Origin of the sequence: Streptomyces novaecaesareae (genome assembly GCF_000716875.1) — a bacterium.
Taxonomy (GTDB): domain Bacteria; phylum Actinomycetota; class Actinomycetes; order Streptomycetales; family Streptomycetaceae; genus Kitasatospora; species Kitasatospora novaecaesareae.
In genome coordinates this window covers 1-44,015 of sequence record NZ_JNWQ01000075.1, presented here as the reverse complement: position 1 = coordinate 44,015, position 44,015 = coordinate 1, and the positions used below count along the sequence as shown (strand labels likewise).

Annotated in this window: 42 protein-coding genes, 1 tRNA gene and 2 pseudogenes; 26 read left to right on the top strand and 19 right to left on the bottom strand. The window is 73.8% G+C overall.

Going from position 1 to position 44,015, the window contains the following annotated elements; genetic code table 11:
• Positions 1-187 (top strand): helix-turn-helix domain-containing protein (locus OP86_RS25060; RefSeq protein WP_033333277.1); only part of this gene is annotated, 187 nt, incomplete at its 5' end.
• 413 nt (positions 188-600) lie between these two features.
• On the opposite strand, the gene OP86_RS25055 is transcribed toward OP86_RS25060, so the two are convergent.
• From OP86_RS25055 to OP86_RS39260, 4 genes are all read right to left on the bottom strand, one after another.
• Positions 601-674: transfer RNA gene (locus OP86_RS25055), tRNA-Pro, on the bottom strand.
• Between the two features lie 100 nt (positions 675-774).
• Positions 775-1,719: a metallophosphoesterase gene (locus OP86_RS25050; RefSeq protein ID WP_030060020.1), complete on the bottom strand. Its 945-nt coding sequence runs from the start codon at positions 1,717-1,719 to the stop codon at positions 775-777.
• Complete coding sequence (locus tag OP86_RS25045) at positions 1,719-2,462, bottom strand: CGNR zinc finger domain-containing protein (RefSeq protein ID WP_063832455.1); 744 nt, start codon at positions 2,460-2,462, stop codon at positions 1,719-1,721. Before OP86_RS25045 ends, OP86_RS25050 begins: the two co-directional genes overlap by 1 nt.
• Before the next feature lie 33 nt (positions 2,463-2,495).
• Positions 2,496-2,657 carry a beta-ketoacyl synthase N-terminal-like domain-containing protein gene (locus OP86_RS39260; protein ID WP_199815217.1) on the bottom strand — a complete coding sequence of 54 codons (162 nt, stop codon included), beginning with the start codon at positions 2,655-2,657 and terminating at the stop codon, positions 2,496-2,498.
• Positions 2,658-2,889: 232 nt separating this feature from the next.
• On the opposite strand from OP86_RS39260, the gene OP86_RS25040 reads away from it, so the two are divergent.
• Positions 2,890-3,342 carry a GatB/YqeY domain-containing protein gene (locus tag OP86_RS25040; RefSeq protein WP_030060017.1) on the top strand — a complete coding sequence of 151 codons (453 nt, stop codon included), beginning with the start codon at positions 2,890-2,892 and terminating at the stop codon, positions 3,340-3,342.
• Positions 3,343-3,585: 243 nt separating this feature from the next.
• Here OP86_RS25040 and OP86_RS25035 read toward each other — a convergent pair whose 3' ends face one another.
• Positions 3,586-5,817 (bottom strand): transglycosylase domain-containing protein, encoded by a 2,232-nt coding sequence (locus OP86_RS25035; RefSeq protein ID WP_030259223.1) that lies wholly within the window; start codon positions 5,815-5,817, stop codon positions 3,586-3,588.
• A 501-nt stretch (positions 5,818-6,318) separates the two neighbouring features.
• On the opposite strand from OP86_RS25035, the gene OP86_RS25030 reads away from it, so the two are divergent.
• Entirely contained in the window at positions 6,319-6,642 is a 324-nt protein-coding gene (locus tag OP86_RS25030) for a WhiB family transcriptional regulator (RefSeq protein WP_033333275.1), read from the top strand.
• A 96-nt stretch (positions 6,643-6,738) separates the two neighbouring features.
• On the opposite strand, the gene bagB is transcribed toward OP86_RS25030, so the two are convergent.
• Positions 6,739-7,971, bottom strand: a complete 1,233-nt coding sequence (gene bagB, locus OP86_RS25025) for an ATPase BagB (RefSeq protein ID WP_030060014.1) — start codon at positions 7,969-7,971, stop codon at positions 6,739-6,741.
• Complete coding sequence (gene bagA / locus OP86_RS25020) at positions 7,968-9,041, bottom strand: ATPase BagA (protein WP_051830563.1); 1,074 nt, start codon at positions 9,039-9,041, stop codon at positions 7,968-7,970. The genes bagB and bagA overlap by 4 nt, the downstream gene beginning before the upstream one ends.
• Before the next feature lie 213 nt (positions 9,042-9,254).
• Here bagA and sp36 point away from each other — a divergent pair, with 213 nt between their 5' ends.
• From sp36 to OP86_RS25000, 5 genes are all read left to right on the top strand, one after another.
• On the top strand, positions 9,255-9,413 hold the full coding sequence (gene sp36, locus OP86_RS36090; RefSeq protein ID WP_094743074.1) for a Sp36 family protein: 159 nt from the start codon (positions 9,255-9,257) through the stop codon (positions 9,411-9,413).
• On the top strand, positions 9,410-9,877 hold the full coding sequence (locus tag OP86_RS25015) for a RidA family protein (RefSeq protein ID WP_030060012.1): 468 nt from the start codon (positions 9,410-9,412) through the stop codon (positions 9,875-9,877). Before sp36 ends, OP86_RS25015 begins: the two co-directional genes overlap by 4 nt.
• 63 nt (positions 9,878-9,940) lie before the next feature.
• The gene (locus OP86_RS25010; RefSeq protein ID WP_030060011.1) at positions 9,941-10,807 is read left to right on the top strand and encodes an NUDIX hydrolase; all 867 of its coding nucleotides are present in this window, start codon (positions 9,941-9,943) and stop codon (positions 10,805-10,807) included.
• 75 nt (positions 10,808-10,882) lie between these two features.
• Positions 10,883-11,098: a hypothetical protein gene (locus OP86_RS25005; RefSeq protein ID WP_033333272.1), complete on the top strand. Its 216-nt coding sequence runs from the start codon at positions 10,883-10,885 to the stop codon at positions 11,096-11,098.
• 73 nt (positions 11,099-11,171) lie between these two features.
• Positions 11,172-12,005, top strand: coding sequence for an MBL fold metallo-hydrolase (locus tag OP86_RS25000; protein ID WP_030060010.1), 834 nt, complete (start codon positions 11,172-11,174; stop codon positions 12,003-12,005).
• A 129-nt stretch (positions 12,006-12,134) separates the two neighbouring features.
• Here OP86_RS25000 and OP86_RS24995 read toward each other — a convergent pair whose 3' ends face one another.
• Both OP86_RS24995 and OP86_RS24990 read right to left on the bottom strand, forming a co-directional pair.
• Positions 12,135-12,809 (bottom strand): Crp/Fnr family transcriptional regulator, encoded by a 675-nt coding sequence (locus OP86_RS24995; protein ID WP_030060009.1) that lies wholly within the window; start codon positions 12,807-12,809, stop codon positions 12,135-12,137.
• A 192-nt stretch (positions 12,810-13,001) separates the two neighbouring features.
• Entirely contained in the window at positions 13,002-14,009 is a 1,008-nt protein-coding gene (locus OP86_RS24990) for an ArsR/SmtB family transcription factor (RefSeq protein ID WP_030259236.1), read from the bottom strand.
• A gap of 111 nt (positions 14,010-14,120) precedes the next feature.
• Here OP86_RS24990 and OP86_RS24985 point away from each other — a divergent pair, with 111 nt between their 5' ends.
• Complete coding sequence (locus tag OP86_RS24985; RefSeq protein WP_030060008.1) at positions 14,121-14,945, top strand: isocitrate lyase/PEP mutase family protein; 825 nt, start codon at positions 14,121-14,123, stop codon at positions 14,943-14,945.
• Between the two features lie 28 nt (positions 14,946-14,973).
• On the opposite strand, the pseudogene OP86_RS33060 reads toward OP86_RS24985, so the two are convergent.
• Positions 14,974-15,590: pseudogene (locus OP86_RS33060) on the bottom strand (RraA family protein).
• Positions 15,591-15,820: 230 nt separating this feature from the next.
• On the opposite strand from OP86_RS33060, the gene nth reads away from it, so the two are divergent.
• The 4 genes and pseudogenes from nth (at position 15,821) to OP86_RS24960 (ending at position 19,564) form a co-directional block, all read left to right on the top strand.
• Positions 15,821-16,717: an endonuclease III gene (nth, locus tag OP86_RS24975; protein ID WP_078589131.1), complete on the top strand. Its 897-nt coding sequence runs from the start codon at positions 15,821-15,823 to the stop codon at positions 16,715-16,717.
• Positions 16,648-17,448: pseudogene (locus OP86_RS24970) on the top strand (NUDIX hydrolase); the annotation flags it as partial. The gene nth and the pseudogene OP86_RS24970, both read left to right, overlap by 70 nt.
• A 46-nt stretch (positions 17,449-17,494) precedes the next feature.
• Positions 17,495-18,679, top strand: a complete 1,185-nt coding sequence (locus OP86_RS24965; RefSeq protein WP_030259246.1) for a MarP family serine protease — start codon at positions 17,495-17,497, stop codon at positions 18,677-18,679.
• A gap of 186 nt (positions 18,680-18,865) precedes the next feature.
• Positions 18,866-19,564 carry a metal-dependent hydrolase gene (locus OP86_RS24960; protein WP_030060004.1) on the top strand — a complete coding sequence of 233 codons (699 nt, stop codon included), beginning with the start codon at positions 18,866-18,868 and terminating at the stop codon, positions 19,562-19,564.
• A 98-nt stretch (positions 19,565-19,662) separates the two neighbouring features.
• Here the strand turns inward: OP86_RS24960 and OP86_RS24955 are convergent, their stop codons facing one another.
• The 7 genes from OP86_RS24955 to OP86_RS24925 all read right to left on the bottom strand — a co-directional run bounded on the left by OP86_RS24955 (position 19,663) and on the right by OP86_RS24925 (position 29,852).
• Positions 19,663-19,872: a hypothetical protein gene (locus tag OP86_RS24955; RefSeq protein WP_157849829.1), complete on the bottom strand. Its 210-nt coding sequence runs from the start codon at positions 19,870-19,872 to the stop codon at positions 19,663-19,665.
• A 142-nt stretch (positions 19,873-20,014) separates the two neighbouring features.
• A complete protein-coding gene (locus OP86_RS24950) occupies positions 20,015-21,067 on the bottom strand; it encodes an alpha/beta fold hydrolase (protein WP_078589133.1) in 1,053 nt (350 codons plus the stop codon).
• 181 nt (positions 21,068-21,248) lie between these two features.
• Positions 21,249-21,725 carry a phage holin family protein gene (locus OP86_RS24945; protein WP_030060002.1) on the bottom strand — a complete coding sequence of 159 codons (477 nt, stop codon included), beginning with the start codon at positions 21,723-21,725 and terminating at the stop codon, positions 21,249-21,251.
• Positions 21,726-21,924: 199 nt separating this feature from the next.
• A complete protein-coding gene (gene nhaA / locus OP86_RS24940; protein WP_199815218.1) occupies positions 21,925-23,337 on the bottom strand; it encodes a Na+/H+ antiporter NhaA in 1,413 nt (470 codons plus the stop codon).
• A 465-nt stretch (positions 23,338-23,802) separates the two neighbouring features.
• A complete protein-coding gene (gene acs / locus OP86_RS24935; RefSeq protein WP_030259252.1) occupies positions 23,803-25,761 on the bottom strand; it encodes an acetate--CoA ligase in 1,959 nt (652 codons plus the stop codon).
• Between the two features lie 242 nt (positions 25,762-26,003).
• Positions 26,004-28,367 carry a SulP family inorganic anion transporter gene (locus tag OP86_RS33055; RefSeq protein ID WP_078589137.1) on the bottom strand — a complete coding sequence of 788 codons (2,364 nt, stop codon included), beginning with the start codon at positions 28,365-28,367 and terminating at the stop codon, positions 26,004-26,006.
• A gap of 477 nt (positions 28,368-28,844) precedes the next feature.
• Positions 28,845-29,852 carry an ATP-binding protein gene (locus tag OP86_RS24925; protein WP_030259259.1) on the bottom strand — a complete coding sequence of 336 codons (1,008 nt, stop codon included), beginning with the start codon at positions 29,850-29,852 and terminating at the stop codon, positions 28,845-28,847.
• A gap of 219 nt (positions 29,853-30,071) precedes the next feature.
• Here OP86_RS24925 and OP86_RS24920 point away from each other — a divergent pair, with 219 nt between their 5' ends.
• On the top strand, positions 30,072-30,962 hold the full coding sequence (locus tag OP86_RS24920; RefSeq protein ID WP_030059997.1) for a Fic family protein: 891 nt from the start codon (positions 30,072-30,074) through the stop codon (positions 30,960-30,962).
• A gap of 390 nt (positions 30,963-31,352) precedes the next feature.
• Here the strand turns inward: OP86_RS24920 and OP86_RS24915 are convergent, their stop codons facing one another.
• On the bottom strand, positions 31,353-32,150 hold the full coding sequence (locus tag OP86_RS24915; protein WP_030259263.1) for an HAD family hydrolase: 798 nt from the start codon (positions 32,148-32,150) through the stop codon (positions 31,353-31,355).
• An 838-nt stretch (positions 32,151-32,988) separates the two neighbouring features.
• Between OP86_RS24915 and ssd the strand changes: the two genes are divergently transcribed.
• The 8 genes from ssd (at position 32,989) to OP86_RS33920 (ending at position 38,788) form a co-directional block, all read left to right on the top strand.
• Positions 32,989-34,113 (top strand): septum site-determining protein Ssd, encoded by a 1,125-nt coding sequence (gene ssd / locus OP86_RS24910; RefSeq protein WP_030259266.1) that lies wholly within the window; start codon positions 32,989-32,991, stop codon positions 34,111-34,113.
• Positions 34,113-35,450, top strand: a complete 1,338-nt coding sequence (locus tag OP86_RS24905) for a TadA family conjugal transfer-associated ATPase (RefSeq protein ID WP_078589139.1) — start codon at positions 34,113-34,115, stop codon at positions 35,448-35,450. Before ssd ends, OP86_RS24905 begins: the two co-directional genes overlap by 1 nt.
• Complete coding sequence (locus OP86_RS24900) at positions 35,447-35,635, top strand: hypothetical protein (RefSeq protein WP_030059992.1); 189 nt, start codon at positions 35,447-35,449, stop codon at positions 35,633-35,635. Before OP86_RS24905 ends, OP86_RS24900 begins: the two co-directional genes overlap by 4 nt.
• Before the next feature lie 24 nt (positions 35,636-35,659).
• Complete coding sequence (locus tag OP86_RS24895; RefSeq protein ID WP_234435032.1) at positions 35,660-36,697, top strand: type II secretion system F family protein; 1,038 nt, start codon at positions 35,660-35,662, stop codon at positions 36,695-36,697.
• Positions 36,697-37,476: a type II secretion system F family protein gene (locus tag OP86_RS24890; RefSeq protein WP_030259273.1), complete on the top strand. Its 780-nt coding sequence runs from the start codon at positions 36,697-36,699 to the stop codon at positions 37,474-37,476. The genes OP86_RS24895 and OP86_RS24890 overlap by 1 nt, the downstream gene beginning before the upstream one ends.
• A 121-nt stretch (positions 37,477-37,597) precedes the next feature.
• Positions 37,598-37,870: a DUF4244 domain-containing protein gene (locus OP86_RS24885; RefSeq protein ID WP_051830552.1), complete on the top strand. Its 273-nt coding sequence runs from the start codon at positions 37,598-37,600 to the stop codon at positions 37,868-37,870.
• Positions 37,860-38,300: a TadE family type IV pilus minor pilin gene (locus OP86_RS24880; protein ID WP_051830550.1), complete on the top strand. Its 441-nt coding sequence runs from the start codon at positions 37,860-37,862 to the stop codon at positions 38,298-38,300. The genes OP86_RS24885 and OP86_RS24880 overlap by 11 nt, the downstream gene beginning before the upstream one ends.
• Positions 38,288-38,788: an Rv3654c family TadE-like protein gene (locus tag OP86_RS33920; RefSeq protein ID WP_051830548.1), complete on the top strand. Its 501-nt coding sequence runs from the start codon at positions 38,288-38,290 to the stop codon at positions 38,786-38,788. The genes OP86_RS24880 and OP86_RS33920 overlap by 13 nt, the downstream gene beginning before the upstream one ends.
• Here OP86_RS33920 and OP86_RS24870 read toward each other — a convergent pair.
• A complete protein-coding gene (locus tag OP86_RS24870) occupies positions 38,783-41,242 on the bottom strand; it encodes a DEAD/DEAH box helicase (RefSeq protein ID WP_078589141.1) in 2,460 nt (819 codons plus the stop codon). The two genes, OP86_RS33920 and OP86_RS24870, sit on opposite strands and share 6 nt — an antisense overlap.
• Before the next feature lie 222 nt (positions 41,243-41,464).
• Between OP86_RS24870 and bldG the strand changes: the two genes are divergently transcribed.
• The 4 genes from bldG (at position 41,465) to OP86_RS24850 (ending at position 43,833) form a co-directional block, all read left to right on the top strand.
• On the top strand, positions 41,465-41,806 hold the full coding sequence (gene bldG, locus OP86_RS24865; protein ID WP_030062213.1) for an anti-sigma factor antagonist BldG: 342 nt from the start codon (positions 41,465-41,467) through the stop codon (positions 41,804-41,806).
• A gap of 160 nt (positions 41,807-41,966) precedes the next feature.
• Positions 41,967-42,386: an ATP-binding protein gene (locus OP86_RS24860; protein WP_030062212.1), complete on the top strand. Its 420-nt coding sequence runs from the start codon at positions 41,967-41,969 to the stop codon at positions 42,384-42,386.
• A gap of 185 nt (positions 42,387-42,571) precedes the next feature.
• Positions 42,572-42,940, top strand: a complete 369-nt coding sequence (locus tag OP86_RS24855) for a cyclophilin-like fold protein (protein ID WP_030062211.1) — start codon at positions 42,572-42,574, stop codon at positions 42,938-42,940.
• A 119-nt stretch (positions 42,941-43,059) separates the two neighbouring features.
• Complete coding sequence (locus OP86_RS24850; protein ID WP_051830546.1) at positions 43,060-43,833, top strand: hypothetical protein; 774 nt, start codon at positions 43,060-43,062, stop codon at positions 43,831-43,833.
• The last annotated feature ends 182 nt before the right edge of the window (positions 43,834-44,015 follow it).

The window sequence follows — 44,015 nt, the reverse complement described above, 5'->3', positions numbered from 1 at the left end:
CACCGCCCCGCAGTCCCCCCTCACCCCCCAGGAACTCCAGATCGCCCGCCTCGCCGCCCAGGGCCTCACCAACCGCGACATCGCCGCCCAGCTCTTCCTCAGCCCCCGAACCGTCGCCCACCACCTCTACAAGGCCTACCCGAAGCTCGACATCACCTCCCGCACCGAACTCGCCACCGCCCTCTGACCCCCCGCACCAGAGGGCGGAGGCCGGTGTTTCCTTTCTGACGTTGTCGCAGTTGGTGGCGGGTTCGACGCTGAAGCGTGGCCGGTTGCTTCCGGGGTCGTAGCCCGGAGGCTGGAGGACCACCCGATGAAGAAGGCCCCGACTCGATCGAGTCGGGGCCTTTTCCGTTGCCGGGATCGCCGCGGCGGTGAGGGCCGGCGCTCGGCGGGCCTTCGGTGGTTGGGAAGTGGTTCCGTAGCGCCCGGGGTGCCGCCGGGCCCTCCGAGGCGGCCTCGGGTGTTGGTCCGGTCGGTGGAGGGACGGGCGGGCGGTCCAGGCAGCGGTGCCGGATGGGCTGAGGCTCGGTCACTCAGTTGGTCGCGCACGACGACAGAGGCCCTGCCGGATTTCTCCGGCAGGGCCTCTGCACTGGGTCGGGGTGGCGGGATTTGAACCCACGGCCTCTTCGTCCCGAACGAAGCGCGCTACCAAGCTGCGCCACACCCCGGTCTTGCGTTTTGTTGCTCTGTCTCCGTCGCAACGAGTAGAACTCTACCGGACGCTCGCCGAGACACGAAATCCGGTTTCGGGCGGGCGTCCGGTGGGGGTCAGCGGGGGGCCGGGGTGAGGGTGAGGAGGGTGGCTTCGGGGGGGCAGGCGAAGCGGACGGGGGTGTAGCGGTTGGTGCCGCAGCCGGCGGAGACGTGGAGGTGGGAACGGTGGCCGCCGGCGATGTGGGTGGAGAGGCCCTTGACCCGGCGGGTGTCGATGTCGCAGTTGGTGACCAGGGCGCCGTAGAAGGGGACGCAGAGCTGGCCGCCGTGGGTGTGGCCGGCGAGGATCAGGGGGTAGCGGTCGGCGGTGAAGGCGTCGAGGACGCGCAGGTAGGGCGCGTGGACGACGGCGAGGGAGAGGTCGGCGTCCGGGGAGGGGCCGCCGGCGACGTCGCTGTAGCGGTCGCGGCGGATGTGCGGGTCGTCGAGGCCGGTGAACTCGAGGTCGAGGCCGTTGAGGGTGAGGCGGCCGCGGGTGTTGGTGAGGTCGAGCCAGCCGGCCGCGTCGAAGCCGTCGCGGAGCTTCTCCCAGGGGTTGTGGACGGCGCCGGTGATGCCGCGGCGGGCGGTGCCGTCGGGGTTGTTCATGCCGTGGGCGCCGCTGCGCATGGCCTGGAGGTAGCGGGCCGGGTTCTTGCGGGCCGGGCCGTAGTAGTCGTTGGAGCCGAAGACGTAGACGCCCGGGAACTCCATGAGCGGCCCGAGCGCGTCGAGGGTGGCCGGGACGCCGAGCGGGTCGGAGAGGTTGTCGCCGGTGTTGACCACGAGGTCGGGGCGCAGGCCGGCGAGGCTCTTCAGCCAGCGCTGCTTCTTGCCCTGCCCGCTCACCATGTGGATGTCGGACACCTGCAGGATCCGGAGGGGCCGGGCGCCGCGGGGGAGGACGGGGACCTCGACCCGGCGGAGGCGGAAGGCCCGGACCTCGTACCCGGCGGAGTAGGCGAGGCAGGCGGCGCCGGCGGCGGCGATGCCGAGGGGAACGGAGTACAGCGGTCGCATCAGCCCATGCTCTCAGACGGTGGATCAGCCGGTGAACGCCCGGCGGACGGGATGGCGGACGGGATGGCGGACGGGATGGCGGAGGGGATGGAGGACGGTAGGGGCGAGGGCGGGGGCGAAGGCGATTCCTCGGTTTCGCGGCGGGCGCGCAGGGCGCGGACCTTGTGGCGGTTGCCGCAGCGTTCCATCGAGCACCAGCGCCGACGGCCGGGCCGTGAGGTGTCGACGAAGATCAGTTGGCAGTTGTGCGCGCCGCACTCGCGGATCCGGTCCGCGTACGGGCCGGTGAGCAGCGCGATGGCGTCCCGGGCGAGGGTGGAGACCAGCTGGGAGCCGTCGGCGGGCAGCGGGGCGGCGGCCGTGCCGTCCGGGGCGATCCGGGGGACCAGCGGTGGGCGCTCCGCGGCCCGGTTGAGAGTGGCGTAGTCCTCGGCGGCGCCGGTGTTGCCATGGGCGCGGGCGGCGGTGAGGCGCCAGAGCGCGTCGCGCAGGGTGCGGGCGGCGGTCAGCTCGTCGGCGGTGACCCGGACGGTGTCGGCGGGCAGCCGCAGCCGGGACAGCGGGAGCCAGGCCGTGAGGTCAGCGGGCCGGTGCAGGGCCTCGTAGCGGGTGTACGGGCCGGGGCCGCCGGTGGTGAGCAGTTCGAGGCAGAGGGCGCCGGGGTCGAAGTGGAAGCGGGTGCCCGCGGGGGTGGTGAGGACCAGCCCGGGCGGGGTGGTGTTCCGGTCGTCTCCGTCGGTCATGGGGGCCAGGATAGGTGTAACCGGGTAAACGGGTTACGGCGCTGTCCGCTGTCCGCCGGCGCGCATGGCGGCGAAGGCGGCGGCGCCCAGCGGGTGGACGCCCGCGTCCGCGCCGCCCGCCACCACGACGTCGGCGCGGCCGAGCCGGATCAGGTCCAGCGAATTCCGGCTGTTCTGCCGGGAGTGTGCTGGCATTGTCGGCCGTGCCGGCCGGATCCCACCGGCCCCTCCCGACCCCTCCCGACCCCCACCGGCCCCTCCCGACCCCCACCGGCCCCTCCCGGCCGTGACCGGCCATCGGCGGACGCGTCGTCACTCGTCGGCGGGCCGTCCCTGACGGGGCATACTCGTTCACCTGTGCAAACCGCAGTGGATGCCCGGTGGAAACCTGGTTGAGACTCCTACAGCCGAAGGATAAGAAGAGGAAATGACAACGCTCAAGGAGCAGCTGCAGGAAGACCTCACGGCTGCCATCAGGGACCGGGACGAGCTGCGCGCGTCCACCGTCCGGCTCACGCTGTCCGCCGTCACCAGCGAGGAGGTGGCGGGCAAGCAGAAGCGCGAGCTGTCCGACGCCGAGGTGCTGAAGGTGATCGGCCGCGAGGCGAAGAAGCGCCGGGAGGCCGCCGAGGCCTTCGACGGCGCCGGCCGTACCGACCAGGCGGCCCGGGAGCGGGCGGAGGGCGAGCTGCTCGCGACCTACCTGCCCAAGCAGCTCTCCGACGAGGAGCTGGCCGGGATCGTCGCGGCCGCCGTGGCGGAGACCGGGGCGACCGGTCCGCAGGCGATGGGCGCCGTGATGAAGCTGGTGAAGCCCCAGGTGGAAGGCCTGGCCGAGGGCGGCCGGGTCGCCGCCGCCGTGAAGGCCGCGCTGTCCTGACCCCGGGAGCCTGGGCGGCCCGGGCCTCCCAGGCAGCCCCGGTCGAGCCGACTCCGGCCGGAGCCGAGCGCCCCGCAAGGGCCGGCAAGGGGCCCCCAGGCCCTGACGGACCGTCACCCGGCAACACGCCGAAGGGGCGCCCTCCGAACCGGAGGACGCCCCTTCAGTCTGCTCCACGGGCCCTACGGGCTCCACGGGCCCTACCGGCGCTGCCTTCCGCGCCCCCTGCCCGGACGGGCTCGGTCAGCCGTTCCCGCCGCCGTGCTTGCCGCCGCCGATCATGCCCGGCGGGAAGGTGAACCCGCCGCCGATCATCCCGCCGGCGTTGTTGCCACCGCCGGGGTTGCCAGCCGGCGGCGGCGGGTTGCCGGCCGGCGGCTGGGGCTGGGCGTTCGGGTCGGCCGGCGGGGTGGCCGGGTCCGGCTTGGGCATGTCCGGGATGGCCGCCGTGGGCAGCTGCTGTACCGGGGAGCCCTTCAGGGCCTGGTTCATCGCCATGCGCCAGATCGGGCCGGGGCCGGTGGCGCCGAACACCTCGGGGAAGGTGGTGGGGCCGATCTTGATGTTCTTCATCGGCACACCGCCGGCCGGGCCTCCGAGCCAGACCGAGGTGGCCAGCTGCGGGGTGTAGCCGCTGAACCAGGCGGCGCGCTTCTCGTCCGAGGTACCGGTCTTGCCGGCGATCGGGCGGCCGTCCTCCAGGCCGAGGTCCTTACCGGTGCCCTTCTCGGTCACACCGCTCAGCACGGTGTTGAGGGAGTCAGCGGTCTGCTCGGAGAAGGCCTGGCTGCACGCCGACTGCGGGACGGGCACGTCCTTGCCGTCCACCGTGCTGATCTTGTTGATGGCGATCGGGGTGCAGTACTTGCCGCGCGCGGCGAAGGTCGCGTAGACGTTCGCCATGGTCAGCGGGGACATCTCCTGCACGCCGAGGCCCATGGAGGGGACCTCTTCGATGGGCTTGCCGCTCGCCTTGGCGGTGATGCCGAGCTTGTTGGCCATCTGCTTCACCGGGCAGAGGCCCATGTCGGCCTCCATCTCGACGAAGTAGGTGTTGACCGACATGGCCATCGCCGTCTTGAGGTCGTAGGGGCCCTTCTCGTTCTCGGACTCGTTGGGCACGGTCCGGGCCTTGCCCTTCTCCATGTTCTTCCAGGTGCCCTCGCAGGTCTTCACCGTCGGCCACTCGATGCGGTTCTCCGACTTGTACTGCTGGGTCGCCGGGATCCCGGACTCCAGTGCGGCGGCGGCCACGATCGGCTTGAAGGTCGATCCGGGCTGGAAGCCGTTGCCGCCGCCCATCGCCGCGTCGACGTTGAGGTTGACGACGGTCTGGTTCTTGTTGGTGTCCAGGCCGTACGGGCGGGTCTGGGCCATCGCGAGGATCTTGCCGCTGCCCGGCTCCATCATGGTCGCGGCGGCCGACACCGGGTCGGTGACGTACACCAGCTTGGTCACCGCGTTCTGCGCCGCGGCCTGCTTGTCCGGGTCCAGGGTGGTGTAGATGTTCAGACCGCCGGTGTCCCAGAGCTTCTTGCGCTCGTCGGCGCTCTTGCCGAAGGCCGGGTCCTGCTTGACCACGTGGCGGACGTAGTCGCAGAAGAAGCCCATGCCGGCCTGGGCGGTGATGCAGCCGTTCTGCGGGTCCTTGTACTTCAGGCCCAGCGGGGCGGCCTTGGCCTCCTTGGCCTGGTCGGCGGTGATGTGCTTGTTCTCGACCATCTTGTCGATCACGACGTTGCGGCGCTTGACCGTGTTGTCGGGGTAGCGCACCGGGTCGTACTGCGACGGGTTCTGGACCAGGCCTGCCAGGGTGGCGGACTCGGCGATGGTCAGGTCCTTGTTGCTCTTGCTGAAGTAGCGCTGGGAGGCGGCCTCGACCCCGTAGGCCTGGTGGCCGTAGAAGGTGATGTTGAGGTAGTTGGTGAGGATCTGATCCTTGCTCAGGTCCTCCTCCAGCTTGATCGCGACCTTGAGCTCCTGGATCTTGCGGCCCAGGGTCTTGCGCTGGGCCTCCAGGACGGCCGCCTGGTCGTCGCCGGCCTTCTCCACGTTGACGTTCTTCACGTACTGCTGGGTCAGCGTCGAGGCACCCTGGGAGGTGGTGCCGCTCTCGGCGTTCTTGCTGACCGCGCGGAGGATGCCCTTGAGGTCGACGGCGCCGTGCTCGTAGAAGCGGGCGTCCTCGATGTCCACCTGGGCGTGCCGCATGAACGGCGACATCTGGTCGGCGGTGAGGACGGTGCGGTCGCGCTCGTAGACCTTGGCGATCAGGCCGCCCTTGGCGTCGAAGATCTGGGTGGCCTGGGTGAGCGGCGGCGTCTTGAAGTCGTCGGGGATGTTGTCGAAGCTCTCCGCCGTGTCCTTGGCGGTCAGCCCCATGGCGCCGACGGCGGGCAGGGCGAGGCCTGCCAGCAGGACTCCGGAGAGCACGCTGACGCCCAGGAACTTCACGCCGTTGCCGACGTGCTCCATCGGTGATCCGCCGCTCCTGTCGCGCGGAGCTCCGGTGTTGCCTGGGGGCTGGGGTGCCTGTGGGCGCTTCGGTGCCATGAGGAGAACCCTACGTCCCGGAATCCCGCACATCGGAGCAGGTGTTCGCCTAGGCTTGTCACAAGCTTGCGACAGCTTCGCTGCGTCAACATCACTCACTCTTGTGGGTGGGGAGAGTTGCCCGAATTGCCCATTGATGGCCGGGTTTTGAGGCAGCTGTGGTCTGCTGTACCCGTGTGAACCGTTGCGCTGAGTGATGACGCCTGTGGCGAGAGTACGGGCTCCGCTTCTGGCAAGTCGTGCGACCTGCGATCACTCCAACGAGTGAGATGACCGATACCCATAGTCCAATCGGGTCATTCGAGATTGAGCCCGAAGGGGCTGTTGCGAGCTGTCGTTCTTCCGTAACGTCCTCAACTGGCAACGGTGAATATGCCGTTGCCGCCGTGGGGGAGCCTCGATACGGGAGAGGACGGCGCCGGGATGGGCTGGGTTGACGACTGGAGTGCGCAGGCCGCCTGCCGCACGAGTGATCCGGACGAACTGTTCGTCCAGGGGGCGGCACAGAACCGCGCGAAGGCGGTCTGCAGCGGCTGCCCGGTGCGGACGGAGTGCCTCGCGGACGCCCTGGACAACCGGGTGGAGTTCGGGGTCTGGGGCGGGATGACGGAGCGCGAGCGCCGGGCGCTGCTGCGCCGCCGCCCGACGGTCATGTCGTGGCGGAGGCTGCTGGAGACGGCCCGCACCGAGTACGAGGAGTCCCTCGCGACCGGCGTGATACTGACGGACTACGCCCAGGCGGGCTGAGCCCGGCCGCACGGACGCCCGGCCGCACCGACGCCGGGCCGACGTCCAAGCCGGCCCCGGGTCGGCCCTGGGCAGGCGCGCCCACGCCGCCCCGCCCTACGAAGCCCCGCTGAGCCGGCCCCCGATGGCCCGCAGCCCCTCCAGGTCGTGCACGTCGCCCGGCAGCGCCGGGACCTCCACGATCGGCACGTCCGGGTACACCGAGACGAAGCGGTCGCGGGTGCGGCGCTCCCGCCCCATGATCTGCATCCGCTCGGCGTGCAGCCTCAGCAGCCCGGCCGCGAGCAGCTCCGCCTCCGGCGAGGAGTGCTCCGAGCCGTTCTCCTCCAGCGCCTCGGCCGCCGCCAGCGCCCGCTCCGCGGTGAGCTGCGGCGCGCCCGTGCCGTGCACCCGGTTGAGCACCAGCCCGGCCAGCGGCATCCGGTCCGCGGCCAGCCGGTCGACGAAGTACGCCGCCTCGCGCAGTGCGTCCCGCTCCGGCGCGGCCACCACCAGGAACGCCGTGCCCGGCGCCTTGAGCAGCTGGTACGTGCGGTCGGCGCGCTCGCGGAAGCCGCCGAACATCGAGTCCATCGCGCTGACGAAGGTCTGCACGTCGGTGAGCAGCTGGGCGCCGAAGATCTTGCCCAGGGTGCCGGTGAGCAGGCCCATCCCGGCGTTCAGGAACCGCATCGCGCTGCGCCCGCCGACCTTGGCCGGGGCGGTCAGGATCCGGATCACCCGGCCGTCCAGGAAGGACCCGAGCCGGTTGGGCGCGTCCAGGAAGTCCAGCGCCGAGCGGGACGGCGGGGTGTCCACGACGATCAGGTCCCACTCCTCGGCGGCGCGCAGCTGCCCGAGCTTCTCCATCGCCATGTACTCCTGCGTGCCCGCGAAGCCGGCCGACAGGGACTGGTAGAACGGGTTCTCCATGATCGCCCTGGCCCGTTCGGGCTCGGCGTGGGCCAGCACGACCTCGTCGAAGGTCCGCTTCATGTCCAGCATCATGGCCTGGAGCTCCCCCTCGCCGGTCACCCCCTTGACCACCCGGGGGGTGTTGTCCAGCTCGGTCAGGCCCATCGACTGGGCGAGCCGGCGGGCCGGATCGATGGTCAGCACCACGACCTTGCGGCCGCGTTCGGCGGCCCGCAGGCCGATCGCCGCGGCGGTGGTCGTCTTGCCGACGCCCCCGGAGCCGCAGCAGACGAGGATCCTGGTCTTCGGGTCGTCGATCAGCTCGTCCACCACGAGCCGCTTCCCGGTGCTCCGCACCCCGCCGGTGCTCATGCCGCCGGTGCTCCGCACCCCGCCGGTGCTCGTGCCATCGGTGCTCGTGCCGTCGGTGCTCATGCCGCCCCCTGCCGCTTCAGTTCGGCCGCCAGCCGGTACAGCGCGCCGAGGTCCACGCCCTCGCCCAGCAGTGGCAGTTCGTACGTCGGGATCCGCAGCTGCTGCAGGTCGGCGCGTTGCGCGCGCTCCAGCTCGACCCGCTCGGCGTGTTCCCTGGCCTGTTCCAGCAGCGGGTCGAGCAGCGGCTCCACCGCCGCCCGGACCGTCTCCGGCTTGCGCGAGCGGCCCCCGAGCCCGGCCTCCCCGAGGGCCAGGGCGACGTCCTCGCGGTGGTCCCCGTCCACCGCGGCCACCGCCGCCGCGTCCAGCAGCGGGGGCCGGACCATGTTGACGATCACCCCGCCCACCGGGAGCCTGGCCTCGCGCAGCTCCCCGATGCCGTCGACCGTCTCCTGCACCGGCATCTCCTCCAGCAGGGTGACCAGGTGCACCGCGGTCTCCGGGGACTTCAGCACCCGCATCACGGCCTGCGCCTGGGTGTGTATCGGGCCGATCCGGGCCAGCCCGGCGACCTCGGCGTTGACGTTCAGGAACCTGGTCAGCCGTCCGGTCGGCGGGGCGTCCATCACCACCGCGTCGTAGCGCCGCCGCCCGTCCGGGTCCTTGCGCCTGGTCGCCTCGCAGGCCTTGCCGGTGAGCAGGACGTCCCGGACGCCGGGCGCGACGGTGGTGGCGAAGTCGACGAAGCCGACCTTCTGCAGCGCCTTGCCGGCCCGGCCGAGCTTGTAGAACATCTCCAGGTACTCCAGCAGCGCCTGCTCGGGGTCGATCGCCAGCGCGAAGACCTCGCCGGCGCCGGCCTCCCCGGCGGGCAGCCCCAGCTGGGCGCGGGAGACCGAGGCGATCCGGCGTTCCTCGTACGGGAGCGCGGCGATCCCGAAGAGCTCGGCGATGCCCTGCCGCCCCTCGACCTCGATCAGCAGTACGCGCCCGCCGTCCGCGGCGAGCGCCAGGGCCAGCGCCGCGGCCAGCGTGGTCTTCCCGGTGCCGCCCTTGCCACTGACCACGTGCAGCCGGACGCCCTCCCAGTCGGGGTCGCGCCGGTCCGCCTGGCCGGGGGTGCGTGCCACGCTCCGTCTCCGTCCGTCTCCGTCCTACGGGCGTCCCCTCCTGCCGAGGGTGCCCCTCACCAGGGTGCCCTCTCGCGAGGGTAACCAGGGACCGCACCGGATGCCCGGAGCACCTGGGGTTGCCAGGCCTGATCATGCCCTCTTTGTGCCCCACCTCACACGCCACCGTCCGCACCGCGCCGATCGCCGCGGCGGCTCGTCTAGAGTCTGGCCATGACCAAGTGGGAATACATGACGGCACCCCTGCTCGTGCACGCCACCAAGCAGATCCTGGACAACTTCGGCGAGGACGGCTGGGAGCTCGTCCAGGTCGTGCCCGGCCCGAACCCGGAGCAGCTGGTGGCCTACTTCAAGCGGGAGAAGAACGCATGAGCCTCGTCGAGTCGAAGCTCGCGGAGCTGGGCCTGACCCTGCCGCCGGTGGCCGCCCCGGTCGCCGCGTACGTGCCGGCCCTGCAGTCCGGTGAGTTCGTGTTCACCTCCGGCCAGCTCCCGGTGGTCGGCGGCAAGCTGGTGAGCACCGGCAAGGTCGGCGCCGAGGTGTCCCCGGAGGAGGCCAAGGAGCTCGCGCAGACCTGCGCGCTGAACGCCCTGGCCGCCGTCAAGTCGGTGATCGGCGACCTCGACCGGATCGAGCGGGTCGTCAAGGTCGTCGGCTTCGTCGCCTCCGCCCCCGACTTCACCGGTCAGCCGGGCGTCGTCAACGGTGCCAGCGAGCTGCTCGGCAAGGTGCTGGGCGCCGCGGGCGTGCACGCCCGCAGCGCCGTCGGCGTCGCGGTGCTGCCGCTGGACGCCCCGGTCGAGGTCGAGCTGCAGGTGCGGGTCAAGACCGGCTGAGTGTGATCGCCGAGGCGGGGTTGGGCCTGTCCAACCCCGCCCCCGTGCGCTTAGCATCCGGGCATGGACCATCGAGCAACGACGCTCCCGATGCCGCCCGGCTGGCCCGCCCGGATCCGGGCGGTCGACTCCGGCGTGCTGACCCCGCCGGTGCCCAGGCCCGCCGCGACCGTCGTGCTGCTGCGCGACGCCGCCGCCGGGCCGGAGGCCTACCTGCTGCGCCGACGCACCTCGATGGCCTTCGCGGCCGGCATGTACGCCTACCCGGGCGGCGGCGTGGACCCGCGGGACGCCGAGGTCGAGCCGGGCTGGGCCGGGCCGTCGCCCGAGGAGTGGGCGCGCCGGCTCGGGGTGGACGACCGGACGGCCCGGGCGGTGGTCTGCGCGGCCGTCCGCGAGACCTTCGAGGAGGCCGGCGTGCTGCTGGCCGGCCCGGACGCGGACAGCGTCGCCGCGCCGCGCGACTGGTCCGCCGAGCGGGCCGCGCTGGAGGCGCACGAACTGTCCTTCGCCGAGTTCCTGCGCGACCACGGCCTGGTGCTGCGCAGCGACCTGCTGGGCGGCTGGGCCCGCTGGGTGACCCCGGAGTTCGAGGAGCGCCGGTACGACACCTGGTTCTTCGTGGCCGCCCTGCCGCCGGGCCAGCGCGCCGCCCTGGAGGTCGGCGAGGCCGACCGGGTCGCCTGGCTGAGCCCGGCCGAGGCGGTCCGGGGGTACGAGGACGGCCGGTTCGGCATGCTGCCGCCGACCGTGACGGTGCTGCGCGAGCTGTCGCAGGTCCGTACGGCCGCCGAGGCGCTGGCCGCGGCCGCCGGCCGTCCGCTGTCACCGGTCCTGGGCCGGGCCGAGGTCCGGGGGGACCGCATGACGGTCCGCTGGCCCGGGTACGACGAGCTGACCATCGACGGGGAGTTCCCCGAGGACTCCTGAACCACCCCTTGCAGTACACCCGCCCGTATCACCGCAGATCACCGCAGATCACCGCAGAGAAAGGACCGACGCCCGATGACCCACAACGACGTGGCTCGCCGGACGGCACCCGAGATGCCCGCCCGCCGCCTGATCCCCCGTACCCCGGCCTGCGACAGCCCGGTCCCGTTCGTCGAGCTGGCGCAGCGCGCCCTCGTCCGGGCACTGCGCGTGAGCGAGCGAAGTGAGCGAGCCATCGAGAGGTGCGCGTTGCGCGAAGCGCCTACCGAGCTCAGCGAGGTGGGCGCGTGAGCGAGCGAAGTGAGCGAGCCATCGAGAGGTGCGCGTTGCGCGAAGCGCCTACCGAGCTCAGCGAGGTGGGCGCATGAGCGGGCTCCTGCCGGGTGACCCCGCCGCCGCCGTCGGCGGCGAGGCCACCCCTCGGGCGCTGTGCGTGCTGGCGCCGAACCCGTCCCCCATGACGCTGGACGGCACCAACACCTGGTTGCTCTCCGAGCCCGGCTCGGACCTCGCCGTGGTGATCGACCCGGGCCCGCTGCACGAGGGCCACCTGCGCCGGGTGATCGACTTCGCGGAGGAGCGGGGCAAGCGGATCGCGCTGACCCTGCTCACCCACGGCCACGCCGACCACTCCGAGGGCGCGGCCCGGTTCGCCGAGCTGACCCGCACCGAGGTGCGGGCCCTGGACCCGGCGCACCGGCTGGGCTCCGAGGGCCTGGTGGGCGGCCAGCGGCTGGACGTCGGCGGCCTGGACCTGCGGGTGGTGGCCACCCCCGGCCACACCTCGGACTCGCTGACCTTCCACCTGCCGGAGGACGGCGCGATCCTCACCGGGGACACCGTGCTCGGCCGGGGCACCACGATGGTCGCGCACCCCGACGGCCGGCTGGGCGACTACCTGGACTCGCTGCGCCGGCTGCACACGATGGCCGCCCAGCACGGCGTACGGACCGTGCTGCCCGGCCACGGCCCGGTCCTCGCGGACGCGCTCGGCGCCGTCGACTACTACCTGGCCCACCGGGCCAACCGGCTCGCCCAGGTGGAGACCGCGGTCGAGTCGGGCTGCCGGACCGCCCCCGAGGTGGTCGCGCGGGTCTACGCCGACGTGGACCGGGCGCTCTGGCCGGCCGCCGAGCTGTCCGTGCGGGCCCAGCTGGACTACCTGGAGGAGCACGGGCTGATCCCGGGCCTCGACTGACCGCGCGCGCCGGGGCCCGCGCGCCGGGGCCCGCGCGCCGGGGCCCGCGCACACCGGGGCCCGCCGCACGGCCTGCGAACGCCGAAGGGCCCGTCCGTCCGGACGGGCCCTTCGCGGTTGCTCGCTGCGTCAGCGCGAGCGGCGCGACAGCCGCTCGACGTCCAGCAGCACCACCGCGCGCGCCTCCAGCTTCAGCCAGCCGCGGCCGGCGAAGTCGGCGAGCGCCTTGTTGACCGTCTCGCGGGAGGCGCCGACCAGCTGGGCCAGCTCCTCCTGGGTGAGGTCGTGGGCGACGTGGATGCCCTCGTCGGACTGCACGCCGAAGCGGCGGGAGAGGTCCAGCAGGGCCTTGGCGACGCGGCCGGGCACGTCGGAGAAGACCAGGTCGGACATCACGTCGTTGGTCCGGCGCAGGCGGCGGGCGATGGCCCGCAGCAGCGCGATGGAGACCTCGGGGCGGGCGTGCAGCCAGGGCTGCAGGTCGCCGTGGCCCAGGCCCAGCAGCTTGACCTCGGTCAGCGCGCTGGCGGTCGCGGTGCGCGGGCCGGGGTCGAACAGCGACAGCTCGCCGATCATCTCGCTGGGGCCGAGGACGGCCAGCATGTTCTCGCGGCCGTCCGGCGAGGCGCGGTGCAGCTTGACCTTGCCCTCCGCGACGACGTACAGCCGGTCGCCCGGGTCGCCCTCGTGGAACAGCGACTCACCACGGGCGAGGGTGACCTCGGTCATGGAAGCGCGCAGCTCGCCGGCCTGTTCGTCGTCGAGTGCCGCGAAGAGTGCGGCGCGCCGCAGAACGTCGTCCACGTGCTTCCTCCTTCTCGGCCGTCCGGCGGGTGGGCCGTCCGGCGCAAGTTCCGTTCAGTGTTCTGCGTCACCAAGCATGGCGCATGTCGCTCCGATCATATGAGGAGGGGGTGTGCCGAGGTGTGCCGTGCGGGGCCATTCGTACCGGAAGGTCATCGTCCGGGGTGCCCCGCACACGCTCCGGGAGGTGGGCTATTCGAATGCCCGTCCGCCCTGGTCGAACAGGGAATCGCCCACCGCCGTACGAGCGTGGAGGATGGCGTGGCCCGCACGGTGGGCGCTGGTCAGACCCGCCGCGCGCAGGGCGGTGAGGTGCTGGGAGACCCCGGCCGGGGACAGTCCGGTGCGGTGGGCCAGCTCGGTGGTCGAGCCCGGGGAGTCCAGTTCGGCCAGCAGCCGGGCGCGGGAGCGGCCGAGGACCCCGGCCAGCGCGTCCACCCGGTCCGCGGTGCCCGGCGGGCGTTCCCACAGGGTGGCCGTGCCGCGGGCCGGGTAGATCAGCTGCGGCGGGTCCGGCGGCAGGACCCGGGTGAGCACCCGCGGCCAGGCGAAGGCCGAGGGCAGGAGCAGCAGCCCGGCCCCGGCGCTCAGCCGGGTCACCCCGCAGTGCCGCTGCTCCAGCCGCAGCGCGGCGCCGTCCCAGCGGACCGTCTCGTGCAGCTCGCCCAGCATCCGCGCGGTGCCGTGCTCGGCGGCCTGCCGGGAGCGGCGGAAGACGTCCGCCGCGAGCAGCGCGCGGATCCGGGCCCAGTGCGGGGCGAGCGCCAGCTCCCAGTACGCCTCGACGTCCGCGGCCAGCCGGGGGAGCTGCCCGGCCGGGTCGCGGTACAGCGGCGCCAGTACGGCCGGCAGCCGGCCACCGGCCTCGGCGGCCAGGATGTCGAGGTCGGCCCGGACCTGCTCGGCGCCGGTGGCGGTGATCGCGGCCAGCTCCTCGGCGAGGGTGGGGGAGAAGCCGGCCGGGGCGGGGTTGAGGAAGTCCGGCAGGTGGCCGGTGGGCGATACCAGCGCGGCCAGCCGTTCCAGCGCCGGCCCGGCGCCGGCCGGCCGCTCGCGGACCTGCCCGGCCCAGCGGCGGTGCAGCGCCGGGACGGGGGAGTGGGCGAGGGCGCGCAGACTGGTCACCACCTCCTGCATCGGGGAGACGGCGAACCGGGTCAGCGCCAAGTCCTGGGCGGAGAACTGCAGTTCGGTACGCATCCGGGCCCCCTCCGCGGAAGATTCAGCCCCAGCTTAATCACTGGCAGGGCCGGCGGCGCCGGGTGCAGGATGCCTGCGTCCCCACCGATCCGTACGAAAGCCGGTGCCTCCATGCCCACCACCACCGAGTCCCGCGCGCGGGCGCTGCGGCTGCGCGAGCTCATCGCGGACGGCGTGCTCCTGCTGCCCAACGCCTGGGACGCGGGCAGTGCCGCCGTGATCGCCTCGGCCGGCGCGCAGGCGGTCGCCACCACCAGCGGCGGCGTCTCCTGGTCGCTCGGGCACGGCGACGGCCAGCGGCTCGACCGGGCGTCGGCGGTCGAGGCGGCCCGTCGGATCGTCGCGGCGGTCGACCTGCCGGTCACCGTCGACGCCGAGGGCGGGTACGGGCCGCTGCCCGCCGACGTGGCCGCGACCGTCACCGCCCTGGTCGGGGTGGGTGCGGCCGGCGTCAACCTGGAGGACTCGACGGCCGTCGGCGGCCCGCTCTTCCCGGTCGCCGAGCAGGCCGAGCGGCTGCGCGCGGCCCGTACGGCGGCGGCCGGGGCCGGACTGCCCGAGCTGGTGGTCAACGCCCGCACCGACGTCTTCCTGTTCGGGCTGGGCGGGCTCGACGACGTCCTGCAGCGGGCCGAGGCCTACGCCGAGGCCGGTGCCGACGGCCTGTTCGTCCCCGGGCTGCTGGACCTCGACGTCCTCGCCGAGCTGTGCGGGCGCTCGGAGCTGCCGGTGAACGCGATGGCCGTCCCGGGCGGGCCGACCATGGCCGAACTCGCCGCCACGGGGGTGCGGCGGATCAGCCTCGGCACCGCCCTCGCCCAGCTCTCGTACACCGCGGCCCGCCGCGCCGCCGCCGAACTCCTCGGCGCCGGGACGCTGACCGAGCTCGACGGGGCGCTCGGCTTCGGGGAGCTGAACGGGCTGTACCGGGGCTGATCCCGGCCGGCCTTCGGTCGCGCGCGGGTCAGCCCTGGAAGCCCAGCTCGGCGAGGGCCCGGTCGATCCGGGCGCGGTGCGCGGCCTCCCAGTCGTCCAGGGTCTCGTCGGCTTCCTTGGCCAGCTTCGCCCGGGCCGCCTCCAGGACCCGCTCCCGGTCGGCGGCGGGCACCACCACGACGCCCTCCTCGTCGGCCACCACGAGGTCGCCGGCCGCGACCCGCACGCCGCCGCAGAGCACCTCGGCGCCGTGCGTGCCCAGGGCCTCCTTCGCCCCCGGGATCGGGATCACCCCCCGCGCGACGACCGGGAAGCCCAGCTCCCGCACCTCGCCGAGGTCACGGATCAGGCCGTCGGCCACGAAGGCCGCCACACCCCGGCGCTGCGCCACGGCGCACACGTTCCCGCCGGCCAGCGCGTAGTCGAGGGCGCCGGACTCGACCACGATCACCGACCCGGGCCGGGCTCGGTGGATCGCCGCGTGCACCATCAGGTTGTCCCCGGGCGGGCACCGCACGGTGAAGGCCGGTCCGGCCACCGGGGCATCCCGGCCCACAGCGGCCGCATCCCGACGTCCATGACCCGCTCGCGGCCCAGAACGTCGGCCAGCGTGGTGGTGGGGATGTCCTTGAAGTCCTCGTCCATGCGTCCTCGTTCTCCGATCGTCGGATCGTCGGCTCGTCGGCTCGTCGGTCCGTGGGTCCGTCGGTTCGTCGGTTCGTCGGAAGACTAGTGATCCCGGGTCCGGCGGGCCGACCTCACCAGGGCCGCGTCCGGCCTCCTCGGCGCCCCGCGCCGACAACACGCCCTGGCCAAGCCCGCTTTCCGTACTTGATCCGCCCCACCCGGCCTGCCCGTCGGCGTAGCCTTCGTGCATGGCAGAGAGCAAGGTCCGGAAAGCGGCGGAGCCGAAAGCCGAGCCGGCGGTGAAGAAGGCGGCGAGGAAGCCCGCCGTGAAGCCGAGGAAGCCCGAGTCGCACCTGGCGATGGTGCGGCGGGCCCGGAGGATCAACCGCGAGCTGGCGGAGCTGTACCCGTACGCGCACCCGGAGCTGGACTTCGAGAACCCCTTCCAACTGCTGGTGGCCACCGTGCTGTCGGCGCAGACCACCGACCTGCGGGTGAACCAGACCACCCCGGCGCTGTTCGCGAAGTACCCGACGCCGGAGGACATGGCCGCGGCGAACCCGGAGGAGCTGGAGGAGATCATCCGTCCGACCGGCTTCTTCCGGAACAAGGCGAAGTCGCTGATCGGCCTCTCGATCGCGCTGCGCGACGAGTTCGACGGCGAGGTCCCGGGCCGCCTGGCCGACCTGGTGACCCTGCCCGGCGTCGGCCGCAAGACCGCCAACGTCGTTCTTGGCAACGCCTTCGGCGTCCCCGGCATCACCGTCGACACCCACTTCGGCCGACTGGCCCGGCGGTTCGGCTGGACGGCCGAGGAGGACCCGGTGAAGGTCGAGGCGGCCGTCGCCGAGATCTTCCCGAAGTCGGAGTGGACGATGCTCTCGCACCGCGTGGTCTTCCACGGCCGCCGGATCTGCCACTCCCAGAAGCCCGCCTGCGGAGCCTGCCCGATCGCACCGCTCTGCCCCGCGTACGGCGAGGGCGTGACCGACCCGGAGCAGGCGCGCAAGCTGCTCAAGTACGAGATGGGCGGACAGCCCGGGCAGCGGCTGAGGCCGCCGGCCGACTTCCCCGGCGAGGCGGCCGCCCGCGCCGACGCCGCCGCCCACCACGGGCAGGTCGCGGACCTGGCGGTGGGCGCATGAGTGGGCGGGCCATCGAGCAGGACGACCTGCCGACCTGGCTGGAGCCGGTCCGGGTGGCGGCCGAGCGGGTGCTGCCGGAGCAGCTGAGCCGCTTCCTGCCGCCGCCCGACGGCGGCCGCGCGGCGGCGGTGCTGATGCTGTTCGGCGAGGGCCCGGAGGGGCCGGACCTGCTGCTGATCGAGCGGGCCCGTTCGCTGCGTTCGCACGCCGGCCAGCCGTCCTTCCCGGGCGGCGCGCTGGACCCGGAGGACGGCGACCCGGACGGCCCGGGCCCGATCGCGGCGGCGCTGCGCGAGGCCTGGGAGGAGACCGGCCTGGATCCGGCCGGGGTGCAGGTGTTCGCGGCGCTTCCCCGGCTGTTCATCCCGGTGAGCCGCTTCGTGGTGACCCCGGTGCTCGGCTGGTGGCGCGAGGAGTCGCCGGTGCGCCCGGTGGACGCGGGCGAGACCGGCGCGGTGTTCCGGGTGCCGATCGCCGACCTGGCCGACCCGGCGAACCGGGTGCGGCTGCGCCATCCGTCCGGCCACATCGGCCCGGCCTTCGCGGTCGCCGGGCGGCTGGTCTGGGGCTTCACCGCCGGGGTGATCGACCGGGTGCTGCACCACAGCGGCTTGGAGCTGCCCTGGGACCCGTCCCGGATCGTCGACCTCTCGGACGAGGCGCTCGCCCTCGTCCAGGGCGACCTGGAGCACTCCCGGGTGCTGCCGGGCGGCGACGCCGACTCCTCTTGAACGGCCGTCGGCGCGTCCGGTTCGCGGACCGTGGGAGGGTGTCGGAGTGAACGTCCTGGATGTGCTGCTGATCGTCGCTGCCGTGGCATTCGCCGTGTCGGGCTACCGGCAGGGCTTCGTGGTGGGTGTGCTGTCGCTGGTCGGCTTCCTCGGCGGCGGCCTGCTGGCCGTCGAGCTGCTGCCGCTGCTGCTCGACCACCTCAGCCCGGGCACGACGGCCTCGGTGGTGGCCGTGGTGGTGGTGATCGTCCTGGCCGCGATCGGCCAGGCGATCACCGCGCACTTCGGCTGGAAGCTGCGCGGCCACATCGACCGCCGCCCGGCCCGGGTGCTGGACGCGTCGGGCGGCGCGGTGGTGAACGTGGTCTCGATGCTGCTGGTGGCCTGGCTGATCGGTTCTGCACTGGCCGGGGCCTCGCTGCCGACGGTCTCCAAGCAGGTCCGTTCCTCGGCGATCCTGGGCGGGGTGCAGAACGCACTGCCCTCCGACGCCCCGAACTGGTTCTCGGACTTCTCCAAGGTGCTCGCCCGCAACGGCTTCCCGCAGGTCTTCAACCCCTTCGAGCACGAGCCGATCACCCAGGTCGACACCCCGGACCCGGCGCTGGCCGCCAGCCCGGCGGTGGCACGGGCCAAGCAGAGCCTGGTCAAGGTGGTCGGCACGGCGACCTCCTGCGGCAAGACCCTGGAGGGCAGCGGCTTCGTCTTCGCCCCGCACCGGGTGATGACCAACGCCCACGTGGTCGGCGGGGTCAACGAGCCGACCGTGCAGATCGGCGGTGTCGGCCAGCTGTACGACGCCACGGTGGTCCGCTACGACTGGCAGCGCGACATCGCCGTCCTGGACGTGCCCAAGCTCAACGCGCCCCCGCTGAACTTCGCGGGCGAGGCGAAGACCAACGACAGCGCGATCGTGGCCGGCTTCCCCGAGAACGGCGCCTTCAACGTCCAGCCGGCCCGCATCCGCGGCCGGATCCAGGCCAACGGCCCGGACATCTACCACCGCGGCCAGGTGGTGCGCGACGTCTACTCGGTGCGCTCGGTGGTCCGCCAGGGCAACAGCGGCGGCCCGCTGCTCACCCCGGACGGCCAGGTGTACGGCGTGGTGTTCGCCAAGTCCCTGGACAGCGCCGACACCGGGTACGTGCTGACCGCGGCCGAGGTGCGCGAGGACGTCCAGCAGGGCAGCGCCGCGACGGCTCGGGTGGACACCCAGGGCTGCGCGCTCTGACCGGAGGCGCCCCCGCCCCCGTCCGTGCCACGCCCCCGTCCCGCCCGCCGACACCTCGGCCGGAAACGCCCCGCCCGATATCCGTCGTACCGTCAGCCCGCACTGGTAGCCTCGGCCGCGCTCACCCGTTCGGCTCAACCGGGCGCCGTCCCGGAGTGGGCCTTACGGGGAGGTCGTGGCAGTCCGATGATGGGTCATTCGCACGCGGTGAGCGGGGCGATGCTGTACGCGGCGTCGGCCCCCTTCCTGCCCCCGCTGCTGCTGCACACCACGCTGCAGCCGGCGGACATCCTGATGGGCACGGTGCTGAGCGCGGGGGCGGCGCTGCTGCCGGACCTCGACCACCACGACGGCTCGATCGCCAACTTCCTGGGCCCGGTCTCCAAGGCGCTCTGCCGCTTCGTGGCCTGGGCCTCCGGAGGTCACCGGCACGCCACCCACTCGTTGCTGTTCGTCGCCCTGATGGGCGGCGGCACCTGGGCGGGCGTCACCTTCCTGGGCCGCAACTTCACGCTGGCGCTGACCTTCTTCCTGCTGGCGCTCGCGATCCGCGCTCTGCGGCTCTGCCCGCCGAGCAACGGCCCGGAGGCGTGGATCACCGTCATCGGCCTGGCCGCGCTCGGCACCTTCGGGATGAACACCTGGATGCCCAACGCGCCGGGCTGGCTGCCGTACGCGGTGGGGCTGGGCACGCTGGCGCACCTGCTGGGGGACTGCCTGACGAAGAAGGGCGCGCCGCTGCTCTGGCCGCACAAGGAGCGCTACGAGATCGTGCTGATCAAGCGCAGCGGCAACAGCGTCGAGACCAAGGTGCTGGTGCCGATCATGTCGGTGGCGACCTTCGTCCTGCTCTGGTTCACCGCGTTGTCGCCGATCACCAACTGACCGGCCGCGCGTCAACCGCAGGTCGTCACCACCGGACCGTCACCGGCAGGACTGTCACCGGCAGGACTGTCACCGCAGGACCGATGCGGCGCGGGGCCTCAGGTCTCGCGCCGCAGTCGTGCGCCCACCCAGCGGGCGCGCCGGCCGAGGATGTGCGGGATGCCGAGCTGTCGCCGCTCCGCGTGCTGACGGCCGTCGAGGCCGTCGAAGCCGAGGTCGTCCGCCCGGTCGGGGCGGTGGAGGGAGCGTTGCGGGCTGTTCCGGCGTCGGCCGCGCGGGGCGGCGCCGCGATCGGGCATCCAACTCATACCGGTATGGATGCCCCTGGGCCGGTGGGAGTAACCGCCCGGGTCGGCCGAACTTGGCCTATGCATTTGTCATATGAGCGCAACATTACGGGAGTTGGGTGGTCCAACCCTTCTGCGGCGCCGCCCGTCGGTGCTCCTCGCGTCACTCCTTGTGACGACCGACCCAGTCCAGCAGCTCGGCCGTGAACTCCTCCGGCGCCTCCTCGTGCGGGAAGTGCCCGACCCCCGGCAGCAGCCGCCAGCGGTACGGCGCCGCGACGTACTCGCCGCCGCCGAGCGCGGTGTGCGACAGCAGCACCGGGTCCGCCGCGCCCTGGACGTGCAGGGTCGGCGCGGTGATCGGCTTCTTCATCCGCCGGGCGAACTGGATGCCGTCCGGCCGGGCCAGCGACCGCAGCAGCCAGCGGTACGGCTCGATCGAGCAGTGCGCCGTGCTGGGGATCTGGATCGCCTGCCGGTAGGCGTGCAACGCCGTCTCGTCCAGGCCGTTCGGGCCGGTCCAGGAGGTCAGGTAGCGGCCGACCAACTCGGCGTCGTCGGCCACCAGGCGGCGTTCCGGTATCCACGGGCGCTGGAAGCCCAGCACGTGCTCGAAGGCGGCGAACTGACGGCGGTCGGTCAGCAGCGCCCGGCGCAGGTCCCTCGGGTGCGCGGCGGAGACCACAGTCAGGCTCTGGATCACGGACGGGCGCATCACCGCCGCCACCCAGGCCAGGGTGCCGCCCGAGGCGTGCCCGACCAGGTGCGCCCGGCGCTCCCCGAGCGAGCGGATCACCCCGGTGATGTCCAGGGCGAGGTTGCCCGGGTCGTACCCGCGCGGGGTGCGGTCGCTGCCGCCGATGCCCCGCAGGTCCAGTGCCACCGCCCGGTACCCGGCCTGGGCGAGCGCGGTCAGCTGGTGGCGCCAGGCCCACCAGTACTCGGGCCAGCCGTGCACCAGCAGCACCAGCGGGCCCGAGCCCAGCTCCGCGATGTGGAAGCGGGCGCCGTTGGCCGCGAGGTCCCGGTGCGTCCACGGGCCGGCCTGCCGGATGCTCCACGGCTCCGCGTCCGCCCGCGCGGCGGCACCGGAGGCCGCCTCGGCGGGCTCCCGTCCGGACGCCGGGGCGGCCTTTTCGGGGTCGAGGCCGGGGCCGGAGTCGGGGCCGGAGTCGGCGGACGGCTGCGCGGGCACGGGCTTCTGGTCAAGCGGCATACCGAGAGCGTGTCACATCCGTGCGCCGGACACGTGCCCGGCACTCACCGTCGGCGGGTCCGGGAGCCCGCCGACCACGGGGCCGACTGCGGGTCGACCGAGGGCCGACGAAGGGCCGACGAAGGGCCGCCAACTGCCGGGCCGCCGAAGGGAGGCGCCCGTCGGCGGACCCGAGGGCCAGTTACGGGATGCGGCCCAGGGCCCGGTCGATCTCCTCCTTGGTGGCCGGGCGAGGCCGGGCGTTCTTCAGCACGTCGGCGGTCTTCTGGGCGCCCTCGATGGTGCGGACCGGCTTCTCGATCTTCTTGAACGAGCGGAACGCCAGCACCCCGAGCAGCACCGCGAGCACCAGGTAGGCGCCGGCCACGATCAGGAAGGACCAGCCCAGCGAGAGGCCCAGCGCGTGGATGCCGAACGCCGCCGCGGCGCTCAGCATCGGGATGGAGAAGAGCGCCACCACACCGGCGACCACGAGCGAGACACCGCCGGAGACGCCGCGCTTGACGTCCGCCCGGATCTCGGCCTTGGCGAGCGCGATCTCGTCGTGGACCAGCGCGGACAGGTCGGCGGTGGCCGCCGCGAACAGCTGCCCCACCGAACGCTCGCCCTCGTAGGGCGCCCGGCCGTTGCTGGACGGGTCTGCGGCTCCTGCGGGCATCAGCGGTTCTCCTCTGCGGCTGTGCGGCGTGACGCCGCCGCGGTGTGCGGTTCCGGGGCCGGTGGGGGTTCCGGAGGCGTCAGTGGATTGTCGACAGCTCAGAATCATGCCCCTACCGGTCAGTCGCACACCACTCCGGGGCCCCGGCGGAGGGACGTGTCCCGGCTCTGGAGGGCCCCGGAGCCTCCCGGAGGGACCGTCAGCGGCCGGTGCCGGAGTTCCCAGGGCGCCCGGAGTTCCCGGAGTTCCCGGAGGTCTCGCCGGGCAGCGGCCGGGCCGACTCCGCGACCCGGGCCCGCCAGGCCGGGTCGTCCTGCTGGTAGACGTCGGGGATCCCGTCCCCGTCCAGGTCCCGGTCCTCCTCCTCGCACAGCGCGCGGTAGTGCCGGTTGCGCAGCTTCAGCAGCACGGTGGCGACCAGCGCGCAGAGCAGCGAGCCGACCAGGACGGCGGTCTTGGCACGGTCGGCGAGCGCCGGGTCGCCGGGGAAGGCCAGCTCGCTGATCAGCAGCGAGACGGTGAAGCCGATGCCCGCGAGGACCGAGACGGCGACCATGTCGGCCCACTTGAGCTGCGGGTTCAGCTCGGCCCGAGTGAACCGGGCGGTCAGCCAGGTGCCGCCGAATATGCCCACGGACTTGCCGACCAGCAGGCCGACCACGATGCCGATCGGGGTGGCCTGGGTGAACACCTCGCGCAGTGCCGGCCCGGAGATGGCCACTCCGGCCGAGAACAGCGCGAAGACCGGGACGGCCAGTCCGGCCGAGAGCGGACGGACCAGGTGCTCGATGTGCTCGCCGGGGGAGTGCTGCTCGTCGCCCTCCCGGTGGCAGCGCAGCATCAGGCCCATCGCGACGCCCGCCACCGTGGCGTGGATGCCGCTCTCGTGCATCAGCGCCCAGGTCACCACGGCCAGCGGCACGAACAGGTACCAGCCGTGCACCCCGCGCCGGTGCAGGAACCAGAACAGCACCAGCCCGGCGAAGGCCAGCCCGAGTGCCCAGAACTTGATTCCGGAGCTGTAGAAGATCGCGATGATCAGGATCGCGATCAGGTCGTCGACGACGGCCAGGGTCAGCAGGAAGGCGCGCAGCGCCGAGGGCAGGTGGCTGCCGACCACGGCGAGCACGCCGAGTGCGAAGGCGATGTCGGTGGCGGTCGGGATCGCCCAGCCGCCGGGGTGCCCGCCGCTGCCGGAGTTCACCACGGCGAACAGGATCGCGGGCAGCGCGACGCCGCAGACGGCGGCGACGACGGGCAGCACGGCGGCACTCGGTGTGCGCAGCTCGCCCGCCACGAACTCGCGCTTGAGCTCGATCCCGGCGACGAAGAAGAAGATCGTCAGCAACCCGTCCTTGGCCCAGGAGGCCAGGGAGAGGTCGAGGTGCAGCGGGGCGGACGGGCCGACGGTGTAGTCGAGCATGCTCTGGTACGCGTGCGGCCAGACGTTGGCCCAGATCAGCGCGATGACGGCGGCGACCAGCAGCAGGATGCCGCCGACCGTCTCGGTTCGCAGGGCGTCGGTGACGAAGGTGCGCTCGGGCAGTGACAGCCGGCCGAGGAACTGCCGGCGGCGGGTCGTCGGCTCGTGGACGGGCGGCTGGTCGGTCACGTGGGACCTCCTCAGGGGCTGGGAGCGGCAACGGATGCACAGGTGGTGCAGTTGCCGACCAGACTTCCCGGCGCGCCCAGTGACGCCCGGATTCCTGCCTGAGGATCTTGATGCGTCCTTAGCAGTCTACCGGGACGTTCGGGTGACATCCGGATTGTCCTGTTAAAGGACTTAAGCCCTGCGGGCCGGTTCTGCACTCCGGAGGAGCAGCCGTCGGGCACCCGAATGGCCTCGGCCGCATGCACCCGCCTGGAGGCACGGCCCTGCCCGGCCCGCCCCTGTTATCCGCTGACCCCGGCGCCCCCGACACCTCAGCACCCGGCGCCCCGCCCCCTGTCCCTCTGCCCCCGACCGCTCCGGCAGGCACCCGGTCCGCGCACGACGGCCGTGCCCCGGACGGTGACCACCGCCCGGGGCACACCCGCCGGTCGAGCTCGTTCAGCTTGTTCAGCTCGTTCGACCCGTTCAGCCCTCGACGTTGGCCGGCGCCGGCAGCTGGGCCTGGATCTGGCTCATCACCGAGCTGTCGGCCAGCGTGGTGGTGTCACCGACCTCGCGGCCCTCGGCGATGTCGCGCAGCAGTCGGCGCATGATCTTGCCGGAGCGGGTCTTCGGCAGCTCGCCGACCACCTTGATCTGCTTCGGCTTGGCGATCGGGCCGAGCGTGCGGCCGACGTGCGCCCGCAGCTCCTCGACCAGCTCGGGGCTCTCGGTGGCGCCGCCGCGCAGGATCACGAAGGCGACGATGGCCTGCCCGGTGGTGGCGTCGGTGGCGCCGACGACCGCGGACTCGGCCACGGACGGGTGGCCGACCAGCGCCGACTCGACCTCGGTGGTGGAGATGTTGTGGCCCGAGACGAGCATGACGTCGTCCACCCGGCCGAGCAGCCAGATGTCGCCGTCCTCGTCCTTCTTGGCGCCGTCACCGGCGAAGTAGCGGCCCGCGAAGCGCGACCAGTAGGTGTCGATGTAGCGCTGGTCGTCGCCCCAGATGGTGCGGAGCATGGACGGCCACGGCTCGGTGAGCACGAGGTAGCCGCCGGAGCCGTTCGGGACCTCGTTGGCCTCGTCGTCGACCACGGTGGCCGCGATGCCCGGCAGGGCGCGCTGGGCCGAGCCCGGCTTGGTCTCGGTGACGCCCGGCAGCGGGCTGATCATGATGGCGCCGGTCTCGGTCTGCCACCAGGTGTCCACGATCGGGGCCTTCCCGCCGCCGATGTGCTCGCGGTACCAGACCCACGCCTCGGGGTTGATCGGCTCGCCGACGCTGCCCAGCACCCGCAGCGAGGACAGGTCGAACTTCGCGGGGATGTCGTCGCCCCACTTCATGAAGGTGCGGATCGCGGTCGGCGCGGTGTAGAGGATGGTCACGCCGTACTTCTGGACGATCTCCCAGAACCGGCCCTGGTGCGGGGTGTCCGGGGTGCCCTCGTAGATGACCTGGGTGGCGCCGTTGGAGAGCGGGCCGTAGACGATGTACGAGTGGCCGGTGACCCAGCCGATGTCGGCGGTGCACCAGTAGACGTCGGTCTCCGGCTTGAGGTCGAAGACCGCGTGGTGGGTGTAGCTGGCCTGGGTGAGGTAGCCGCCCGAGGTGTGCAGGATGCCCTTGGGCTTACCGGTGGTGCCCGAGGTGTAGAGGATGAACAGCGGGTGCTCGGCGTCGTGCGCCTCGGGGGCGTGCTCGGTGGACTGGCGGGCGGTGATCTCGTGCCACCAGACGTCGCGGCCCTCGGTCCACGGGACGTCCTGCTCGGTGCGGCGGATCACCAGGACGTGCTCGACGCCGTCGACCTTGGTGAGCGCCTCGTCGATGGCCGGCTTGAGCGCGGACGGCTTGCCGCGGCGGTAGCCGCCGTCGGCGGTGATGACCAGCTTGGCCTGGGCGTCCTGGATGCGGGAGGCGACGGCGTCGGCGGAGAAGCCGCCGAAGACCACCGAGTGGGTGGCGCCGATCCGGGCGCAGGCGAGGATCGCGACGACCGCCTCGGCGATCATCGGCAGGTACACCGCCACGCGGTCGCCCTTGCGGACACCGAGCTCCAGCAGCGCGTTGGCGGCCTGCGAGACCTCGTCCTTGAGCTGGGCGTACGTGATCGAGCGGCTGTCGCCGGGCTCGCCCTCGAAGTGGATGGCGACCCGCTCGCCCAGGCCCGCCTCGACGTGGCGGTCGACGCAGTTGTACGCCACGTTGAGCTTGCCGTCGGCGAACCACTTGGCGAAGGGCGGGTTGGACCAGTCGAGCGTCTCGGTCGGCTCGACGGCCCAGCTGAGGCGACGGGCCTGCTCGGCCCAGAAGCCCAGGCGGTCCTCGGATGCCTGCGCGTACGCGGCCGCGGTGACGTTCGCGGCTGCGGCGAGCTCTGCCGGCGGGGCGAAGCGCCGCTCCTCCTTGAGCAGGTTGGCCAGGCTCTCGTTGCTCAACGCGCACTCCTCATCGAGTCATGATCTCGGGCGATCCCGTGCGTGGGGATTGTCCCGTGTGTCCCAGCGCACAGCTCACCAGGCGAATGGGGCACTTGACAAGAGGCTCCTGAGAATTGGTGTAGACCTTTGGCTGATGGTCGTACGGCGGCCCGTACGGTCCGCCGTGCGTGAGCGGAGGATCGTACGAGGGCAGGTGGGCCCGTGCCCCGGCCCGCCCGGCGGGGACACGGGCCCGGCTTTCAGGCGGCCAGCAGCGGGTCCTCCTCGCCGTCGCCGGCCGGAACCCGGCCGTCCTTTCTCACCCGTTCGGCCGATGAGCCGTCAGGTCGGGCCTCCACCGGACTGAACGTCCCGGAGGCGCGGTCCAGGACGTAGGCCTGGGCGGTGGCGAAGTCGAAGTACATCCCGACCAGCCGCAGGGTGCCCTCCTCGACCCGGCGCTCCACCGAAGGGTTCGCCATCAGCTGGTCCAACTGCTGGAGCACGTTGGTGATGCAGAGCTGCTCCACCGGATCCGCCGCCGGACGGTCGGCGAACTCGGCGGGCACCCGCCGGAGCCGGTCCAGCGAGCCGCGGCCGTTGCGCAGCCAGCGGGCCAGCGGGGTGGGTGGCCCGGGGCGCTCGTGCACGCCGTCCAGCAGGGCCTGCATCGCGCCGCAGCCGGAGTGGCCGCAGACCGTGATCGAGCGCACCTCCAGCACCTCGACCGCGTACTGCACGGCGGCGGCCACCGAATCGTCGGCGGCGCCGGGTTCGAAGGGGGCCGGCACCAGGTTCCCCACGTTGCGGACGGTGAAGAGGTCGCCCGGGCCGCTGTTGGTGATCATGCTGGTCACCATCCGCGAGTCCGCGCAGGTCAGGAAGAGCTGCGAGGGCGTCTGCCCCTCCCGTGCCAGCCGGGCGAGTTCGGGCCTGATCAGCGGGGCGGTGTGCAGCTGGAACACCCGGACGCCGTCCAGCAGCCGGCCGTGCGGGTCCTCCTGCTGGTCGATGCAGTGGTGGCCGACCCAGGGCGTCCAGGCCCGGCAGCGGTGCGGGCCGGGCGAACTGCCCGCCCGCACCGTGCCGTCGGGGTCGAGCACCTCGTCGTCCTGGCGCCTGGTCACCATCGAGACCCGCCCGCCCGCGTCCTGGTGGCCCGCTCGCCAGCTGTGCAGCGTCTCGTACGCGGCGTGGTCCAGGAAGGAGCCGTCGTGGACCACGGTGACCTCGGCCCCGGCCGGGATGCCGGCCAGCGCCCGGCTGAGCCGGGGGACGGCGGTGAAGGTGAGCGGGCCGTGGGTCTGGACGGTGACCGACCCGTCCGTCCCGGTCCGGACGTCCACATGGGCGCGGGTCAGCCGGTAGAGCGCGAGCAGTACGGCGGTGCCGGCGCCGATCGCGACGCCCCAGAGCACCCCGGCGGCCACCACGGCGACCACGGTGGTCAGGTAGACGGGGAACTCGCGGTGCCGGTGCACGTTGCGGATGTGCGCGAAGCTCACCATCTGCAGCCCGACCACCAGCACCAGCGCGGCGAGCGCGGCCAGCGGGATCCGGCGCAGGCCGCCGGTCAGCGCCAGCGCGGCGGCCAGCACCCAGACGCCGTGCAGCACCGAGGACCACCTGGTCTGCGCGCCGGCCTGCACGTTGGCGGTGCTGCGCACGGCGCCGCCGGCGATCGGCAGCCCGCCGACCAGGCCGCTCACCAGGTTGGCGAGGCCCTGGCCGCGCAGCTCGCGGTCGAGGTCGCCGGTGCGCCGCGACATCCGGTCGATCGCGACGGCGGACAGCAGTGACTCCACACTGGCGACGGCGGTGACGGTGAGGACGGCGGCGATCAGGCCGGGCACCGGGCCGTGCGGCAGGGCGGGCACGAACGCGTGCGGCTGCCAGGCGGGCAGCTCGATGTGGGCGAGCCGCAGGCCCAGGGCGAGCGCCAGGGCGGTGGCCAGGGCGACGGCGGCCAGCGGGCTTGGCACCTTGGCCGCGCGGGCGCCCAACTCGCCCGCGCGGCCGGGGAGTCGGCCGAGCCGTGGCCAGCCGAGCAGGACGGCCACGGTCACCGCGCCGACCAGCAGCGCGCTCGGGTGCGGACCGGCCAACTGCCCTGGCAGCGCCAGGAGGTTGGCGATCGCGGAGCTCTGTGGCGAACCGCCCAGCACGACGTGCAGCTGCGCGATGGCGATGGTGAGCCCGACCCCGGCCAGCATGCCGTGCACGATCGCGGGCGAGACGGCGAGCGCCGTCCGTGCCACCCTCCGTACACCGAGCAGGAGTTGGAGCAGGCCGGCGGCGAGGGTGACGGCGCAGGTGGCCTGCCAGCCGTACTGGGCGATCAGTCCGGCGGTGATGACGGTCAGCGCCGCCGATGGGCCGCTGACCATGAGCGAGGTGCCGCCGGACAATCCGACCACGATGCCGCCCACGGCCGCGGCCGCCAGGCCTGCGGTGAGCGGGGCGCCGGTGGCCAGCGCGATGCCGAGGGAGAACGGCACGGCGATCAGGAACACCACGAGCGAGGCGGAGAGGTCCTGCGCCCAGCGGATCCGGGCGCCGGGGCCCGGTGGTGCGTGGTCGGTGGTGTCGGAGGCGATGGGGGCAGTGGAGATGTCGAGGGTCATTGTCTTCCCGTCTGTCCGGGGGAACGAACGCAGTCAGGTCCGGCGGTGAGTCCGGGGTGGGGCTCCGGGCGGATCGGCTGTCGTGGGTCGCGACGGTGTGGCGGGATGGCGTGGCGCGGCGGGGGAGTGCGGGTGTCACCGGCCGGCGCTGACCATCAGGCCCGCCAGGAGCCCGGGCGAGTGCGGGATGTCTCGCCGAGGGCCGTCGGAACGGACCATCATGACTCGGTGGACCAAGAGTCGGTAAACCGAGGGTAATGAAAGCTTTGCACAGCGTCGTTACGGGAGGGAAGCGGAAAACCCCCTGATTCACCCCATCGGGTGGTGGCCGAACCGTGCGGTATCCGCTGCCGGCCGGCCGACCGGGCGGCAGCCGGTCGGTCGGCCGGCATGCGAACGGGGCCCGGACACGGCGAACGGGCCGCGGCCTCCCCAGGGTGGCGGGGGCCGCGGCCCGTTCGGGCGCGGAAGCGGAGGTCAGACGCGGGCGCCCGCCGGGGTCGGCCGCCCGCCGTCCGCCGCGAACTCGCCCAGCACGAAGTCCTCGTCCACCTGGGTCGCCAGGTCGATGCCAACCTTGGCGTTGGCCCAACTCTCCGCGTTGCGGCGGTGGAAGAGCACGGCCTGCTCGGTGTAGCGGCGCGCGTCCCGCCGTCCGTACGCCGCCTCGGACTCGACCCGCAGCCCCTCCAGCACCGCGCGGTTGGCCGGCTCCAGGGACTTCAGCGGCGGCTCGGCGCCCTGCTCCAGGCGGCGCACCCAGTCCGACTGGCCGAAGGTGGTGAGCAGGTCGTCGCCGACCTCGCGGCGCAGGAAGGCCAGGTCGTCCGGGCCCTGCACCTTGTTGCCGATGACCCGCAGCTGCACGCCGAAGTCGCGGGCGTAGTCCCGGTACTGGCGGTAGACGGAGACGCCCTTGCGGGTCGGCTCGGCCACCAGGAAGGTCAGGTCGAAGCGGGTGAACAGGCCGGAGGCGAAGGAGTCCGAGCCCGCCGTCATGTCGGTGACGAGGTACTCGTCGGGGCCGTCCAGCAGGTGGTTGAGCAGCAGCTCCACCGCGCCGACCTTGGAGTGGTAGCAGGCCACCCCCAGGTCCTCCTCGGTGAACGCGCCGGTCGCCAGCAGTCGGACCGAGCCCTCGTCCAGCGCGATCGGGCGGGCGCAGGCGGCGTAGACCGGGTTCTCCTCGACGATCCGCAGCAGCCGCGAACCCCGGCCCGGCGGCGTGGTCTTGATCATCTCTTCGGCCGAGCGGATCAGCGGGTTGCCGCCGCGCAGGTACTCCTTGATCTGCGGCAGGTGCTCGCCGAGTGAGGGCAGCTCGGCGGCCTGGGCATCCGTCAGGCCGAGTGCGGGGCCGAGGTGTTGGTTGATGTCGGCGTCCACGGCGATGACCGGACGGCCGGCGGCGGCCAGGTGGCGGATGAACAGTGCGGACAGCGTGGTCTTCCCGCTGCCGCCCTTGCCGACGAAGGCGATCTTCATCTGGGGACTCCGGCTCTCGCTCAGGCCCTCGCTCCGGGCCGCCTGCCCAGGGGCCGCACACGACGGGGCGCCCCCAGTTGGAAATAGTTATCGTCTCCGATAGTGGTCATGCTAGCCGTGGTTTGGGCTCTGTCGGGGGAGGGAAGTGAGGATTGCCTCTAACGGGTGATGCGGGGTTGCTGTTCCGGGAGGGGCGGCCCGTTCATTACTCTCGGGTAGGTGAGCACTGGAACAGATCCCCTCGCCCCGCTGGCCCAGCTCCCCGGGGTGCCCGACGCGGTGGCCGAGGTGCGCAAGGCCGTCGACCGGCTCTACGGCCACCGGGTGATGCGCCGCCGCGCGGCCGAGGTCACCTCCGAGTCCGCGCTGCGCGGCGCCCGCGCCTCCGCGGCCCTGGCCGGGGCCGACTGGCCGCTGGAGGAGGTCCGCCGCCGAACCGACTTCGGCGCGGACACCGAGGCCCGCACCGTCGGCGCGGGCCTGCGGGTCGCCGCCGAGGCCGGCCAGCTGCTCAGCATCTGGGGGCACTCGCCGCTCCAGGTGCTGGCCCGGCTGCACCTGCTCGCGGTCGGCGACGGTGATCCTGCCGCCGGGCGGCCGCGCCGGGCCGGAGAGGGCGCCGAGGAGCTGTTCCCGCTGGAGCTGGAGCCGGTGGAGAGCGTCGAGGTCGACGCCGTGGACGGGCCGCCGCCCGTGCTGCCGCCCGCGCCGGGCGCGGAGGAGGTCGCAGCCCGGCTCGACCAGCTCTCCCGGCTGCTGGTGGCGCGCGCGGAGGGCCAGGGTGTGGGCACGCCGGCCCTCGTCGTGGCCTCGGTGGTGCACGGTGAACTGCTCGCGCTGCGGCCGTTCGGCGCGTACAACGGGATGATCGCGCGGGCCGCCCAGCGGATCGTGCTGATCGCCGAGGGACTCGACCCGAAGGCGATCTGCCCGGCCGAGGTCGGCCTGGCGGAGCTCGGCACCGACACCTACCGCCGGGCCCTCGCGGGCTACCTGGCGGGCACTCCCGAGGGGATGGCGGCCTGGATCGCGCACTGCGGCCGGGCGCTGCGGCTCGGCGTGCGGGAGAGCACGGCGGTCTGCGAGGCGATGCAGCGCGGCATGGCCTGAGCGGCCGGGCCGAACACGCTTCAGGGCCCCGCGCAGGGGCCCTGAACGCGGAGATGCGGCGGCACCTGATCCTGCCGGGTGCCGCCGCTGGTGCAGATACCGGGTGACCATGCATGCACCGGAAGTGCCGATCAGACGGGGATCCTGCCCGTTCGTCTGGTCCGGCGGCCCGACAGCGGGTCGGCTGCATGTGGGTGCCCGGATATCTGTACGTGCGGTCCGTGGGGCCTGAACTGCGTTGTCGGTTTGACCTCTTCGGTCCTGACCGGGTCTCGCGGGCCGTGCTTCATTTGTATCGCGTTTCGGGCGAAAGGGGAACCCGAAACGAGAAGTCTGTGCCGATTGCCCGTTTTGTCCAGAACGGGTTTGGGACGGGCCAGGGGCGGAGGCTCAGGCGATGGGGCGCCGCCGGCGGGCGAGGTACCAGATCACCCCTGCGGTCACGACGGCCGTCCCGACCGCCACCGCGGTCAGCACCGAGCCGCTCGGAGCGGAGAACTCGGGCAGCCGCCGCCGTAGTTCCACCGGCTTGTCGAAGACCAGCACCGGCCACTCCCGGGCCTGCGCCTCCTTCCGCAGCGCGCGGTCGGGGTTGACGGCCGACGGGTGGCCGACCGCCTCCAGCAGCGGCAGATCGGTGGAGGAGTCGCTGTAGGCGTAGGAGGCGGCCAGGTCGTAGCCCTCGACCTCGGCCAACTCCCGGATGGCGGCGGCCTTGTTCTCGGCGTAGGCGTAGTACTCGATCTCGCCGGTGTAGCAGCCGTCCTCGACCTTGAGCCGGGTGGCGATCACGTGGTCCGCGCCGAGCAGTGCGCCGATCGGCTCGACCACCTCGGAGCCGGAACTGCTGACGATCACCACGTCCCGGCCGGCCGCGTGGTGCTGCTCGATCAACGAGGCGGCCTCGTCGTAGATGATCGGGTCGATCAGGTTGTGCAGGGTCTCGGCGACGATCTCGCGGACCTGCTGGACGTTCCAGCCGCGGGTGAGCGAGGAGAGGTACTCGCGCATCTTCTCCATCTGGTCGTGGTCCGCGCCGCCGACCAGGAAGACGAACTGGGCGTACGCACTGCGCAGTACGGCCCGACGGTTGATCAGGCCGCCCTGGTAGAAGGGGCGGCTGAAGGCCAGTGCGCTCGACTTCGCGATGATGGTCTTGTCGAGGTCGAAGAAGGCCGCCGTGCGCAGCCCGCCCGACCGGGCGCGGGCGGGTGCGCGGAGCTCTTCGGGCCCGGTGGTGTCGCCCGGGGACTCGTCGGCGTGGTCGTCGGCGTTCTCGGTGGTGTCCACGGGAACCGAGGATAGAGGGAGCCGGAAAACACCCCGCCATTCGGCGTACTCGCGGGCGTGCGGGTTTGTGTTTCTGGCCGCTCGGGTACACCATGGAAGTCACGGATCGTTCGCGACCGTGCTAACCCGGTCCGGCTCCTCCCCCCCGAGTCGGGCTGTGGATAGACGACCCCCGCTCTCCCCCCCGGCGGGGGTCGTCGCACGTCCGGGGCCATTTTCAGGGCTTGAAGGCCCTCGGCGGCGAATGCCGCGCGAGGCTCGCCCGCGGTGTACAGGGGGTGTCGACAGCCCGGCCCGTCCACTCCCTTTCGTCACTCTGCGTTGCCGTTTGCTCAGGGTCGTCGCGGAGCGAACGGCTGGTTCCGATCGGCGGTGCGCGGCCGTTCCGCCGGGGTGGAGGAGACGTCCGGAAGGCGGTCGGGAGCCCGCCGGTAGATCGGGCGTACGTGCCGCGGTGGGTCGCCGGTTCATCTCCGCGACCTCCTTTCGTCAATTCTTTGCCGATTAGCCCCCCGCCCGGGTGAACGTTTTCATCCACAACCCACGAGTTATCCACAGGCAATCGGAACGTGGATGACGGAATCCGGATCTCCCCCCACCGTGATGGTCGGCGGCGGTCGCCGGGCAAGGCCTCATCCCCTTCCTCTTCGGAGGTCTGCCGGGCGACCGTCCGCCGGAACCGTCCGACGTGCGCCGCCGGCCGCCCTGGTGGCCGGCGGCGCGGAGGGGAGACACCATGTCGACGCCGATCGCCGACCACGCCACCGCCGAGGGCCCCGGGGCCACCGGGCCGCTCGTCGTCACCGAGGACGAGGGCCTGGCCGAGCACCTGCTGCGGCTCTGCGCGGCTGCGGGCACCGAGCCGAGGCTGATCCGCGGCGCGCCGCCGACGCGGGAGCTCTGGGAGGCGGCCTCGCTGGTCCTGGTCGGGGACGACCGGGCCGCCCACTGCTCCGGCTTGGGCCGGCGCGGCGGGGTGCTGCTGCTCGGGCTGGACCTGGACGACCCGGGCGTGTGGGTCAGGGCCGTCCAACTCGGCGCCGAACACGTGCTGTTCCTGCCCGACGCGGAGGCCTGGCTGCTCGACCGGATCGCCGACGCGGCCGAGGGCGACGGCCCACCGGCGGTCACGGTCGCGGTGCTCGGCGGCCGGGGTGGGGCCGGGGCCTCGACGCTGGCCTGCGCCCTGGCGGTCACGGCCGCCCGGGCGGGCCGGCGGACCATGCTCATCGACGGCGATCCGCTGGGCGGCGGCCTCGACGTCCTGCTCGGCGGCGAGACGGCCCGGGGGCTGCGCTGGCCCGACCTGGCCGGCTCGCGCGGGCGGGTCAGCGGGACCGAGCTGGCCCGGGCGCTGCCGGCGCTCGGAAAGCTCTCCGCGCTGTCCTGCCTCTCCTGGGACCGCGGCGACACCCTGACGGTGCCGCCGGAGGCCATGCGCAGCGTGCTGGCCGCCTCCAGACGCCGTGGCGGGCTGGTGGTGGTCGACGTGCCCCGCCACCTGGACGCGGCCGCCGGGCAGGCGCTGGAGCAGTCCGACCTGGCGCTGCTGGTGGTGCCGGCCGAGCTGCGCGCGGTGGCCGCCGCGGACCGGGTCGCGGCGGCGGCCCGGATGAGGCTCGGGGACGTCCGGGCCGTGGTGCGGCCGGTGCGGGCCGGCGGGCTCCCGGCCCATCGGATCGCCCGCGGGCTGCGACTGCCGCTGGTGGGGGAGCTGGAGTCGGAGCCGGGCCTGGCCCAGGACGTCGAGAAGGGCGTCCCGCCCGGGCTCCGGGAGAGCGGCCCGCTCGCGCGCTTCAGCGCGACCTTCCTGAACGAGGTGCTGCCGCCGGTGCCGGCGGTCGGAGGAGGTGTGTACTGATGGTCCGTCTGCGCAGAACAGGCCTTCGGAGCGGCGAGCCCGGCCCGGGCGCCGGTGCGCGGGAGCGCCGGCCGCTCAGGAGCGTGCCGCCGCCCGGCGGGCCGCCGGAGGCCGGGCACGGGCCCTGCCCGTACGGCCGGACGGCCCGCGAACAGCGGTCGGCGGCCCTGGTGGACGCAGTGCGGTTGCGGCTGGCCGAGTCGGGCGCGGCCCCGACGGCGGGCTCGGTCGCGGCGGCGCTGCGGGCCAACCGCCCGCCGCTCGGCGGGGACGAAGTCCTGGACACCGTGCGCTCCTTGCGCGCCGAACTGGTGGGTGCGGGCCCGCTGGACCGGCTGTTGGCGGCGCCCGACGTCACGGACGTCCTGGTGAACGGTCCGGAGGAGGTGTGGGTCGATCGTGGCGGCGGCCTGCACCGGGCCACCGGAGTCCGGTTCGCCGACGCCGAGGAGGTGCGGCGGCTGGCCCACCGGCTGGCCACCGCGGCCGGGCGGCGGTTGGACGACGCCCGCCCCTGGGTGGACGCCCGACTGCCGGACGGCACCCGGCTGCACGCCGTGCTGCCGCCGATCGCGGCGGGTTGCACCCACATCTCGCTGCGGGTCTGGCGGCCCCGGCCGTTCACGCTCGACGAGTTGGTGGCGGGCGGGGCGCTGCCGCCGGAGGGTGCCGACCTGCTGGCCGGCATCGTGCGAGCGCGGCTGTCGCTGCTCGTCTCGGGTGGGACGGGCTCGGGCAAGACCACGCTGCTCGCGGCGCTGCTCGGCCTGGTCGGGTCGGACGAGCGGATCGTGGTCGCCGAGGACTCCGCCGAGCTGCGGCCGGCCCATCCGCACGTGGTGCGGCTGCAGAGCCGTCCACCCAACCAGGAGGGCCTGGGCGAGTTCACCCTCCGGGACCTCGTCCGCCAGGCGCTGCGGATGCGTCCGGACCGGCTGGTGATCGGGGAGGTCCGCGGGGCCGAAGTGTCGGACCTGCTGGCCGCGTTGAACACCGGGCACGAGGGCGGCTGCGGCACCGTCCACGCCAACACGGCGGCGGACGTGCCGGTCCGGCTGGAGGCCCTGGGCTCGCTCGCCGGCCTCGACCGGCCGGCCCTGCACAGCCAACTGCGGGCCGCGCTCGACGTGGTGGTGCACCTGGTCCGGGATCCGGGCTCGGGGCGGCGCCGGGTGGCGGAGATCCACACGCTCGCCGGGGACGGCGACGGGCTGGCGGTGACCACGCCCGCGGTGGCCTTCCCGCCGTCGGGCGGCCTGGTGCCCGGGGCGGGCTGGGAGCGGCTGGTCGGGCTGTTGGCGGCACGTGGCGTGGCGCTCGGGTCGGGGCCGTCGTGACGGCCGTGGCTGTGGTGGCGGCCGTGACGGCGGTGACGACGGCGACGGTGTTGACGGCCGCGCTGGCGGCCGGGCCGGTGGGCCCGGAGGTGCGGGCGGTGGAGCTCGCCTTCGTCCTGCTGCTCGGCGGGTGTGCCACGGGTGCGCTGGCGCTGCTCGGCGCCTGGCGCAGGAAGGACCGATGACGGATGGCAACGGAGGTCGATAGCGTGACGCAGAGTCAGTTCGCGTTCTGCTGGGCGCTGGCGCTGTGCCTGGCGGCTGTCGCCGGGTGGCGCGCGGTGCAGGAACGGTTGCCGGGAGGGTGGCGCTCCAGGCTGGTGCTCGCGGGCGTCGGGCCCCCTCTCCGGGGGCCCGGCCCGGAGCCGGTGAGGTGGGGCCGGGGCCGGCTGTCGGAGGTCCTGGTGCCCGAACTGCTGCTTCTGCCCGTGGGGTTGGTGGCCGGGCAGGCCACCGCCTCGCCGGTGCCGGCACTCGCGGCGGCCCTGGCCGTCCCGCCGCTGCGCAGGTGGCGACTGCGGCGGCGCCGGGCAGTGGAGGCCGAGCGCCGGGCTGCCGCCGTGGTGGAGCTCTGCGCCGGGCTGGCCGGGGAGTTGCGCAGCGGGGCGACGCCGGAGCAGGCGTTGCACCTGGTCACGGCGAGGCTGGCCGCCGACCGGGACGGGCTGCGCAGGCTCGGCGAGGAGCCGGTGGCGCGGCTCGCGGCGGGCCGCTACGGCGGGGACGTGCCGGCCGCGTTCCACCTGCTGGCCGAACTGCCGGGCGGGAGCGGGGCGGCGGCCATCGCGGCCTGCTGGCGGATCGCCGCCGACAGCGGGGCGGGGCTCGCCGCCGCGCTGGACCGGGTCGCCGAGGCGCTGCGCGGGGAGCGGGCGCTGGCGGAGGAGATCGCCGGCGAGTTGGCCGGGCCGCGGGCGACGATCGCCGTCCTGGCCGCGCTGCCGTCCGCCGGGCTGCTCCTCGGTGCCGCGCTCGGGGCCCACCCGCTGGACGTCCTGCTGCACACGGCCGTCGGGCTGGGCTGCCTCGCGGCGGGAGCGGCCCTGGAAGGGCTGGGGGTGCTCTGGACGGCACGGATCGTACGGTCGGCGGCCCGGGGCGCGCTGGAGGCCCCTGGAGCCCGTGCCGAGCGCCGTCGGGCGCTGGGCGGTGCGGTGCCCGCGCTGCGGGGCGGAGAGCCGGGCAGCGGGCTCTCGCGGGTGCGGGTGCGGGCGAGGGCGTTCGGGGCGAGGGCGGTGGCGCGGTGATGCGGGGACTCCTTGGGGCGGCGGCCGTGCTCCCGGTCCTGGCAGCCGTCGCGGTGCGGGTGCCGGCGTTGGTGCGCGGCCGGGCGAGGCGGCGGCGGGCGTTCGCCGGGGCCGGTGGGCGAACAGAGGAGCGGAAGCGGGCCGGGCCGGCGGTGCCTGACCTCGGCCGTAGGCGGCCGGCGGCCCTGGCCGCCGGGGCCGGGCTCGCGACGGCCCTGCTGGTCGGTGGCGGCGCCGGGCTGGTCGTCGGGGCGTTGGTGGCGGCGTGGGCCCACCGGTGGCTGGTGCGGGCGCGGACCCCGCAGGACCGCCGGGCGGCGCGTGAGGAGGAGCTGCTCACCAGACAACTCCCGTTGAGCGCCGAGCTGTTGGCGGCCTGCCTCGGTTCGGCGGCGCTGCCCTCCGAGGCCGTGTCGGCGGTCGGGCGCAGCGTGGACGCGCCGATGGGGCCCCGGCTGGTGGCGATCGGGGCCGAACTGGCCCTCGGCGCACCGCCGGAGCTGTGCTGGAACCGGCTGGGCGAGCACCATCCGGCGCTCGCACCGCTGGCGCGCTGCCTGGTGCGGACGAGCGTCGGCGGAGCCCCCGCCGCCGGGCCGCTGATCGAGCTGGCCCGGGGGCAGCGGACGGCGGCCGCCCGCGCGGCCCACGCCAGGGTCCGCAGAGCCGCGGTGCTCGCCACCGCGCCGCTGGGGCTCTGCTTCCTCCCGGCCTTCGTGCTGATCGGCGTGGTGCCGGTCGTCGTCGGCCTCACCAGCGGCTTCGCACGGGCGATGTGACCGGGGGCCGGAACGCGGACACCGAGACACGGACGCCGAGACACGGACGCCGAGACACGGACATCGAGACGCGGACACCCAGGACGCGGACATCGAGACGATCGAGAGACAGGAGAGATCCATGACCGCAGTGATCGCGATCAGGCCCGGCGCCGGGCGCCCGCTCCGACGGCTGCTCGGGGCGTGGCGGCGGAGGAGCCGCTGGGCGGCCCGCCGGTTGCGCGGAGTGGCCCGGCGCCGGGGCCGGTCGGACGCCGGGATGACCACGGCCGAGTACGCGGTCGGGACCTTGGGCGCGTGCGCCCTCGCGGCCGGGCTCTACAAGGTGGTGACCAGCGAGGCCATCACGGGAGCGCTGACCGACACGCTCCAACGGGCGCTCCATGCAATGTGATCGGGCGGCGCGCGGCGGCGGCAGGGTGTGGCCGTGGCGTCCGGGCCGACGCGGCGACGGGGGCTTCGTCACCGCGGAGACGGCGGTGGTCCTGCCGGCGCTCGTCCTGCTCGCGGCGATGCTGATCTGGGGCGTACTCGCGGCGGCCGCGCAGATCCGCTGCGTGGACGCGGCCCGGATCGGTGCCAGAGCCGCCGCCCGCGGGGAGGCGGACGCCGCCGAACTCGCCCGCGCGGCGGCCCCGGTGGGCGCGCGGGTCCGGGTGGTGCCGGCAGCCGACACGGTGCTGGTCGCTGTGGAGGCGCCCTGCGCGGCGCCGGGCAGCCTCGGCGGGCTGCTGACGGTACGGGTCGGTGCGGAGGCCGTGGCGGCCCGGGAGGACGCGCTGGTGGGAGTCGCGGAAGGAGGCGGTGGCGCATGGCCGGCCTGACCGGGCCGAGGACGGCCGCGGAGTGGGTGGCCCGGGCCCGTGCGGCGCGGGTGGCCGCGGCGGGCGGTCGGGGGCCGGACGCCGGCTCGGCGACGGTCTGGCTGCTGGCCCTGGCGATGCTGGGCACGGCGGTGTTCGCCGCGACGATCGCGGTCGGCTCGGTGGTCGCCGCCCGGCACCGGGCCGAGTCGGCGGCCGACCTCGCGGCGCTGGCCGCGGCGGACCGGCTGCTGCTGGACGCGGACGGCGGCTGTGCCCGGGCTGCCGGGATCGCCGACGCCCAGGGCGCCGACCTGGTGTCCTGCGCGGTGGACCGGTCGGCGGACGCCGTCGAGGTGGTGGCCGAGGTGAGGGTCGGCGGGCTCCCGGCGCGTCTGTCGGTCGGCCCGGCGCGGGCGAGGGCCCGGGCCGGACCGGTCCGGGCCCCGGTCACCGCCGCCGAGGACGGCCTCGGCGGCGCCCCGAGCGGTGCGGCGGCGGCCTCATGAACCGGCCTGGTCCCCACCGTCCTGTGCTTCACCTGCCGGCGCTCCACCGTCCTGTGCTGCACCGTCCTGTGCTGCACTGGCCTGCGCTGCACTGGCCTGGGCTCCACCGTCCGGGCCCGCCCCGGTCTCCGCCACCGGGGCCCCGGGCGCCCCGGCCAGCAGGACGTCGAGGATCCGGACGGCGGCCGCCTTGTCCAGCGGCTCGTTCCCGTTGCCGCACTTGGGCGACTGGACGCAGGACGGGCAGCCGCGCTCGCACTCGCAGGAGGCGATCGCGGCGCGGGTGGCCGTCAGCCACTCGACCGCCCGCTGGAAGCCGCGTTCGGCGAAGCCGGCCCCACCCGGGTGGCCGTCGTAGACGAACACGGTCGGCAGCCCGGTGTCCGGGTGCAGCGGGACGGAGACACCGCCGATGTCCCACCGGTCGCAGGTGGCGAACAGCGGCAGCAGGCCGATCGAGGCGTGCTCGGCGGCGTGGGCGGCGCCGGGGAGCTGGTCGAGCGGGATGTCCGCGTCGAGCAGCTGGTCCTCGGTGACGGTCCACCAGACCGCACGGGTGCGCAGCGTCCGGGGCGGCAGGTCGAGCTTGGTCTCGCCCATGATCTCCCCGGTGGAGATCCGCTTCCGGAGGTAGCCGACCACCTGGTTGACCACCTCCACCGAACCGAAGTTGAGCCGGCCCTCGCCCCATTCCACGGTGGTGTCGGTGCCGAGGACGGAGATGGAGGTGATGTCGCGGGCGGCCGTGGTGTACGGCGGGTCGGCCGGTTCCACCAGGGCGACCGAGTTCTCCAGGTCGAGCTCCCGGACCAGGTAGGTACGGCCCTGGTGGAGGTGGACGGCCCCGGTGTGGACGGCGGTGTGCGAGGCGGCGGCGTCCACCGTGCCGAGCAGCCGGCCGGTGTCGGCCTCGACGATCTGCACCGGGCTGCCACCGCTGCCGCGCAGGTCCACGGCGTCGGCCGCGCGCTCCCGGCGGGTCCAGTACCAGCCGTCGCCGCGCCGGCGCAGCAGGCCGCGCCGTTCCAGGACGGGCAGCAGCGGTGCGGTGGAGGGCCCGAACAGGTCCAGGTCGGCGTCGGTGAGCGGGAGTTCGGCGGCGGCCGCGCACAGGTGCGGGGCGAGCACGTGCGGGTTGTCGGGGTCGAGCACGGTGGCCTCGACGGGGGCCGCGAACAGCGCCTCCGGGTGGTGCACCAGGTAGGTGTCCAGCGGGTCGTCCCGGGCGATCAGGATGGCCAGCGCGCCCTGGGCCTCGCGGCCCGCCCGGCCCGCCTGCTGCCAGAGCGAGGCCCGGGTGCCGGGGTAGCCGGCCATCAGGACGGCGTCGAGGCCGGAGATGTCGACGCCGAGTTCGAGGGCGGAGGTGGAGGCGAGACCGAGCAGTCGGCCGGTGTGCAGGGCGCGTTCCAGGGCCCTGCGCTCGTCGGCCAGGTAGCCGCCGCGGTAGGCGGCCACCCGGTCGGCGAGCGGTCGGCCGAGCTGGTCCTGGGTCTGCAGGGCGACGAGTTCGGCCGCCCGCCGGGAGCGGACGAAGACGACGGTGCGGGTCTCCCGCTCGACGAGGTCGGTGAGCAGGTGCGCCGCCTCGGCGGTGGCGGTGCGGCGCACGGGTGCGCCGTGCTCGCCGACGTTCTCGGTCAGCGGCGGCTCCCAGAGGCCGAAGACCATCGGCCCGCGTGGTGAGGCGTCCTCGGTGACGGCCACCGCGGGCAGGCCGGTGAGGCGCCGGGCGGTGGCGGCCGGGTCGGCGGTGGTGGCGGAGGCCAGCAGGAAGGCGGGTGACGAACCGTAGCGGGCGCAGATGCGGCGCAGTCGGCGCAGCACCTGGGCGACGTGCGAGCCGAACACACCCCGGTAGCTGTGGCACTCGTCGACGACCACGTAGCGCAGTGCCTTGAGGAAGGAGGCCCAGCGGGCATGGCCGGGCAGGATGCCCCGGTGCAGCATGTCCGGGTTGGTGAGCACGTAGGAGGCGTACTGGCGGACCCACTCGCGCTCCTCTGGCGGGGTGTCGCCGTCGTACAGGGCGGCACGGACCCTCGGCGGGGCGAGTTCGGTGGCCCGGCGGCGCTGGTCGGCGGCGAGCGCCTTGGTCGGCGCCAGGTAGAGCGCGGTGGCGCCGCGGCCGTTGCGGGCCTCGGTGCCGTCCAGCAGGTCGCTGAGAACCGGGGCCAGATAGCCCAGCGACTTGCCCGAGGCGGTGCCTGTGGCGATCACCACAGTCTGACCGCTTTTGGCCAGGTTCATCGCTTCCGCCTGGTGCGCCCAGGGCTGCTCCACTCCGATGGCGAGCGCAGAGGCCACGATCTCCGGACGGATCGACTCGGGCCACGGCGCATAACGCGCAGGTCGGGCGGGAAGGTGCTCCGTATGGGTGAGCCGGTCGGACCGCCCCCGGCCGGTGGCCAGGGTCGTGAGCAGTGCCTCGGGCGGGCTGTGTCGGGGCGGCATGAGGACCCAGTGTGTCACCGGCGTGACGGAGAATCGTCGTAAGCCATCGTGCGGGCATGGTCGCAGGTGGTTGAATGTGGCCGTGACGGCCGTACGGCCGTGGGTCGCAGCGCTGAGGCTTGCCACGCGATGGCTTGGCGCGCCCGGGCTCGCGACCATGCGGTGGCGGCCGTCCGGCCGAGGATCGCACATGACGTAGCAAGGCAAGGTGCTGGAGGTTCCGTGGACCTGTCCCTGTCGACCCGTTCAGTCGGCGATCGCACGGTCGTCGAGGTTGGCGGCGAGATCGATGTGTACACCGCCCCGAAGCTGCGGGAGCAGCTGGTCGAGCTCGTCAACGACGGCAAGTACCACCTCGTCGTCGACATGGAAGGCGTCGACTTCCTCGACTCGACCGGCCTGGGTGTGCTGGTGGGCGGTCTGAAGCGGGTGCGCGCTCACGAGGGCTCGCTGCGCCTCGTCTGCAACCAGGAGCGCATCCTGAAGATCTTCCGCATCACCGGCCTGACCAAGGTCTTCCCGATTCACACCTCGGTGGACGAGGCGGTCAGCGCGACCGACTGACGTGGCCGGGCCGGTCCTCGTGGCCGGCCCCGCCCGTTCATCGCGTCCGAGGTGCCCGGGCCCGCGCGGCCCGGTGCGTCCCGGCCGCCTCTGGGCCGGTCCTATCCGGCCCGCAGGGGCCGTACCTCCGGCCCCGGTCGGAGCACCCCGAGGGGGAGAGATGGCAACCGTCGAACTTCGATTCAGCGCGCTTCCCGAGCACGTGCGGACGGCCCGGTTGGTCGCCGCGGCCGTCGCCAGACGGGCCGGGGTCGACGAGTCGGTGCTCGACGAGGTACGGCTCGCGGTCGGTGAGGCGTGCTCCCGAGCGGTCGGCCTGCACCGGCGCGGTGGCATCGGCGGCACGGTGAGGGTCGCGCTGACCGACCAGGAGAAGCGTTTCCTCATCGAGGTCGAGGACGAGGCCGGCCCTGACGCCGTCCCGTCCTCCGGCGTCGCCGAGGGCGGGGAGCCGGACGAGGACACCCTGGGCCTCGCCGTGATCACCGGCCTGGTCGAGGACCTGGAGGTCACCAACGGCACGGGCGGTGGCGTGATCCGGATGAGTTGGCCGGTTTCGGTCGCCTCCGTGGCGGTCTGAGAGCGCCCGCTCCCACTCGCCGACCCTCTTCCCGAGCGCCCGGCCATAGCGGGGCCTCGGCTTCGGCGCGCCCCGGCGTCCAGCCCTTGGGCGCGCGTTGACACCCGGCTGCCCCCGGCGGTTCCCTGCTTCCGGCACGACCGGGTCCGATCGCTGATCGGACCTCGTCGCGGAAGAGGAAGTCCATGCGGATTCGCATTCTGTGGCCGGCCGGGCAGGCGACCGCCACGCTGGAGGCCACCCCCACCACCGAGGCGCTCTGGGCCGAGCTGCCGATCAGCTCCTCGGCGAGCACCTGGGGCGAGGAGGTCTACTTCGGCACGCCCGTGAGCGTGCCGCGCGAGGACGGTGCCCGCCAGGTCGTGGAGCCGGGCACGGTCGCCTTCTGGACCGACGGTGACAGCCTCGCGCTGCCGTACGGGCCGACGCCGATCTCGCGCGGCGGTGAGTGCCGGCTGGCGAGCCCCTGCAACGTCCTCGGCGCGCTGGACGGGGACGCCGAGGTGCTGCGCACCGTCAGGCCGGGCGACCCGATCCGGGTCGAGCGGGCCTGAGCCGCGGCCGGGGCGTGGAGCGGGGCGGAGATCCCGGGCGGGAACCGGGAACCGGAGTGCGGACACCGGCCGTGTAGGTTCGACGACCGAAGACGACCGAAACCGAAAGGCTTCTCCCGGTGAACAAGCGACTGTTGGCCGTACCCGCCCTCGGCGTGCTGCTCGCGTTCGGCGCTGTCGGCTGCGGCGGCGACGACAACAGCAAGCAGCTGGAGTCCTGGGCGTCGAACGTCTGCGGCGCGGCCAAGGACCCGATCGCCCAGGCGCAGGCCGCGCTCGCCGACACCGGCCAGGTGAAGACCGGCGAGGCCCCGGCCGACCTGCAGAAGCGGCTCTCCACGGACATCGGACGGCTGGCCAAGACCAACCAGGACATCGCGGCCGCCATCGACTCGGCCGGCGCCCCCAAGGTCCAGGACGGCGCGACCCTGCAGAAGGACACCGTCGACGAGCTGAAGAAGGCGGCCGACGGGTACCTGGAGGTCCAGAAGAAGCTGGACGGGCTGCCCAACAACGACCAGGCGAAGTTCGCCGACGGGCTGCGCAGCGTCGCCGACCAGGTGCAGCAGCTGGCCTCGCTCTCCACCCAGGCGCAGGGCAAGCTGCAGCGCGGCGAACTCGGTGCCGCGATGGCCAAGCAGGAGGGCTGCAAGCCGTCTCCGACCTCCGCCCCGGCGGGCGGGGCGAGTGCCGGTGCGAGTGCCGGTGCGACCGGCGGGGCGACCGGCGGGGCGACCGGCAGCCCGGCGCCTGCCGGTGCGACCCCGCCCCCGACCCCCGGCGCGACCGACAGCGCAGGCGCTCCCGCCACCACTCCCGCGCCCGGCGCTCCCGCCACCACCCCGGCGGCCGGAGCCACCACCCCGGCCGCCCCCGCCCCCAGCGCGAGCTGACCGGGAAGGGCGCAGGCACAGGGCACAGGACGCAGGACGCAGGACGCAGGGAGCCGGTGCCGCTCGCAGGAGCGGCACCGGCTGCTGCGTGTCGTGGGCCCGCGCGTCGGTCCGCGCCTCGGGCCCGGGTGGGGGCGGCCGGGGTGGTGCCGGGTGGCGCGGGGTGGTGCGCAGGGGGCGCG

Coding starts and splice junctions, on each gene's coding strand:
- OP86_RS25010 (WP_030060011.1), top strand. CDS start 9,941: ATGGACCATCGAGCAACGACGCTCCCGATGCCGCCCGGCTGGCCCGCC.
- OP86_RS25000 (WP_030060010.1), top strand. CDS start 11,172: ATGAGCGGGCTCCTGCCGGGTGACCCCGCCGCCGCCGTCGGCGGCGAG.
- OP86_RS24985 (WP_030060008.1), top strand. CDS start 14,121: ATGCCCACCACCACCGAGTCCCGCGCGCGGGCGCTGCGGCTGCGCGAG.
- OP86_RS24955 (WP_157849829.1), bottom strand. CDS start 19,872: ATGAGTTGGATGCCCGATCGCGGCGCCGCCCCGCGCGGCCGACGCCGG.
- ssd (WP_030259266.1), top strand. CDS start 32,989: ATGTCGACGCCGATCGCCGACCACGCCACCGCCGAGGGCCCCGGGGCC.
- OP86_RS24925 (WP_030259259.1), bottom strand. CDS start 29,852: ATGAAGATCGCCTTCGTCGGCAAGGGCGGCAGCGGGAAGACCACGCTG.
- OP86_RS24945 (WP_030060002.1), bottom strand. CDS start 21,725: ATGCCCGCAGGAGCCGCAGACCCGTCCAGCAACGGCCGGGCGCCCTAC.
- nth (WP_078589131.1), top strand. CDS start 15,821: ATGGCAGAGAGCAAGGTCCGGAAAGCGGCGGAGCCGAAAGCCGAGCCG.
- OP86_RS24860 (WP_030062212.1), top strand. CDS start 41,967: ATGGCAACCGTCGAACTTCGATTCAGCGCGCTTCCCGAGCACGTGCGG.
- bagB (WP_030060014.1), bottom strand. CDS start 7,971: ATGAGCACCGACGGCACGAGCACCGATGGCACGAGCACCGGCGGGGTG.
- OP86_RS25015 (WP_030060012.1), top strand. CDS start 9,410: ATGAGCCTCGTCGAGTCGAAGCTCGCGGAGCTGGGCCTGACCCTGCCG.
- OP86_RS24990 (WP_030259236.1), bottom strand. CDS start 14,009: ATGCGTACCGAACTGCAGTTCTCCGCCCAGGACTTGGCGCTGACCCGG.
- OP86_RS33055 (WP_078589137.1), bottom strand. CDS start 28,367: ATGACCCTCGACATCTCCACTGCCCCCATCGCCTCCGACACCACCGAC.
- OP86_RS39260 (WP_199815217.1), bottom strand. CDS start 2,657: ATGCCAGCACACTCCCGGCAGAACAGCCGGAATTCGCTGGACCTGATC.
- OP86_RS25040 (WP_030060017.1), top strand. CDS start 2,890: ATGACAACGCTCAAGGAGCAGCTGCAGGAAGACCTCACGGCTGCCATC.
- OP86_RS24905 (WP_078589139.1), top strand. CDS start 34,113: ATGGTCCGTCTGCGCAGAACAGGCCTTCGGAGCGGCGAGCCCGGCCCG.
- OP86_RS24960 (WP_030060004.1), top strand. CDS start 18,866: ATGATGGGTCATTCGCACGCGGTGAGCGGGGCGATGCTGTACGCGGCG.
- OP86_RS25005 (WP_033333272.1), top strand. CDS start 10,883: ATGACCCACAACGACGTGGCTCGCCGGACGGCACCCGAGATGCCCGCC.
- sp36 (WP_094743074.1), top strand. CDS start 9,255: ATGACCAAGTGGGAATACATGACGGCACCCCTGCTCGTGCACGCCACC.
- OP86_RS25035 (WP_030259223.1), bottom strand. CDS start 5,817: ATGGAGCACGTCGGCAACGGCGTGAAGTTCCTGGGCGTCAGCGTGCTC.
- OP86_RS24880 (WP_051830550.1), top strand. CDS start 37,860: ATGCAATGTGATCGGGCGGCGCGCGGCGGCGGCAGGGTGTGGCCGTGG.
- OP86_RS24950 (WP_078589133.1), bottom strand. CDS start 21,067: ATGCCGCTTGACCAGAAGCCCGTGCCCGCGCAGCCGTCCGCCGACTCC.
- OP86_RS25030 (WP_033333275.1), top strand. CDS start 6,319: ATGGGCTGGGTTGACGACTGGAGTGCGCAGGCCGCCTGCCGCACGAGT.
- OP86_RS24885 (WP_051830552.1), top strand. CDS start 37,598: ATGACCGCAGTGATCGCGATCAGGCCCGGCGCCGGGCGCCCGCTCCGA.
- OP86_RS25045 (WP_063832455.1), bottom strand. CDS start 2,462: ATGACCGACGGAGACGACCGGAACACCACCCCGCCCGGGCTGGTCCTC.
- OP86_RS24870 (WP_078589141.1), bottom strand. CDS start 41,242: ATGCCGCCCCGACACAGCCCGCCCGAGGCACTGCTCACGACCCTGGCC.
- OP86_RS25050 (WP_030060020.1), bottom strand. CDS start 1,719: ATGCGACCGCTGTACTCCGTTCCCCTCGGCATCGCCGCCGCCGGCGCC.
- OP86_RS24890 (WP_030259273.1), top strand. CDS start 36,697: ATGCGGGGACTCCTTGGGGCGGCGGCCGTGCTCCCGGTCCTGGCAGCC.
- OP86_RS24855 (WP_030062211.1), top strand. CDS start 42,572: ATGCGGATTCGCATTCTGTGGCCGGCCGGGCAGGCGACCGCCACGCTG.
- OP86_RS33920 (WP_051830548.1), top strand. CDS start 38,288: ATGGCCGGCCTGACCGGGCCGAGGACGGCCGCGGAGTGGGTGGCCCGG.